Annotated in this window: 45 protein-coding genes and 1 pseudogene; 23 read left to right on the plus strand and 23 right to left on the minus strand. The window is 64.1% G+C overall.

Translation table 11 applies throughout. The features are described from left to right. Positions 1-387, plus strand: a 387-nt coding sequence (locus QMC81_06485) for a hypothetical protein (GenBank protein MDI6907115.1), incomplete at its 5' end; no start/stop codon positions are given. A 411-nt stretch (positions 388-798) separates the two neighbouring features. On the opposite strand, the gene QMC81_06490 is transcribed toward QMC81_06485, so the two are convergent. From QMC81_06490 to QMC81_06515, 6 genes and pseudogenes are all read right to left on the minus strand, one after another. Then, entirely contained in the window at positions 799-1,044 is a 246-nt protein-coding gene (locus QMC81_06490; protein ID MDI6907116.1) for a hypothetical protein, read from the minus strand. A 172-nt stretch (positions 1,045-1,216) separates the two neighbouring features. Beyond that, a pseudogene (locus QMC81_06495) lies at positions 1,217-2,014 on the minus strand (hypothetical protein). A gap of 135 nt (positions 2,015-2,149) precedes the next feature. Further along, positions 2,150-3,874, minus strand: coding sequence for a thiol reductant ABC exporter subunit CydC (cydC, locus tag QMC81_06500; GenBank protein ID MDI6907117.1), 1,725 nt, complete (start codon positions 3,872-3,874; stop codon positions 2,150-2,152). Beyond that, positions 3,871-5,601, minus strand: a complete 1,731-nt coding sequence (cydD, locus tag QMC81_06505) for a thiol reductant ABC exporter subunit CydD (GenBank protein ID MDI6907118.1) — start codon at positions 5,599-5,601, stop codon at positions 3,871-3,873. Before cydD ends, cydC begins: the two co-directional genes overlap by 4 nt. A 43-nt stretch (positions 5,602-5,644) precedes the next feature. Next, on the minus strand, positions 5,645-6,649 hold the full coding sequence (gene cydB, locus QMC81_06510; GenBank protein MDI6907119.1) for a cytochrome d ubiquinol oxidase subunit II: 1,005 nt from the start codon (positions 6,647-6,649) through the stop codon (positions 5,645-5,647). Beyond that, complete coding sequence (locus QMC81_06515; protein ID MDI6907120.1) at positions 6,640-8,025, minus strand: cytochrome ubiquinol oxidase subunit I; 1,386 nt, start codon at positions 8,023-8,025, stop codon at positions 6,640-6,642. Before QMC81_06515 ends, cydB begins: the two co-directional genes overlap by 10 nt. Before the next feature lie 241 nt (positions 8,026-8,266). On the opposite strand from QMC81_06515, the gene QMC81_06520 reads away from it, so the two are divergent. Next, a complete protein-coding gene (locus QMC81_06520; protein MDI6907121.1) occupies positions 8,267-8,764 on the plus strand; it encodes an Rrf2 family transcriptional regulator in 498 nt (165 codons plus the stop codon). On the opposite strand, the gene trpA is transcribed toward QMC81_06520, so the two are convergent. Genes trpA through trpE form a run of 7 tightly spaced genes read right to left on the minus strand, consistent with a single transcriptional unit; the run spans position 8,730 to position 15,221 of the window. Further along, positions 8,730-9,530: a tryptophan synthase subunit alpha gene (trpA, locus tag QMC81_06525; GenBank protein ID MDI6907122.1), complete on the minus strand. Its 801-nt coding sequence runs from the start codon at positions 9,528-9,530 to the stop codon at positions 8,730-8,732. The two genes, QMC81_06520 and trpA, sit on opposite strands and share 35 nt — an antisense overlap. Positions 9,531-9,566: 36 nt before the next feature. Beyond that, entirely contained in the window at positions 9,567-10,763 is a 1,197-nt protein-coding gene (trpB, locus tag QMC81_06530; GenBank protein MDI6907123.1) for a tryptophan synthase subunit beta, read from the minus strand. Beyond that, positions 10,764-11,375 (minus strand): phosphoribosylanthranilate isomerase, encoded by a 612-nt coding sequence (locus QMC81_06535; protein MDI6907124.1) that lies wholly within the window; start codon positions 11,373-11,375, stop codon positions 10,764-10,766. Positions 11,376-11,378: 3 nt separating this feature from the next. After that, positions 11,379-12,155 (minus strand): indole-3-glycerol phosphate synthase TrpC, encoded by a 777-nt coding sequence (gene trpC, locus QMC81_06540; protein MDI6907125.1) that lies wholly within the window; start codon positions 12,153-12,155, stop codon positions 11,379-11,381. Continuing rightward, positions 12,130-13,170, minus strand: coding sequence for an anthranilate phosphoribosyltransferase (gene trpD / locus QMC81_06545; GenBank protein ID MDI6907126.1), 1,041 nt, complete (start codon positions 13,168-13,170; stop codon positions 12,130-12,132). The genes trpC and trpD overlap by 26 nt, the downstream gene beginning before the upstream one ends. Next, positions 13,133-13,750, minus strand: coding sequence for an aminodeoxychorismate/anthranilate synthase component II (locus QMC81_06550; GenBank protein ID MDI6907127.1), 618 nt, complete (start codon positions 13,748-13,750; stop codon positions 13,133-13,135). Before QMC81_06550 ends, trpD begins: the two co-directional genes overlap by 38 nt. 13 nt (positions 13,751-13,763) lie before the next feature. Further along, a complete protein-coding gene (gene trpE, locus QMC81_06555; protein MDI6907128.1) occupies positions 13,764-15,221 on the minus strand; it encodes an anthranilate synthase component I in 1,458 nt (485 codons plus the stop codon). A gap of 392 nt (positions 15,222-15,613) precedes the next feature. Between trpE and QMC81_06560 the strand changes: the two genes are divergently transcribed. From QMC81_06560 to QMC81_06570, 3 genes are all read left to right on the plus strand, one after another. Beyond that, the gene (locus tag QMC81_06560) at positions 15,614-16,102 is read left to right on the plus strand and encodes a hypothetical protein (protein MDI6907129.1); all 489 of its coding nucleotides are present in this window, start codon (positions 15,614-15,616) and stop codon (positions 16,100-16,102) included. Positions 16,103-16,343: 241 nt separating this feature from the next. Continuing rightward, positions 16,344-17,216 carry a hypothetical protein gene (locus tag QMC81_06565; GenBank protein MDI6907130.1) on the plus strand — a complete coding sequence of 291 codons (873 nt, stop codon included), beginning with the start codon at positions 16,344-16,346 and terminating at the stop codon, positions 17,214-17,216. A gap of 39 nt (positions 17,217-17,255) precedes the next feature. Beyond that, positions 17,256-17,507 carry a hypothetical protein gene (locus tag QMC81_06570; protein ID MDI6907131.1) on the plus strand — a complete coding sequence of 84 codons (252 nt, stop codon included), beginning with the start codon at positions 17,256-17,258 and terminating at the stop codon, positions 17,505-17,507. A gap of 265 nt (positions 17,508-17,772) precedes the next feature. Here QMC81_06570 and QMC81_06575 read toward each other — a convergent pair whose 3' ends face one another. Next, a complete protein-coding gene (locus tag QMC81_06575; GenBank protein MDI6907132.1) occupies positions 17,773-17,931 on the minus strand; it encodes a hypothetical protein in 159 nt (52 codons plus the stop codon). A gap of 156 nt (positions 17,932-18,087) precedes the next feature. Between QMC81_06575 and amrA the strand changes: the two genes are divergently transcribed. From amrA to QMC81_06645, 14 genes are all read left to right on the plus strand, one after another. Continuing rightward, positions 18,088-19,491 carry an AmmeMemoRadiSam system protein A gene (gene amrA / locus QMC81_06580; protein MDI6907133.1) on the plus strand — a complete coding sequence of 468 codons (1,404 nt, stop codon included), beginning with the start codon at positions 18,088-18,090 and terminating at the stop codon, positions 19,489-19,491. Positions 19,492-19,502: 11 nt separating this feature from the next. Then, entirely contained in the window at positions 19,503-20,522 is a 1,020-nt protein-coding gene (gene amrS / locus QMC81_06585) for an AmmeMemoRadiSam system radical SAM enzyme (GenBank protein MDI6907134.1), read from the plus strand. Positions 20,523-20,596: 74 nt separating this feature from the next. Then, positions 20,597-21,637, plus strand: coding sequence for an N-acetyl-gamma-glutamyl-phosphate reductase (gene argC / locus QMC81_06590; GenBank protein MDI6907135.1), 1,041 nt, complete (start codon positions 20,597-20,599; stop codon positions 21,635-21,637). 141 nt (positions 21,638-21,778) lie between these two features. Continuing rightward, positions 21,779-22,987, plus strand: coding sequence for a bifunctional glutamate N-acetyltransferase/amino-acid acetyltransferase ArgJ (gene argJ, locus QMC81_06595; GenBank protein ID MDI6907136.1), 1,209 nt, complete (start codon positions 21,779-21,781; stop codon positions 22,985-22,987). A 74-nt stretch (positions 22,988-23,061) separates the two neighbouring features. Next, positions 23,062-23,964 (plus strand): acetylglutamate kinase, encoded by a 903-nt coding sequence (gene argB / locus QMC81_06600; GenBank protein MDI6907137.1) that lies wholly within the window; start codon positions 23,062-23,064, stop codon positions 23,962-23,964. 4 nt (positions 23,965-23,968) lie between these two features. Then, positions 23,969-25,180, plus strand: a complete 1,212-nt coding sequence (locus tag QMC81_06605) for an acetylornithine transaminase (GenBank protein MDI6907138.1) — start codon at positions 23,969-23,971, stop codon at positions 25,178-25,180. Further along, complete coding sequence (gene argF / locus QMC81_06610; protein MDI6907139.1) at positions 25,177-26,109, plus strand: ornithine carbamoyltransferase; 933 nt, start codon at positions 25,177-25,179, stop codon at positions 26,107-26,109. Before QMC81_06605 ends, argF begins: the two co-directional genes overlap by 4 nt. Positions 26,110-26,194: 85 nt before the next feature. Next, a complete protein-coding gene (locus QMC81_06615) occupies positions 26,195-27,415 on the plus strand; it encodes an argininosuccinate synthase (GenBank protein ID MDI6907140.1) in 1,221 nt (406 codons plus the stop codon). A gap of 1 nt (position 27,416) precedes the next feature. Further along, positions 27,417-28,802: an argininosuccinate lyase gene (gene argH / locus QMC81_06620; protein MDI6907141.1), complete on the plus strand. Its 1,386-nt coding sequence runs from the start codon at positions 27,417-27,419 to the stop codon at positions 28,800-28,802. A 197-nt stretch (positions 28,803-28,999) separates the two neighbouring features. Then, the gene (locus QMC81_06625; GenBank protein ID MDI6907142.1) at positions 29,000-30,748 is read left to right on the plus strand and encodes an aldehyde ferredoxin oxidoreductase C-terminal domain-containing protein; all 1,749 of its coding nucleotides are present in this window, start codon (positions 29,000-29,002) and stop codon (positions 30,746-30,748) included. Between the two features lie 43 nt (positions 30,749-30,791). Then, a complete protein-coding gene (locus QMC81_06630) occupies positions 30,792-31,031 on the plus strand; it encodes a MoaD/ThiS family protein (protein MDI6907143.1) in 240 nt (79 codons plus the stop codon). Beyond that, positions 31,028-31,777: a HesA/MoeB/ThiF family protein gene (locus QMC81_06635; GenBank protein ID MDI6907144.1), complete on the plus strand. Its 750-nt coding sequence runs from the start codon at positions 31,028-31,030 to the stop codon at positions 31,775-31,777. Before QMC81_06630 ends, QMC81_06635 begins: the two co-directional genes overlap by 4 nt. A 216-nt stretch (positions 31,778-31,993) precedes the next feature. Continuing rightward, positions 31,994-32,272 carry a hypothetical protein gene (locus QMC81_06640; GenBank protein ID MDI6907145.1) on the plus strand — a complete coding sequence of 93 codons (279 nt, stop codon included), beginning with the start codon at positions 31,994-31,996 and terminating at the stop codon, positions 32,270-32,272. Next, positions 32,272-33,144, plus strand: a complete 873-nt coding sequence (locus QMC81_06645) for a GGDEF domain-containing protein (GenBank protein ID MDI6907146.1) — start codon at positions 32,272-32,274, stop codon at positions 33,142-33,144. Before QMC81_06640 ends, QMC81_06645 begins: the two co-directional genes overlap by 1 nt. Positions 33,145-33,185: 41 nt before the next feature. Here the strand turns inward: QMC81_06645 and QMC81_06650 are convergent, their stop codons facing one another. From QMC81_06650 to QMC81_06670, 5 genes are all read right to left on the minus strand, one after another. Next, a complete protein-coding gene (locus QMC81_06650) occupies positions 33,186-33,542 on the minus strand; it encodes a hypothetical protein (GenBank protein ID MDI6907147.1) in 357 nt (118 codons plus the stop codon). 108 nt (positions 33,543-33,650) lie between these two features. Then, positions 33,651-34,994 (minus strand): FAD-dependent oxidoreductase, encoded by a 1,344-nt coding sequence (locus QMC81_06655; GenBank protein ID MDI6907148.1) that lies wholly within the window; start codon positions 34,992-34,994, stop codon positions 33,651-33,653. Positions 34,995-35,185: 191 nt separating this feature from the next. Beyond that, positions 35,186-35,413 carry a hypothetical protein gene (locus tag QMC81_06660; protein ID MDI6907149.1) on the minus strand — a complete coding sequence of 76 codons (228 nt, stop codon included), beginning with the start codon at positions 35,411-35,413 and terminating at the stop codon, positions 35,186-35,188. A gap of 90 nt (positions 35,414-35,503) precedes the next feature. Further along, positions 35,504-35,821: an AzlD domain-containing protein gene (locus QMC81_06665; protein ID MDI6907150.1), complete on the minus strand. Its 318-nt coding sequence runs from the start codon at positions 35,819-35,821 to the stop codon at positions 35,504-35,506. After that, on the minus strand, positions 35,803-36,531 hold the full coding sequence (locus tag QMC81_06670) for an AzlC family ABC transporter permease (protein ID MDI6907151.1): 729 nt from the start codon (positions 36,529-36,531) through the stop codon (positions 35,803-35,805). The genes QMC81_06665 and QMC81_06670 overlap by 19 nt, the downstream gene beginning before the upstream one ends. Positions 36,532-36,739: 208 nt before the next feature. Here QMC81_06670 and QMC81_06675 point away from each other — a divergent pair, with 208 nt between their 5' ends. After that, complete coding sequence (locus QMC81_06675; protein ID MDI6907152.1) at positions 36,740-38,236, plus strand: sigma 54-interacting transcriptional regulator; 1,497 nt, start codon at positions 36,740-36,742, stop codon at positions 38,234-38,236. On the opposite strand, the gene QMC81_06680 is transcribed toward QMC81_06675, so the two are convergent. The 4 genes from QMC81_06680 to QMC81_06695 all read right to left on the minus strand — a co-directional run bounded on the left by QMC81_06680 (position 38,190) and on the right by QMC81_06695 (position 41,708). Next, complete coding sequence (locus tag QMC81_06680; GenBank protein ID MDI6907153.1) at positions 38,190-38,534, minus strand: hypothetical protein; 345 nt, start codon at positions 38,532-38,534, stop codon at positions 38,190-38,192. The genes QMC81_06675 and QMC81_06680 overlap by 47 nt on opposite strands. Positions 38,535-38,653: 119 nt before the next feature. Next, complete coding sequence (locus QMC81_06685) at positions 38,654-39,499, minus strand: amidohydrolase family protein (protein ID MDI6907154.1); 846 nt, start codon at positions 39,497-39,499, stop codon at positions 38,654-38,656. 46 nt (positions 39,500-39,545) lie between these two features. Continuing rightward, on the minus strand, positions 39,546-40,838 hold the full coding sequence (locus QMC81_06690; protein ID MDI6907155.1) for an MFS transporter: 1,293 nt from the start codon (positions 40,836-40,838) through the stop codon (positions 39,546-39,548). A 33-nt stretch (positions 40,839-40,871) separates the two neighbouring features. Next, the gene (locus QMC81_06695) at positions 40,872-41,708 is read right to left on the minus strand and encodes an amidohydrolase family protein (protein ID MDI6907156.1); all 837 of its coding nucleotides are present in this window, start codon (positions 41,706-41,708) and stop codon (positions 40,872-40,874) included. Between the two features lie 947 nt (positions 41,709-42,655). Here QMC81_06695 and ilvE point away from each other — a divergent pair. From ilvE to QMC81_06710, 3 genes are all read left to right on the plus strand, one after another. Continuing rightward, positions 42,656-43,540 carry a branched-chain-amino-acid transaminase gene (gene ilvE / locus QMC81_06700; GenBank protein MDI6907157.1) on the plus strand — a complete coding sequence of 295 codons (885 nt, stop codon included), beginning with the start codon at positions 42,656-42,658 and terminating at the stop codon, positions 43,538-43,540. 40 nt (positions 43,541-43,580) lie between these two features. Next, positions 43,581-45,245, plus strand: a complete 1,665-nt coding sequence (gene ilvD / locus QMC81_06705; GenBank protein ID MDI6907158.1) for a dihydroxy-acid dehydratase — start codon at positions 43,581-43,583, stop codon at positions 45,243-45,245. Positions 45,246-45,297: 52 nt separating this feature from the next. Beyond that, positions 45,298-45,599: thiamine pyrophosphate-binding protein (locus QMC81_06710; protein MDI6907159.1), on the plus strand; the 302-nt coding region annotated here is incomplete at its 3' end.

Consider the following 45,599-nt stretch of genomic DNA (forward strand, 5'->3'; position numbering starts at 1 on the left):
TTATGGGTCGCTGCTGCTTATGTCTGGCCGGTGGTTGTTCCAATGTCTTGGCCTTCTCGTGAAGTGAACCTGCTCATTGAAGTTGCTCTGATCATTGGAATGTACGTTATGCTAGCTGTGCTCGTACTTAGGTCAAGTCGTAAGATCCTTGTCTATTTTCTAGGTCTGGTGATGAATGGGTTGCTGTGTTTTGCAGCGTTTTTGGCATTCGCCATCACCGACACAGGGGGGGCCTGTATAAACCCCATGGTGCTCTTGTGGATACTTAGCACACTGCTTTCCTCGATAGTGTACACCATAATTGTCTGTGCCTTTCTGGCTGTGGCGAACTACATGAATAAGAGGAAACTCGCGAGAGAGCTTACATCCGAAGACAAACGTGACTGAGCAATCAAAGATTGACCACCAGATCCAGATGGCTGAAGAGGAGATGCTTAAAGCAAGAACAATGAGGTGGACCCCATTGTCAAGACACATTTTTGACGAAGTTTAAGGTGGGTTTCCTCCTTCCCTAGTGGTTAATCATGGTAGTTATCCTGATTTGAGATGCTTCGTCAACTCCCATTGATGGGGATGCCTGGAAGACTTGGCTTGATCCCTTTGGCTGTCTCAAAGTACACTTCGGCCGGAGTCTGGTAGTCCAGCGCCTGATGTACGCGTCGGTGATTGTAGAAGTCCAAGTAGTTGCTAATGCCCAGGCGCGCCTCTTGCGGCCCAGTATCCACCACCTGGACTCTCTCCACGTAGGAAACCATCGTTGCACGTAAGTAACCTCCCAAAAAGGAACAGCCTAAGATGCTACCTCCGCAGAGTGATCCGGACCAGCAGCCTTAAAGCGTAACCAAGGACTCCACCAAGTAGTGCTGGAAAGAGGAATACGAATACCAATTCCTCTACTACAGGATCGATGTCCAGCCTCTCCTGGAAGTTATCAAATATATAGCTCTCCCAATAAAACGGGGCGATCAAGTAGATTTTTTCCCACCAAGGGATGTAAACAAAGGGCGAAATCAGAGCGACGATGGTGGAAACAAAGCTGTACAAAACTCCTCCTAGTATCCACCACCTGGACTCTCTCCATGTAGGAAACCATCGACTCACGTGACAAGACCTCCGAATCCACGAGTATTACTGCTTATACATTATAGTGAGCAGTATATTCCGAAAACGTCAATAGTGTAGGGGGTGGCCAGCGCGGCCACCCCCTTTAGAATTATCAATGAGTAGAATCGTACAGTTGTCCGTCGTCAACACAAACAGTGTTCTCTCCCTGGTCGTGTGGAACATACACAAGTACTGACCCGAAAGACTCGCCGCCTTTCCCGTCGGTCGCAACGAACGTGATCTTGTACACTCGTCCGTTGCCGTCTCCTGAACGCTCCGCTCGGACTGAAGCCTTGTCCGTTCCTACCCCAGCCCCATCCGGCCTGGTGTTTCCCGAACCTTTGTCATCCACCGGCTCATCCTGAGTAATGCCGGTTATGGTTACTGTTACCGGATCACCGTCAGGGTCGACAACATTAAGGATGTTGATGTCCACCATCTTGTGATTGGCGGGCCAAAGCCTGGAGATGCTGGGTGTGGCTCCGGTGCAGTCGGGCGGTCTGTTATCCGTGGGCGGATTTGTTATTGCCCCAATGGCATCCTGAATCGCTTGCACCACTTCACTGGCGGTAGCGGCTGAAAAAACGTGACCCTCCGTTCGCTGGGCCAAGCGAGAGAAGGACTCGTAAGTTTCAGAGTCATTGCCGATGACAATACTATAGATGATTGCCGGGTCAACAGATTCGGCCGTTGCTACCACTGAGTCCTCGGTATAGCCGGTAAACGGCTCGGGAGCGTGAGGCGGCGCGTCACCCATTAGGATGACTATCTTTTCGACCCCATCTCTCCAGGACCCGAGGTTCTCAGTAAGGATTGCTCTTGTGAGTGCTGAATAAACCGATTCTTTCCAGTCCGCCCCACCGGATGCCGACAAACTGTTCAATGCGGAAATAATGGTGGTCTTGTTCGTTGAGAAGGGAAGAACGGCGCGATACGTATAGTCAGACGATCAGGTTCCTGAGGGCGCACAGGAAGTCCTCCGAAGCCCAGCCGGGGCGGGGTAAACCCGCGCCGGCACGGCTGCGCCCATACGCGCGTCGGGCGGTTAAAACCGGGTCTGCAGCTCCCACATTTGCCGGTAGAGGCCGCCTTGGCGGAGGAGTTCCTCGTGCCGTCCCCGCTCGACGACCCGGCCCCTGTCGAGCACCAGGATCTCGTCCGCCAGGTTCAGGCCCGCCAGCCGGTGGGTGATCAGGAGCGTGGTCCGCCCGGCCGTCAGGCGGCGGACGGTCTCCATCACCTCCCGCTCGGTCACCGCGTCCAGGGAGGCGGTGGGCTCGTCGAGCAGGAGAACGGGCGCGTCCTTCAGTATGGCCCGCGCGATCGCCAGGCGCTGGCGCTGGCCCCCCGAAAGCTTCAGGCCCCTGTCGCCCACACAGGTGTCGTAGCCCAGCGGAAGGCCTTCAATGAAGTCGTGGATCCGGGCGGCCCGGGTCGCCGCGACGATCTCCTCTTCACCGGCCCCCGGCCGGGCGATCAGGAGGTTTTCCCGGATGGTGGCGTTAAAGAGGTAGGTCTGTTGGGTGACCACGCTGATCAGGCTCCGCAGGTCCTCCGGGTCGTAAGCCTTCAGTTCATGTCCACCGAGCCGGACCGATCCCTCTTCATAATCCCAAAAACGCAGCAGGATCCTGACCAGGGTGCTCTTGCCGGCCCCGCTGGGGCCGACAATGGCCAGCGCGCGCCCCTGCGGTAGAGCGAAACAGAGCCCGTCAATGATCCACGGTTCGTCCCCGCCGTAACGGAAGCGAAGGTTGTCGACGCGGATGTCGAACCTTAAGGGCCCGGGCGCGGGGGAGGGGGGAGCCGCGACCGCGGGGACGGCGTCGGTTACGGCGAACAGTCTTTTGGCCGCCGCCAGGCTTGACTCCAGGTGATGGAAGACCAGCGGCAGGGACTGGACGGCCTCAAAGCTGCTTGCGGCCGCAAGGGCAAGCATGGCCAGGTGGACGCCCTCGATCCGGCCGTCTGCCACCAGAGGGATCGCCAGTACCAGGACGGTCCACATCGCCAGGTGCGTCAGCAGGCCGACCAGGGCACCGGAAAGACTTCCCAAAGCGGCCGCCCGCCCCTGAAGCGCCACCAGGCTCCCGCTCAGCCGGTCAACCTGCTCCTGTTGCCGCCCGGCCTGGTTGAAGGCAATGATCTCGGGCATACCCTGGACGGTGTCCACCAGGCGGGCGATCAGCGCCGCCCGGGTTTCCACCGCCCGCCGGCCCAGCCCCCGGCCCAGGGCCGTAATGCCCAGGGGCGCCGCCACCCCCGCGGCCACAAAGAAGCCCAGCAGGGCCACGGCCAGGCGCAGGTCAAACCAGGCCAGGAAAAGGAAGGTCCCCAGCAGAACCATCAGGGCCACCAGGGGAGGCGCCAGGACCCGCAGGTAGAACTGCTCCAGCGTTTCCACGTCCGCCACGATGCGGCCGGCCAGGTCACCGCTCCGCAGATCGACCAGCCGGGCCGGCGCCAGGGGTTCCAGCGCCCGGTAAAACCGGACGCGCAGCCGGCTGAGCACCCGGAAGGTGGCGTCGTGGGAGACGTAGCGTTCCAGGTAACGAAACACGGCCCGGGAAATGCCGAAAAAGCGTACCCCGACGATGGCCTGCATCAGGTCCAGCACGGGGGGATGCAGCGCCGCGCCGGCGATGAGGAAGGCGGAGGTGGCCATCAGCCCGATGCCGCTGCCCACGGTCAGAAAGCCCAGCAAGGTCGCCAGGAGCATAGCCTTCCAGTGGGGGGCGATCAAGCCGAGCAGGCGAAGGAAGACTTTCATGCCGGACCTCCGTATGCCGCGACCAGGCGGCGGTAAACCCCGTGCTGTTCCATAAGTTCCGCGTGCCGCCCCGCCTCCGCCACCCGGCCCCGGTCGAGGACGAGAATGCGGTCGGCGCGGCGAACGGTGTTCAGCCGGTGGGCGATGACCAGCACCGTACGGCCTTGTGCCAGCCGTTCCAGCGCTTCGAGGACGCCGCTCTCGGTGGCCGGGTCCAGGCCGGCCGTCCCCTCGTCCAGGATCAACACGGGGGCGTCTCTCAGGAAAGCCCGGGCGACGGCCAGGCGCTGGGCCTGCCCGCCGCTCAGGCGCAGCCCCCCTTCGCCGACGGGAGTGTCGTACCCCCGGGGAAGCTCGGCGATGAACCGGTGGGCGCCTGCCTCTTCGGCCGCCTTCCTGACTTCCTCCGCGGAGGCGCCGGGACGGCCGAGGCGGATATTGTCCGACACCGTGCCGTAGAAGATGTAGGGGTCCTGGGGGACCAGGGCGACGCGGGCGCGCCACTCTTCCGCGGGGATCTCCGAGAGGGGGAGGCCGTTGACGGTGATGCGGCCGCGGTCGGGCTCGAGAAAGCGCAGCAGCAGGTGCGCCACGGTGCTCTTGCCGGCCCCGCTGGGGCCGACCAGGGCCACCCGTTCCCCCGGCGAAACGCCAAAGGAAACGCCCTGCAGCGCCGGTCTTGCCCCGCCTTCATAGGCGTAATGCACATCCTGGAAACGGATCTCGATACCGCCCTTGGGTACGGGGGCCCCGTTTCCTGCCGCCGCCGTCGGAGGCGCCGGGGTCTCCAGGATGGCGAAGATGCGCCCGGCGGCGCTCACCCCCGCCATGCCGGCGTGGAACCCGCCGCCGAGGAGCCGCAGGGGCAGGTAGAACTCAGGGGCCAGGAGCAGGATGAAGAAGGCCTCCTCGAAGGGCATCCGGGCGTACACCAGCCTGATGCCCACCGTGACCGCCACCAGCGCGGTGCTGATGGTAGCCACGAACTCCAGCACCAGGGCCGAGAGGAAGGCCACCCGCAGGATCCCCAGGGTGGCCCCCCGGAAGTCGTCGCTCACCCGCCCGATGATCTCCGCCTGGGCTTTGCTCCGGCCGAATACCTTGAGGGTGGTGAGGCCCTGGATGACGTCCAGGAAGTGCGCGCTCATCCGGCTCAGGGTTTCCCACTGGCGCCGGCTGAGGGCCTCGGCCCACTTGCCGATAAGGACCATAAAGAGCGGAATCAGGGGCGCGGTAAGAAGCATAATCAGCCCGGAAACAGGGTCTAGGGGGAAGACGAAACCCAGGACGGCGAGCGGGGAGAGGGCGGCCAGGGCGAGCTGGGGCAGGTAGCGGGAAAAGAAGGCGTCCACGGCCTCGACGCCCTCGCCCAGGACGTTTACCAGTTCGCCGGCCCGCTCCTCCCTGGCGTAGGCAGGCCCGAGGGCCAGGAGGTGGGCCAAAAGCCGCCGTCGCAGGGAGTGCTTGATCCGGGCCGCGCAGCCGTGGGCCGCGGTTTCGCCCGCCCAGGCCAGCACGGCCCGGAGGACGATCACCCCGAGCAGGACCGACAGCAGGGGCCGGACGGCCGCCGGGCCCTCTCCCCCGAGGAAAACGCGGTCCACGATGCGCGCCAGGCACCCCGCCTGCAGGACGGCCAGCAGGCCGTACGCCGTCCCCAGACCGACGGCCAGGGCCAGAAGAAACCGGACCTGCCGCGCCTCCCTCACCAGACGCCTGTCAATCATCCAATCACCGCCGCGTTTCCGTCCCGGCCCCCGCCGGCTCCGCTCAGTACTCCAGGTCCCTTACCGTCACCCGCCGGCGGAAGACCCAGTAGGTCCATGCCTGGTAGGCGAGCACGACGGGAACGAGGGTCAGGGCGACGATGGTCATGACCTTCAGGGTGTAAGGGCTGGACGAGGCGTTGTAGACCGTGAGGCTCCATTCCGGGTTGAGGCTCGATACCATCACCCGCGGGAAGAGCCCGGCAAACAGGGCCGCGGTGGCCAGGACGATGGCCAGGCCGTTGGCGGCGAAGGCCTGCGCGTACCTGCGGCCGCGGACAAACCAGGCCGCCAGGAGCAACGCCGCGGCGGCCGCCCAGAAGACGAACGCGGGGCCCGGCTTGGCCGGGAGGTCGGTCTGGCCGTAGCTGAGCACGACCAGGAGGAGCAGGCTCGGGACGGCCGCGGCCGCGGCCAGCGAGGCCGCCCGGCGGGCGCGCTCCAGCACGTGGCCCTCGGTCTTGAGGCTGAGGAACAGGGCTCCGTGGAGCGTGAAGAGCGACAGCGTCGTCAGCCCGCCGACCAGGGTGTAGGGGGACAGGAGGTCCCAGAAGCCGCCCACGTACTGCATGGCGGCGTTGACCGGCACTCCCCGGACAAGGTTGGTCAGGGCCACACCCCAGAGCAGGGCGGGCAGCGCGCTTCCCAGGAAGATCATCCAATCCCAGAACCGGCGCCACCCGGGCTGGTCCGTCTTGCTGCGGAACTCGAAGGCGACTCCGCGCATGATCAGGGCGACGAGAATCAGAAACAGCGCCAGGTAAAATCCGCTGAAGAGGGTGGCGTACCAGTGGGGAAAGGCGGCGAAGATCGCCCCGCCGGCCGTCAGCAGCCAGACCTCGTTCCCGTCCCAGAACGGGCCGATCGTGTTGACGGCGACACGCCGTTCAACATCGTTCTTCCCGACGAAGGGCAGCAGGGTACCGACGCCGTAGTCAAAGCCCTCCAGGAAGAAGAAACCGGCGAACAGGACGGTGATGAGCAGGAACCAGAGAACATTTAGGTCCATAACGACACCTCCCTCGGGGCGCCCGGCGGTACGGGCGTCGTCTCAGCCTCGGGACCCTGCTTGACGAACCTGGCGAGGAGGTACACGTCCACCACCGCCAGGACCCCGTAGATCAAAGTGAAGGAGAGCAGGGTGGCGAGAACGGCGCCGGCGGAAACCGACGGGGAAACGGCCTCCTGCACCCGCTGCAGCCCGTAGACGATCCAGGGCTGGCGGCCGACCTCGGCCATGAACCAGCCGGCGGTGTTGGCGATATAGGGAACGGGGATGCTCCACAGCAGAGCCTTCAGCACCCAGGTCCTGGCCTCCAGCCGGCCCTTGCGCCACAGGTACAGGCTGTACAGGGTGATGAAGGCCATCCACAGCCCGCAGAGGACCATCAGGCGGAAACTCCAGTAGACGGAGGTCACCGGCGGGATGTAGTTGCCGGGCCCGTAACGCGACTCGAACCCGGCCTGCAGTTCTTTGATGCCTTTGACCTCGCCGCTGAGGGAGTTGTGGGCGAGAAGACTCCCGAAGGCCGGGATCTGGATCTCAAAGGGGTTGGCTTGCTGTTTTTCGTCAATCAGCGCCACCGGGCTGAAGGGCGCCGGATCCGCGCTCTCCCAGAGCGCCTCCGCCGCAGCCATCTTCATCGGCTGGGAGTGGACAAGGTGCTGCCCCTGGAAGTGCCCGATAACGCCGACCAGGAGGACGGCGGCCACGCCCACCGTCAGGCCGAGCCGGAAAGAGCGGCGGAAAACGTCGGGGTGGCTCTTCCGCAACAGGTGGTAAGCGCTGATGCCCATCATGAAGAAGGCGGCGGTGATGAAACCGGCCAGGACGGTGTGCGGGAACTGGTACCACACGTGGGGATTCCCCAGCAGGGCGAAGAAGTCGGTCATTTCCGCCCGGCCGTTACGGATGGCGTAACCCACGGGTTCCTGCATAAAGGAATTGGCCACCAGGATCCAGAAGGCCGAAAGGTTGGAAGCGAAAGCCACGAGCCAGATCGTCGCGGCGTGCAAAGCTTTGGGCAGTTTATCCCATCCGAAGATCCATATGCCCAGAAAAGTGGATTCAAGGAAAAAAGCGGCCAGGGCCTCGATCGCCAGTGGGGCTCCGAAGACGTCACCGACGAAGCGTGAGTATTCGGACCAGTTCATGCCGAAGTGGAACTCCTGTACGATTCCGGTGACGACGCCCATGGCGAAGTTGATCAGAAAGAGCTTCCCCCAGAAGCGGGCCATCTTCTTATAGACTTCGTCCCCGGTCCGCACGTAGATGGTCTCCATAACGGCGACCAGGACCGAGAGCCCCAGGGTCAGCGGAACGAACAGAAAGTGGTAGCTCGAGGTTACCGCGAACTGCAACCGCGCCAGCAGGAGCGCTTCCACAGTCTCTCCCCTCCCTTAACCTTTTTCGTCGTGTTTGTGTCGCTTTCTCCCCGGCCTGTAGAAGAACTATCCCTCCTTCCACGCGGTGATGGCGTTGCTGCAGAAATAGCAGTATCTTTAGAGAGAAAAGACGTTTATAATGTATACTATCAGAGTATACTTTTGTTGTGTTTTAATATATTCCAAGCGGCTCTCAATGTCAATAGTGCAGGGGAGTTTTCCCAGAGGGGTGGAGGAAGGAATGATACTGAACCGGGCCACCGACTACGCCTTCCGGGCGGTCCTGTACCTGTCGCTGTTACCTGCGGGGCAGGTGGTGGAGGGCAAAACAATCAGTGAAGACGAACGTATACCGATGCGTTTTGTGCTTAAAATCCTGCGCACCCTTAGTCAGGCCGGCATTGTGCGGTCCCACCGGGGAGTGAAGGGCGGTTACTCCCTGGCGCGGCCGCCGGCCGAGATAACCATGCTGGATGTCATCGAAGCGATGGAGGGCCCGGTAAGGCTTAACCGTTGCCTGATATCCCCCGAGGAGTGCAACAAGAGGTTTACCTCCAAATGCCCCGTTCACCGGGCCCTTTACGCCGCGCAGCAGGCCTTGAGGGATCAGTTCCGGCGCTACAACTTTGAGATGCTGGCCGCGCCGCTGCGGCAACCCGGCGCCCCCGCCGCGCCGCCGTCCGGTTCCCCGCCGGACAAGCTGCCTACCGGATCCGGTCCCTCGGCAGGGCGGCCTTGAGTTCCCGCGTTAGACCGGCCACGCGGGCTGTCATGTCCGGCCCGCCCCCGGCCACCTCCCGGACGATGGCCGTGCCCACCACGATCCCGTCGGCCAGGGTCCCGACCTCCGCGGCCTGGGCCGGCGTGGCGACCCCGAAGCCGACCACGACAGGCACGGAACAGGCCTGCCTCGCCCTGGCGGCGAGTCCGCGGACCTCTTCAGGCCGCTGCCGCGCCCCGGTAACCCCTGTCACCGCGACACAATACAGGAAACCGCGCGCCGATGCGGCTATGCGCCGCAGACGGGCTGGTGTCGAGGTGGGAGCGGCCAGGGGAATGAGGGCCAGTCCTTCCCGGTCGGCCGCGGCCAGGAGCGGGCCGGCTTCCTCGACGGGCAGGTCCGGGACGATCAGCCCGTCGGCGCCGGCGGCGGCCGCCTCCCGGGCGAAACGGTCAAGGCCGGACTGGTAGATGGGGTTGTAGTAGCTCATCAGGACCAGCGGCAGCTCGACATCCTCCCGCAGAGCGCGTACCGTTTCCAGAATGCCGCGCAGGGTCACGCCCCCGTCCAGGGCCCGCTGGGAAGCCTGCTGGATCACGGGACCGTCGGCGACCGGCTCGGAGAACGGGACCCCGAGTTCAATGATGTCCGCTCCCGCCCCGGCCATGGCCCGCACCAGGGCGGCGGTGGTTTCCAGGTCGGGGTCCCCGGCGGTGATGAACGTGATCAGCGCCTTCTCGCCCCGTTCCCGAAGCCCGTTGAATGTTGCTTCAATACGGCGCATCCTAAACCCTCCGTATCAGGTCATGTGCTCTGTGCCTTACGGTTTACTTCCCGCGTCCGTTGAGATCACCCGACGGACGGTCTCAACGTCTTTGTCGCCCCGGCCGGAGAGGTTGACCAGGATCACCTTGTCCGGGTCGAGTTCGGCGGCCAGACGGACGGCCTCCGCCAGGGCGTGGGCGCTCTCCAGGGCGGGGATGATCCCTTCGGTGCGGCTCAAGAGACTGAAGGCTTTGAGGGCCTCGGCGTCGGTCGCCGAGGTGTAGGTCACGCGGCCCGTGTCCTTCAGGTAGCTGTGCTCCGGCCCCACGCCGGGGTAGTCCAGGCCGGCCGAGATGGAGTGGGCGATGAGGATTTGCCCGTCCCCGTCCTGAAGTGCGTAGCTCAGGGAGCCGTGGAGCACCCCCGGCCGGCCGGCGGCGAGGGTCGCCGCGTGCGCCCCCGTGTCCAGCCCGTGCCCGGCGGCCTCGACGCCCACCAGCCGCACGTCGTCGTCCAGGAAGGCGGAGAAGACGCCCATGGCGTTGCTCCCGCCCCCGACGCAGGCCATGACGTAATCCGGCAGGCGCCCGAGGGCGGCGAGGGACTGCTCCCGCGCTTCCCGCCCGATGACGGCCTGGAAGTCGCGGACGATCATCGGGTAAGGGTGTGGGCCGGCGACCGAGCCGATCAGGTAGTGGGTGTCCCGGACGGTGGCCACCCAGTCGCGCAGGGCCTCGTTCATGGCGTCCTTCAGGGTGCGGCTGCCGGTGGTCACCGGGATGACGCGGGCGCCGAGGAGTTCCATGCGGAAGACGTTGAGGGCCTGCCGGCGCATGTCCTCCTCGCCCATGAAAATGTCGCAGGCCATGTCGAAGAGGGCCGCCGTGGTGGCCGTGGCCACCCCGTGCTGACCGGCGCCGGTCTCGGCGATCAGGCGGCGCTTGCCCATGCGCCGGGCGAGCAGGGCCTGCCCGATGGTGTTGTTGATCTTGTGCGCCCCGGTGTGGTTCAGGTCCTCCCGTTTGAGGTAGATCCGGGCGCCGCCGACGTGCCCGGTCAGGTGGCGGGCGTAATAGAACGGGCTCGGGCGCCCTATGTACTCTCTCCCGTAGTGTTCGATCTCGGCCGCAAAGGCCGGGTCGTTGCGGGCTTCCTTGTAGGCCGCCTCCAGCTCTTCCAGGGCGGGCATCAGGGTCTCGGGGACGAACCGGCCCCCGTAAGGGCCGTAGTAGCCGCGCTCATTAGGGAGCATTTAACACGTCCCTCCTTTAGCGTTGCGGATAAAGGCCCGGATTTGGTCGTGATCTTTGGCGCCGCCGGTTTCCACCCCCGAGGATACGTCCACGGCCCAGGGGCGGACGGCGGCGATGGCCGCGGCGACGTTCTGCGGCGTCAGGCCCCCGGCCAGAATCAAAGGGCGGCGCCAGTGCAGATCCCGGAGCTTCTCCCAGTCCAGGGCGTGTCCCGTGCCCCCCGCCCGGCCGGGGACGAAGGCGTCCACCAGGACGGCCTGAACATTGTAGCGTTGAATGCCGGCCAGGTCCTCCGGGCCGCGGAAACGCAGAGCTTTAATAACCGGGCGGTCGAACGAGGCGCAGTAGTCCGGGGGCTCGTCGCCGTGGAACTGGAGCGCCTGCAGGCGGCAGCGGGCGGCGACGGCCCGCACCGTTTCCGCGGGGGCGTTGACGAAGACGCCGACCGTGCAGACGAAGGGGGGCAACCCGGCGATAATCGCCCGGGCCGCCTCCGGCTCGATATAGCGAGGGCTGGGGGCAAAGACGAACCCCAGCGCGTCGGCGCCGGCTTCCACGGCGGCCCGCGCCGAGGCCTCGTCCCGCAGGCCGCAGATCTTCACCCGGACCATCCTTTATGCCTCCATCCCGCTAAGCTTGCGAACAGCGGCCGCGATGTCCGGGGAGGCCATCAGGGCCTGCCCGACCAGGACGGCGTCCGCGCCTGCGCGGGCGGCCGCCAGTGCCTGCTCCCGCGTGGCGATCCCGCTGGCGGCGACCAGGGTGATGTCCCGGGGAACCAGGGGGGCGAGGCGGGGGAAGGTTCCGGGGTCGCACCGCATTGTCTTCAGGTTGCGGTTGTTGACGGCCAGCAGTGTCGCCCCTACGTCCAAGGCCTGCGACAGTTCCCGCTCATCGTGGACCTCGACCAGGGCCTCTATTTCCAGGGAGCGCGCCACTTCCAGCAGTTCGCGCAGGCCGCCGGCGTCCAGGGCGGCGACGATGAGCAGGACCGCGTCCGCTCCCAGAGCCCGGGACTCGTAGACCTGGTAGGGACTGATGATGAAATCCTTCCGCAGGACGGGCAGGCCGGCGGCTTCACTGACGGCAGGCAGGTGGCTCGGGTGCCCCCGGAAAAAGGGCGTGTCGGTCAGCACCGATACAGCCGCCGCACCGTTTTCCTCGTAGATGCGCGCCACGGCCGCGGGGTCGCCCACGGGGCGGATCGACCCCGCGGAAGGGGATGCCCATTTGATCTCGGCGATCAGCGCCGGAGCGGGTCTTTGCCGCAAGGCGGCGGCAAAGGGCCGGGGCGGGCGCGGGCGCTTTTGCTGCAACAGATTCTCCAGGGGATGACTGATTTCCCTTTCGGCGACCTCGAGCCGCTTATGCGCCAGGATTTCCGCAAGCACCTTGAAGCCCTCCCGTGAAAGCGATAAACTCCTCCATCTTGGCCATCGCGGCTCCGCTGTCAATGGCCCCGGCGGCCAGGCCGACGGCGTGCGCCAGGTCCTCCGCGGCGCCGGCCGCCAGCAGGGCCAGGGCGGCGTTAAAGACCACGGTGTCGCGCCGCGGTCCGGTTTCTCCGGCCAGGACGCGGCGCGTGATCGCGGCGTTGGCGGCCGGGTCCCCGCCCACGAGCGCTTCCAGCGGAGCCGGGGCGAAGCCCAGTTCGGCCGGGTCAATGACGCGGTACGCCACTTCGTCCCCTACGACCTCCCAGACCTGGGCCGGGCCCACGGAGGAGACTTCGTCAAGCCCCCCGGCCCCATGTACCACAAAGGCGTGATCGGTGCCGAGGCGGGCCAGGACCTGGGCGACCAGGGCCGCCGCTTCAGGGCTGTAAACGCCGAGGACCTGCGCCTGGGGGCAGGCGGGGTTGGTCAACGGGCCCAAAATGTTGAAAACGGTGCGGATACCGATTTCCCGCCGGGGCCCGGCGGCATGGCGCATGGCATGGTGCAGGCGGGGGGCGAACAAAAACGCCAGCCCGACCTCGTCGAGACAACGTCCCAGTTCCCGGGCGTCCAGCTCCAGGTCGGCGCCCAGGGCGCGCAGGAGGTCGGCGCTCCCGCAGCGGCTGGAGACCGAGACGTTGCCGTGCTTCGCCACGGGAACCCCCGCCGCCGCCACGACAAAGGCGGCTGTGGTGGAAATGTTGAAGGTGTGCCGGCCGTCGCCCCCGGTGCCGCAGGTGTCGACGACGAAGGGACGGCCGGTGTGGACGGGGGTGGCGTGGCGGCGCATTGACCGGGCAAACCCGGCCACCTCGTCCGGGGTTTCCCCTTTTAAACGCAGGGCGGCGAGCAGGGCGCCCACCTGGGCCGCCGTGGCCTCCCCGGACATGATCTGGGTCATCACCTCCTCGGCCTCCTGCTGGCTGAGGTCCTCACCGGCGATAATCCTGGCTATGGCTTCCTTGATCATCTCGTCTCCTCCCATCTCCACTGTGCAAGAAGTTATTCAGAAGCTGTTTGCCGCCCTCGGTAAGAATGGACTCCGGGTGGAACTGGACCCCTTCAACGGCGAACTCCCGGTGTCTCAAGCCCATGATCAGCCCGTCGGGGGCGCGGGCGCTGACTTCCAGGCAGGCCGGCAGGGAAGACTCCTCCACGACGAGCGAATGGTAGCGGGTTGCCGTAAACGGGTTCGACAGGCCGTGAAACACGGTGCGGCCGTCGTGCGAAATCAACGAGGTCTTGCCATGGGCCGGGGCCGGGGCGCGCACGACCCGTCCCCCGAAGGCCTGCCCGATCGCCTGGTGGCCGAGGCACACGCCCAGGATCGGAACCCGCCCGGCCATCTTGCGGATCAAGTCGAGGCAGATGCCCGCCGTCGACGGAGAGCCCGGGCCCGGGGAGAGGACGATGCGGGACGGCGCCAGCTTCCTGACCTCGGCGAGGTCGAGGCTGTCGTTGCGCCGGACGACGACCTCCGCCCCCAGGCCGCGGATGTAGTCGACCAGGTTGTAGGTAAAAGAATCGTAGTTGTCGATCATCAGCAGCACGGGGTTCATCAACTCACTTTCCGATGGCCTGGACCAGGGCGGCGGCCTTGTGAGAGACCTCCTGGAATTCCCTGTCCGGGTCGGAGTCGGCGACAATGCCGGCCCCGGCCTGGACGTAGGCCGTCCCGTCCTTGATCACCAGCGTGCGGATGGCGATGCAGGTGTCGAGGTCGCCGGAGAGGCTCAAGTAGCCCACCGCTCCGGCATAGATACCCCGCCTTTCCGGTTCCAGTTCTTCAATGATCTCCATGGCCCTGATCTTCGGCGCCCCGCTGACCGTGCCGGCCGGGAAGGCCGCCGCCAGGGCATCGAGGGCGTCGAAACCGGGCGCCAGTTGCCCCTCCACCTCGGAGGTGATGTGCATGACGTGGGAGTAGTACTCCACTTCCATTAACTGATTGACGCGCACCGAACCCGGAAGGCAAACGCGGGCCAGGTCGTTGCGGCCCAGGTCGACCAGCATCACGTGCTCCGCGCGTTCCTTGGGATCGGCCAGGAGTTCGGCGGCGAGGGCCGCGTCCTCGGCGGCGTCCCGCCCGCGCGGCCGCGTGCCGGCGATGGGCCTGGTGAAGACACGGTCGTTTTCCACCCGGATGAGCATTTCGGGGGAGGCGCCGAGGATGACGTGGTTCCCCGCGTCCAGGTAGAACATGTACGGCGAGGGGTTGAGGCTGCGCAGATGCCGGTACACCGTCAGCGGGGCCTCCCTCAAGGGTGCGGAGACGCGGCGGGAGAGCACGGCCTGCAGGATGTCCCCGGCCAGGATGTACTCCTTCGCCCGGCGGACCATCGACGCAAACCGGACGTGGTCTTCTCCGGGTCGCAGGGCGGCCGGAGGCCGTTCCCACGTCTCGGGCGGTGAAACGCCCACCGGCCGGGCCAGCAGTTCCCGGACGGCGGCAATGTCCCGGCACCCCGCGTCAAATGTTTCCGCCGGATCTCCCTCGACGGGGGCGTTGTGGACGACCGTCAGGGTATGGCGGAGATGGTCGAAGACCAGGACGGTCCTGGGGAACAGGAAGAAACCGTCTGGCAGGCCGAGGTCGTCGGGGTTGGCGGCCGGGAGCCGCTCCAGGTAACGCACAAAGTCGTAGGCCAGATAGCCCACGGCGCCGCCGTGAAAGCGCAGCGGCCGGGGGAAGGGGGCGGAGCGATAACGGGCCATCAACCCGCGCAGGACGTCAAGCGGGTGCCCGTCGAGAGCGGCTGCCTGCCCGTCCTTCCCGCTGAGGACTGACTGTCCGTCCTTGATGCGCAACTCCCAGGCGGGATCAAGGCCGATGAAGGAGTAGCGGCCCATCCTTTCGCCGCCCTCGACGCTTTCAAGAAGGAAGGCCACTTTGCGCGTAGCGGAAAGCTTCTGAAACACCGAGATCGGCGTCTCGGTGTCCACCAGCCATTCCTCTGCCAGGGGAATGATGTTATATGTCCGGGCGAATTCCCGGAACTCTTCGTACCGGGGATAAATCAAGGCCTTTACCCCTCCCGCAAAAACAAAAAGCCGATACTCAGCATGGCGAGCATCGGCCCAGGTGACAGCCTTACTCCGCTCCGCTAAGCTCAATCCTCGTTCCCCCTGGGGGAACCCCTCATCTCGTCTGGCTAAACCTATTTAGTTGCCAGAAACAGTAACATGCCGGACAAGGGGTTGTCAACCCCATCAGTACTGTAAATATGCAGGCTGATTTGTCCGTTAACGGGCCGCGGCGGGATTAATTCTATAAGAATGCGGCAATCCGAACGCCGCCCAACGGCGTCTATATAAAACCCACCTTAAACTCGATCAAAAATGTGTCCTGACAATGGGGTCCATCTCAGTTTTGTTTACTCTAAAAAGGTGGTAACCCAGAAAGGATGACTTGCATGAAAAGAGTTATTGCCGGAGTAGCCCTGGTTTGTATCGTCTTTGCCGGAGGTTACTGGACGGGTAGAGCTGTGGTTCCGCCAAAAGAGAGAATCGTGGTGGAAATACCCCAGAAAGAACCAGAGAACTTACAATCATTGTTGTCTGAGACGCTTCCAGAAATTGATCGCCGCATTACCGAGAACTATGGTCAGGATGTAGGTGATTTCTGTGCCTGGGCCGAAGCAATGCATCAGGAGTTTGTCAATTACCACCAGGTTTTCCGCAAGATGTTTCCCCAGGACGTAATTGAGACTGATCCTCTTCTTAGAGAAATCGATGAGGCTTACATGAAATTAATTGATGTTACTAGGCTTACCTATCTTGGCAATGGCCGCTACGGGACAAACAAAGAGTTGAAACCTCAGTGCACTGTAATTAGAAACACCCTGAATGACGCGTTAAACAAGCTGGCCAACCCGGACCTTGCAGCGAAATATGATCGTTAGAAGGAGTTGCCGGCTAAGTACCAGCGAGGTATGCTGGCTGCCGTGACCAGAGTGGAGGGGTTATACAACTAAGCTTCTCCCTTGACTGCCGGATGCGATTGGGCTGCATCCGTGCCAGATACGGGTAATGGTTTCGATGGGGCGCCGGCTCCCAAAACCTGCACTTTTGGCCACTATCCGAACGCCGCCCAACGGCGTCTACATATTAGAATTTGAGGGAGAGTGAGAGGGGGAAGGTGAGATGTTCTCCCGGCTTGGACGTCAATTAAAATGGGCGGCGCTGCTTGCGGCCCTGATCCTGGCGCTTGCCGGACCGGGGAGCGGCATGGCCAGTTATATAGCCTTGACCGACGAGCAGGCTTTTCACTCGGCCGATATCGTGGCCAGGGGAATGTTTGTGGAAAGATCCGCACCCAAGTCAATCGCTTTTATGGTCGACGGAAAGCGCAAGGAGGCCGTGGTCCGGGACTACACTTTCAGAGCGTCGGAAGTCTACAAGGGTAAAATCGCCCTCACGGGAGATACGGTAACAGTACGCTGCCTGGATCCCACAAGCCCGTTACAGGTGGCGGCCGAACAGTTCCACCCCGAATTGAACCGGGAAATGGTCGTGCTTCTTTGCCCGTCGATGTTCACGGAACGGGGTGAACGGGGCGTTTATATGTTTCTGGGAGGTCCCGCGGGCGTTTACGGGATCAACGAAAGCCTGGTCGAGAATGTCCGGTGGAGCGAACCAAAACCGGCGGGAGACTTTATCAGTCAACTGACCGCCTGGTCCAACCGGGTCCCGGCGCACCCGCGTACGTCCTCGGGGGACAATGCCTTACTAACCCTGTTGTTTTGGCCGGCGATCACTCTCTCATTAATCCTGGCCGGAGCCGGCATCGTTTGGCGGCGGCCGGTCCTGCTCATCACCGGAGCGGTATTGTCCCTGCCCTTCTCGTATTACCTGTTCATGACCCCGCGTTTCCACCTCATTGGCCCTCTCCTGCCCCTCTGCCTGTTGGGCGGAGCCCTGGCGGTCCACCGGCGGAGACCCTGGCCGGCCTGGCTGTTATTGGCGGCGGTGGCGGGCTTCTTCGGATGGCTGGGAGCGCTCGTATTGGGGCAGTGAATCAGCTCTGTCGGGAATGGCGCGAGAGGATGTTTTCGAATGGATGTGCCGGAAGAACTCTGTCCCTACTGCGGGGGCCCGGTGACCGAAAACGGCATCTGCAGGGAGTGCGGGAGCCGCGGCAACCCTAACGCGCAGATTTACGACCCGATCGAGGGTGCCTGGCAGCAGGGCCGCGCTCTGCGCCGGCTTGGGCGGTTCGGCAAGGTTGTAGCCGCCGTCTTTCTGCTCGAGATCCTATATCTGATCATCACTTCGTTAGTAGAGGTGATACAAGCCGTTCGGGCATAGGTCACAGGCAGGATCGAGAGGCGTTCGTACCGTCCGGGAGAGAGTTGTTTTTAAGGTCCTCGGTTATTCCACGCCGCTACTGCACTTCACGGCTATGCTGTTTGTGTACCGGGGGCGGAAACGGTTGGGGGTATTGGCGCTGTTACCTTATCTGGCGGTAGTACTATACTTCGGGGCGGCGGTGATTGCGGAATCGCTCGGGTACTACCCAGGCAGGTAGAAGCTCAAAGCATTAGGCATTAAAGAAGGGTCAGCCCTTGGGGGGCTAACCCTTGAACTCGACGTTGGTACCGGCGCGCTCGGCGATCTCGTCCGGGTTCTGCCCGGTGGTGATCTCCTCGCCGCCCCGGGCCGGCGTTCCGATCACGCTTTCAAAGGCCGTGGTCCGCGGCCTTTCTGCTTTCTTGTCATTCTTCTTAGGCATTCGCCCACCTCCTTTCGGCTTTAGCTTGCCTGGAACAGTCTGCCCTATGAGTGGCAATGCCTGGGCGGGACTGGTAAATTTCAGGGCGCGGGGATAGAATACTGTTATGGAAACTGTAATTAAGGTGTCCGAATTCGTCGGAAGGAGGCGGGGGCCATGGGTATTGTTTTCTGTGGCGTGGTGCCGCACCCCCCGATTATGGTCCCGGAGGTCGGCAGGGGCGAAGCCGGGAAGGTCCGGGCCACCCAGGACGCCCTGCGGGAATTAGGGCGCCGGATCAAGGAGAGCGGTGCCGAAACCCTGGTGATCATCAGCCCCCACGGGCCGGTCTTCAGCGACGCCGTGGGGCTCATCATTACTCCGCGGTCCGGTGGTGACCTGGGCCGCTTCGGGGCACCCGAAGCGGCGGTGGACCGGACGACCGACCTAGAGCTGGCCGAGGCTATCGGGCGGGAGGCCCGTGCCCTCGACCTGCATATCGTGGCCATCGACGAGGGCCTGGCCCGGCGTTACCGCGACCTTTCCACGGAGCTTGACCACGGGTTCGTGGCGCCTCTTTACTGGCTGGAGCGGGGCGGGGCGGATCTCCCCCTCCTGGCGGTCGGGATGTCGCTCATGCCGCGGGACCGGCTGTACGCCTTCGGCGTCGCCGTGCGGCGGGCGGCGGAGAGGCTGGGCCGGAAGGCGGCCCTGGTGGCCAGCGGGGACCTGTCCCACCGCCTGACGCCCGATGCCCCGGCCGGGTTCCACGAGCGGGGCAAGGAGTTCGACGCCACGGTGGTCGAGATCTTCCGGACGGGGGAGATTGAGCGCTTGCTGGCCCTCGACGAGGTGTTGGCCGAATGCGCCGGGGAGTGCGGCCTGCGCTCGATGATTATGATGCTCGGCGCCCTGGACGGCCACCGCTTTGCCAGCGAGGTGCTCTCCTACGAGGGACCGTTCGGCGTAGGCTATATGGTGGCCGCGCTCCAACCCGGGGAGCCGGACGAGGAGCGGCGGTTGCTGGACCGCCTGATCACCCAACGGAGGAAGGCGGTGGAGGCGCGGCGGGAAGGGGAGAGCTACATTGTCCGCCTGGCGCGCCGGAGCCTGGAGAACTACCTGCGCGGAGAGGCGCCGCCCGACCCGGGGGAGATCCCGCCCGAATTCCGCCGTCCGGCCGGGGCTTTCGTTTCGCTGAAGAAGGACGGGCAGTTGCGCGGCTGCATCGGGACCATCGCCCCGACGCGCCCCACGGCGGCCGAGGAGGTCATGGAGAACGCCGTCTCGGCCGGGACGCGCGACCCGCGCTTCTTCCCGGTGGAGATCGATGAGCTGGACGAGATCGTTTATTCCGTCGACATTCTGGGCGAACCGGAGCCGGTGGACAGCCTGGACCAGCTTGACCCCAAGCGCTACGGCGTCATCGTCCGCGCGCGGGGCCGCTCGGGGCTCCTGCTCCCGGACCTGGAGGGCATCGACACGGCTGAGCAACAGGTAGCCATCGCCCGGCAAAAGGCCGGCCTTTCACCGGACGAACCGGTGAAGCTGGAACGTTTTGAGGTCAAGCGCTACCGGTAGGGGGTATCGCAGTGGTCCGTGAAGCAGCTTATTACGAGGTCCGCGAGAAAGGTAAAGTCGCCTGCCTGCTCTGCCCGAACCGCTGCGTCATCGCCCCGGGGAAGGCCGGCATCTGCCGCGTGCGGTTTAACCGGGACGGACGGTTGGAGGCAAGGAACTACGGGGAGGTCACCTCCCTGGCGATGGACCCGATTGAGAAGAAGCCCCTCTATCAGTTCTACCCGGGGCACTGGATCCTCTCCCTCGGCACCTGGGGGTGCAACCTGCACTGCCGCTTCTGCCAGAACTGGGAGATCGCGCACGGCGAGCCGGAGTCCGTCGCCGTGGCGCCGGAGCGGGTGGTGGACATGGCCCTGGCCGAGCGGGACAGGCACTGCATCGGCCTGGCCTTCACTTACTCGGAGCCCTCGGTGTGGTACGAGTTCGTGCGGGACACGGCCGTGCTGGCCCGCGAGAAGGGCCTGGTGAACGTCCTGGTGACCAACGGCTTTCTCGAGGAGGAGCCGCTCAAAGAACTCCTGCCCTACGTCGATGCCATGAACATCGACGTTAAGGCCTTCACCGACGAATACTACCGCCGGACCTGCCGGGGCTTCCTGAAGCCGGTCCTGCGGACCGTGGAACTGGCCGCCCCGCGCTGCCACGTGGAACTGACCACCCTCCTGGTGACCGGCCTGAACGACAGCCCCGAGGAGATCACCCGCCTCGTCGACTGGGTGGCGGGCGTCGACCGGAACATCCCGCTGCACTTTTCACGGTACTTCCCAAACTATCGCTTAAACCTCCCCGCGACGCCGCCGGAGACCATGCGCCGCGCCTGGACGATCGCCCGCGAGAGGCTGTCCTACGTCTATCTGGGCAACATGCGGGACGGGGAGGCGGAAAGCACTTACTGCCCACAATGCGGGAAGGCTGTCATCGAGCGGGACGGCTACCTGGTGCACGCCGTCCACCTGACGGAGGATAACCGGTGCGCTTTCTGCGGCTTCGCCGTGCACGTCACGGGAAAAGCACGGGTAAAGACACTCTAAAAGGGTATTGCATTATTATACATACATTCGTATAATTATAAACAGTTTTTCCGTGGGGGCGATGCCGGATGTCCATTATCAAGGCCGGGGTCATCGGGGCCACGGGCTACGCCGGGGCCGAACTGGTACGGCTGTTGGCGCGCCATCCCGCCGTCCGCCTGGCCGCCCTGACCTCGCGCAGCTACGCCGAACGGCCTTTATCCGCCGTCTACCCGCACCTGTACGGCCACGTGGACGAGGTTTTGCGGGAGTTCGACCCGGACGAACTAGTCAGCGAGTGCGACGTCGTCTTCACCGCCCTGCCGCACGGGCATGCGATGGAAGTGGGCCGCAAGGTGCTCGACCGGGGCAAGAAACTGGTCGACATCGGGGCCGATTTCCGCCTGGCCGACGTGGCGGTCTACGAAGAATGGTACCGGGTGACCCATACCGCGCCCGAGATCTTGCCGCGGGTTGTTTACGGCCTGCCCGAACTCAACCGCGAACATATCGCCGGCGCCCCGGTGGTGGCCAACCCGGGCTGCTACCCGACGGCCTCCATCCTGGCTCTGGCCCCGGCCCTGAAGGCCGGGCTGGCCGACCCGGCGAGCATCATCATCGACGCCAAGTCCGGGGTCTCCGGGGCCGGCCGCGGCCTTTCGCTGCGCACCCACTTCGCCGAGTGCAACGAGAACTTCCAGGCCTACGGCGTCCCCGGACACCGGCATACGCCGGAGATCGAGCAGGAACTGTCGCGCCTGGCGGGGCGGCCGGTGCGGGTCTCGTTCACCCCCCACCTGGCGCCCATGAACCGGGGCATCCTGGCCACCGTGTACTTCAGCCTTTCCCGCCCGGTGACCGCCGACGAGTTGCACGCCGTTTACCGGGAGTTTTACTCCGAAGAGCCTTTCGTCCGCGTCCTGCCGCCGGGCACGCTGCCGCAGACCAAGGCCGTCGCGGGCTCGAACCACTGCGACCTGAACGTCGTCGCCGATGCCCGCACCGGGCGGGCGGTGGTGCTGTCGGCCATCGACAACCTGGTCAAGGGGGCGGCGGGGCAGGCGGTGCAGAATATGAATATTATGTTCGGCCGGCCGGAGGGCGAGGGGCTGGCGGGCCCGGGGCTGTATCCGTAGGAAGCGCGGCCAACGGGTTGAAGATGCCGGAATCGGGACCGGGGGCGGGGGACTTCAGCCTGAGCGGCTTGCGGAACGTAAGGGGGAGCCCTGTGCTCCCGGGAGTAAGGTGTAGGCTATTTCATCTGGGAGGCTTTTGACTTGACCGCATTAACCTTCAAAGAAGAAGGGGTTACCGCGCCGCGGGGGTTCCTGGCCTGCGGCCTGCACGTCGGCTTAAAGAAACATAAGAAGGACCTGGCCCTCATCTACTCCGAGGCCCCCTGCAGCGTGGCCGGTGTCTTCACCACCAACCGCGTCAAGGCCGCCCCCCTGAAGGTGACCATGCCCCGCGTCGCCGCGGGGCGCGCACAGGCCGTGATCGTCAACAGCGGCAACGCCAACGCCTGCAACGGTCCCGCCGGCGAGGACGACGCCCGCCGGATGGGGCGGCTGGCGGCCGAAGCCCTGGGTATCCCGGAGGAGATGGTCCTGGTCAGCTCGACCGGGGTCATCGGCCAGCGGCTGCCGGTGGAGAAGATCGCGGCCGGCTTGCCGGATGCCAAGCGGCTTCTCGGGCCGGACGAGGGCGCCGCCGCCGCCGAGGCCATTATGACCACCGACCTTGTGCCCAAGAAGGCCTCCGTAACGATTAACGTCGGGGGACGGCCGGTAACCGTCGGGGGCATGGCCAAGGGCTCGGGGATGATCCACCCCAACATGGCTACCATGCTGGCCTTCATCACCACCGACGCCGCCATCGGCCCGGCGGCGTTGCAGGCCGCCCTGAAGACGGCCGTCGACTGTTCCTTCCATATGATAAGCGTCGACGGCGACACGAGTACCAATGATATGGCCGTGGTTATGGCCAACGGCCTGGCCGGAAATACCGCGCTCGAACCGGGGCAGCCGGAGTTCGCCCTGTTCTGCGAGGCGCTGACCGGGGTTTGCGTGCGCCTGGCGAAGATGATCGCGCGCGACGGGGAGGGGGCGACGACTCTCATCGAGGTGCGCGTCCGCGGCGCCCGGACCGAGGCCGACGCCCGGCTGGCGGCGCGGGCCATTGCCGCCTCCAGCCTGGTCAAGGCCGCCGTCTTCGGGCGGGACGCGAACTGGGGACGTATCATTTGCGCCGCCGGTTACTCCGGGGCCGCCTTCGACCCCGAGCGCTTCGCCGTCTGGCTCGGCGACCTGCAGGTTGCGGCCGGCGGCCGGGGACTGGACTTCGATGAGGCCCGCGCCACGGCGATCCTGTCCGGTGACCCGGTGGTGATCACCGTGGACCTGGGACAGGGCGGCGGAGAGGCCACCGCCTGGGGCTGTGACCTTTCCTACGATTATGTTAAGATAAATGCGGCGTACAGGACATAAGATTTGGAACTGGAACTTAGAAACTATCAATTTCTAATTTCCAGTTAACTGATACTAGCAAGGAGAGGTACCGATTGGTTATCACCGCTATTGAGAAAGCAGGTATTCTTGTCGAGGCCCTGCCATACATTAAGCACTTCCACGGCCGGATCGTGGTCATCAAGTACGGCGGTCATGCCATGCTGAACGGCGCCCTGAAGGAGGCCGTGATGACCGACGTCGTGCTGATGAAGTACGTCGGGATGCACCCGGTGATCGTCCATGGCGGCGGGCCCGAGATCACGGCCGTGCTGCGGAGAATGGGGAAGGAGTCGACCTTCGTCAACGGCCTGCGCGTGACCGACCGCGAGACCATGGAGATCGTGGAGATGGTCCTGGTCGGCAAGATCAACAAGGAGATCGTGGCCATGGTGAACCGCTTCGGCGGGCGGGCCATCGGCCTGTGCGGCAAGGACGCCAACCTGATCGAGGCCGCGAAGAAGCGGGTCCAGGTTGAGCGGGACGGCGTGACCGAGGACGTCGACATCGGCTTCGTCGGCGAAGTCGCGCGCGTCAACGCCGACCTTGTGGCCTCGGTCCTGCGGGAGGGGTACATCCCGGTGGTCGCCCCGACCGCCGTCGGTCCCGACGGGGCCAGCTACAACATCAACGCCGACAGCGTTGCCGGGGAACTGGCCGTCGCCCTGGGGGCCGAGAAGCTGGTCATCCTGACCGACGTCGAGGGGATCATGGCCGACCGCGACGACCCGGGCACCCTGATCTCGACCGTCAAGGTGGCGGAGGTGCCCGATCTCATCGCCCGCGGCGTTATCTCGGGCGGCATGGTGCCGAAGGTGGAGTGCTGCGTGAGCGCCCTGCGCGGCGGCGTCAGGCGCACGCACATTCTCGACGGCCGCGTGCCGCACTCGATCCTGCTGGAGATTTTCACCGACCAGGGCATCGGGACGATGGTAGTGATGCCCGAAAGGGAGAAGTAAACCGATGCGTCAAAACGAAATCATCGCCTTTGCGGACCGCTATTTAATGCGCACCTACGGGCGGCTGCCCATCGTCGTGGTGCGTGGCGACGGGGTCTGGGTCTGGGACGCCGAGGGGAAGAAGTACCTCGATTTCGTGGCCGGGATCGCCGTGAACGCCGTCGGCCATTGCAACCCGCGCGTTGTCGAGGCCGTGATCGACCAGGCGCGGCGGCTGATGCATTGCAGCAACCTGTACTACATCGAGCCCCAGATGCGCCTGGCGCGCATGCTCGTCGACAACTCGGCCTTCGACCGGGCCTTTTTCTGCAACAGCGGGGCCGAGGCCGTCGAGGGGGCCATCAAGCTGGCCCGCAAGTACGCCCGCTCGCAGGGCGGGGAGGACCGCTACGAGATCATCGCCGCCCATAACTCCTTCCACGGACGCACCCTCGGTGCCCTGACGGCGACCGGGCAGGTGAAGTACCACAAGGGATTCGAGCCCCTGGCGGCGGGCTTCAAACACGTCCCCTTCAACGACCTGGAGGCCATGGACGCGGCGATCAATGAACGCACCTGCGCCGTTCTCCTGGAGCCCATCCAGGGCGAGGGCGGCATCAACGTCCCGAGCAAGGACTACCTCCAGGGCGTTCGCCGCCTCTGCGACGCGCGGGGCGCCCTGCTCATCCTGGACGAGGTTCAGACCGGCATGGGCCGCACCGGGCGCCTGTTCGCCCACGAACACTACGGGGTCGTGCCTGATATCATAGCCCTGGCCAAGGCCCTCGGGGGAGGCTTCCCGATCGGGGCCATCCTCGCCCGGGAGCCGGTGGCGTCAGCCTTCACCCCCGGCGACCACGCCTCGACTTTCGGCGGCAACCCCCTGGCCTGCGCGGCCGGTATCGCCACGTTGAAGCTCCTCCTTGGAGAGGACTACATCGGCCACGCCGCCCGCGTGGGCCAGTACTTCAAGGCGCGGCTGGCCGACCTGATGGGACGCTACCCCTTCATCCACGACGTGCGCGGCCGCGGCCTGATGCTCGGGATGGAACTGACCGTCCCCGGCGGCGACATCGTCACCCGCTGCCGGGACGAGGGCCTGCTGATCAACTGTATCGGCCAGAAAGTGTTGCGCTTCGTGCCGCCGCTCATCGTCACCCTGGAGGACATCGACGGGGCCCTGATCATCCTGACGCGGGTCCTGGACGAGGTGAAAAAGGAGGCGGAGAAGGCGTGAGCAGCCTGAAAGGGCGGGATCTCCTTTCCCTAAGGGACCTGACGGCGGCCGAGCTGACTGCGGTCCTGGATCTGGCGGCCGACCTCAAGGCCCGCCAGCGGGTGGGGCAGCCGCACCAACTTTGCGCCGGGAAGACCCTCGGCATGATCTTCCAGAAGTCGTCCACCCGCACCAGGGTTTCCTTTGAGGTAGGAATGTACCAGCTCGGCGGGCACGCTTTGTACCTGAACGCCCAGGACATGCAACTGGGCCGGGGGGAGACGGTGGCCGACACGGCGCGTGTCCTCTCCCGCTTCGTGGACGCGATCATGATCCGCACCTTCGCCCAGGCCGAGGTCGAGGAGCTGGCGCGTTACGCCGACGTCCCGGTGATCAACGGCCTGACCGATTGGGAGCACCCTTGCCAGATCCTGGCCGACCTGCTCACCATCCGCGAACATAAGGGGGCCCTTGAAGGCCTCAAGCTGGCCTGGGTGGGTGACGGGAACAACGTCTGCCACAGCCTGCTCCTGGGCGGGGCGATGACGGGGATGCGGGTCGCCGTGGCCACGCCCCCGGGCTACGCCCCGGCGGGGGCGGTCGTGACCACCGCGCGGGAACTGGCCGCCGCCCACGGGGGCGCCGTCGAGCTTACCGCGGATCCCGCGGAGGCCGTGCGGGAGGCCGACGTCCTCGTCACCGACACCTGGGCCTCCATGGGCCGGGAGGCCGAGCACGACGCTCGGGCGCGGGTCTTCGCCCCCTATCAGGTGAACGAGTTCCTGGTCTCCCTGGCCCGGCCGGACTTCATCTTCTTGCACTGCCTGCCCGCCCACCGGGGCGAGGAGGTCACCGATGCCGTCATCGACGGCCCGCACAGCGTCGTCTGGGACGAGGCCGAGAACCGCCTCCACGCCCAGAAGGCCCTGCTGGCCTCAGTTTTAAGTTAGGGGTCAGGCCCCTAACTTAAAAAGCAGGGTGTTTTAAGTAAAGTGCCTGACCCCTAACTAAAATTGGGAGGAAGGGAGAGAGCACGTGACCGCGTCCTTACCTAAAGTCGTCCTGGCCTATTCCGGCGGCCTGGACACATCGATCATCATCCCCTGGCTGAAGGAGAACTACGGCTACGAGGTCATCGCCGTGACGGCCGACCTGGGTCAGGGCGAGGAGGTCGCCCCCGTCCGGGAGAAGGCCCTGGCCAGCGGGGCGAGCAAGGTCTATATCGAGGACGTGCGGCGGGAGTTCATCGAGGATTACCTCTGGCCGCTGCTGCGCTCCGGCGCCGTCTACGAGGGCAAGTACCTGCTGGGGACCTCGGTCGCCCGGCCGCTGATCGCCCGGAAACTGGTCGAGGTCGCCGGGGCCGAGGGGGCCGTCGCCGTCGCCCATGGGGCGACCGGCAAGGGCAACGACCAGGTCCGCTTTGAACTAACCGTCAAGGCCCTGAACCCCGACCTGAAGATCATCGCCCCCTGGCGGGAGTGGGACATCCGTTCCCGCGAGGACGCCATGGCTTACGCCGCCGCCCGCGGCATCCCCGTCCCGGTGACCAGGGAGCGGCCCTACAGCATGGACCGCAACATCTGGCACCTCTCGCACGAGGGCGGCGCACTGGAGGATCCGGGCCACGAGCCGCCGGACGACGTCTACGTCCTGTGCGTGCCGCCCGAGAAGGCGCCCGATGTGCCGGCCTACGTCGAGCTGGAGTTTGAGCGGGGCGTGCCCGTAAAGCTTGACGGGCAGGAGCTGGACCCGGTGGCGCTGCTGGAGCGCCTGAATGAGTTGGGCGGGGCCAACGGCATCGGCATCGTGGACATGGTCGAGAACCGCCTGGTGGGGATGAAGTCCCGCGGCGTCTACGAGACCCCGGGCGGGACGATACTCGTGGCCGCGCACCGCGAGTTGGAACTGCTGACCCTGGACCGGGCGACTTTGCACTTCAAGGACTCCGTTGCCGTCCGGTACGCCGAGCTGGTCTACGACGGCCTGTGGTTCACGCCCCTGCGCGAGGCCCTGCAGGCCTTCGTGGACAAGACCCAGGAGACCGTCACCGGCCGGGTGCGGATGAAGCTTTACAAGGGCAACTGCGTGCCGGCGGGCGCCTGGTCGCCCTACTCCCTGTACCGCCAGGACTTTGCTACCTTTGAGGAGGACGAGGTCTACAACCAGAAGGACGCCGAGGGGTTCATCAACCTCTTCGGCCTGCCGCTCAAAGTACGGGCCCTGATGCTCCGGGAAAGCAAGGTGGGTAAGTAGAATGGCCGACCTGTGGGGCGGGCGTTTCCAGAAGGGCAGCGACCCGCTGATGGAGGAGTTCCACTCCTCCCTTGCGTTTGACCGCCGCCTGTACCGCCAGGACATCCGGGGGAGCATGGCCCACGCCCGGATGCTGGGCCGGGTGGGGGTGCTCACCCCGGACGAGGTCGAGGCCATCGTCCGCGGCCTGGCCGCCGTGCAGGACGACATCGAGGCCGGGCGGGTGGCCTTCACCAGCGAGACCGAGGACATCCACAGCCTGGTGGAGCGGGAACTGATCGCCCGCATCGGCGAGGCGGGCAAAAAGCTGCACACCGGCCGCAGCCGCAACGACCAGGTGGCCCTGGACGTGCGGATGTACCTGAAGGACGAGATCCGGGAGATCCTGCGGCTGGTCCGCGGGCTGCAGGCGGTCCTGCTGGACCTGGCCGAGGAGCATGTCGAGACGGTCATGCCCGGCTACACGCACCTGCAGCGTGCCCAGCCGGTGACCTTCGCCCACCACCTGCTGGCCTACTTCGAGATGTTCGACCGCGACGCCGGGCGGCTGGCCGACTGCTGCCGCCGCACCGACGTCATGCCCCTCGGGGCGGGGGCGCTGGCCGGCACGGTCTTCCCCCTGGACCGGGAGTGGGTCGCCGCGGAGCTGGGCTTCGCCGCCGTCGCCGAGAACAGCATGGACGCCGTCGCCGACCGGGACTTCGCCGTGGAGTTCTGCGCCGCGGCGTCCCTGGTGATGGTGCACCTCAGCCGCTTCGCCGAAGAGATCGTCCTCTGGTCGAGCCAGGAGTTCTCTTTCGCCGAGCCCGACGACGCCTTCGCCACCGGCTCCAGCATCATGCCGCAGAAGAAGAACCCCGACGCGGCCGAGTTGGTGCGCGGCAAGGCCGGGCGCGTCTTCGGGCACCTGACCTCCCTGCTGACCTTGATGAAGGGCCTGCCCCTGGCCTACAACAAGGACATGCAGGAGGACAAGGAGGCCCTCTTCGACGCCGTGGACACGGTGAAGAAGTGCCTGGCCGTCTTCGGCCCCATGGTCCGCACCCTGCGCATCGACCGTGAACGCATGGCCGCCGCCGCCCGGGGCGGTTTCACCAACGCCACCGACCTGGCGGACTACCTGGTGAAAAAGGGCGTGCCCTTCCGCGAGGCGCACGCCGTGGTAGGGCGGGCCGTCGTCTACTGCCTTGAGAAGGGAAAGGACCTTGAAACCCTGACCCTGGACGAGTACCGCGCCTTCTCCCCGGCGGTCAACGAGGACGTCTACGCGGCCGTCAGCCTGGAGACCGCCCTGCGCCAGCGCAGCCTCCGCGGCGGCCCGGCGCCGGAAACCGTTCGGCGGGCAATCGCCCGAGCGCGGGAGCGCCTGGCCGCCTCACAGGGATAGTTTGATAGTACAAAGTTTAGGGTCATAAATCAAAGGAACTATTTGAATAGTATAGCAACCACGCGCCTATACCGTCAGAGAGGCCCAGAAACGGTTGGGGACAGGCTCTGACGGCTGGTCTGGATTAAGAAAACCCTTCATACTTCGATATAGAAGGGTTTTCCTGCTTTTAGGAGCAAGAAAGGAGGCGGTCACAGGTGTCCAGACTGTTGCGGGTAAACATGGGGGACCTCAGTGTACGATGGGAGGATAAGCCTGCCGACTATGCCCTGCTGGGCGGGCGGGCGCTGACCTCGCGTCTGGTGTACGACGAGGTGCCGTCCACGGCCCAAGCGCTGGGACCGAACAACAAGCTGGTGTTCGCCCCGGGCTTACTGACCGGCACGCACGCCCCATCTTCCGGGCGGCTCTCGGTGGGGGCCAAGTCCCCCCTTACCGGGGGCATCAAGGAGTCCAACGCCGGCGGCATCACGGCGCAGAAACTGGCCAGCCTCGGAGTGGCCGCCATCATCGTTGAGGGACGGCCCGCTCCCGGTACCTGGCGCGTGCTGGTCGTGGATGCGAAAGGCGCGCGGTTGGAGCCGGCCGACGGGCTTAACGGGCTCGGCTGCTACGAGCTGAACGAACGGCTGTGGGCGAAGTACGGAGACGGCTGTGGGATCATCTGCATCGGCCCGGCCGGCGAACAACTGATGGCGCTGGCCGGTGTTTCGACCAACGACAGCGAGAATCACCCCGGGCGTTACGCGGGCCGCGGCGGACTGGGCGCCGTGATGGGCTCCAAGGGCCTGAAGGCGATTGTCATCCGTTCCGCCGAGACCTTCGGCGTCAAAGTGGCCGACGCGGAGAAGTTCAAGGACGCCCAGCACCGCCTGGCCAAGGCCCTCACCACCCACCCGGTGTCGGCCCAGACCCTGCCCACCTACGGGACGGCCGCCCTGATTAACGTGCTGAACGAAGCCGGCGGCCTGCCGACCCGCAACTTCAGCTCCGGACGCTTCGAGGGCGCGGCCGGGATCAGCGGCGAGACCATGGCGGATACCATCAAGGCCCGCGGCGGGAAGGGCAAGACGGGCCACGCGTGCCACCCGGGCTGTGTTATCCGCTGCTCCAACATCTACCCGGACGAGAAGGGCGAGGTGCTTTGCGCCCCGATTGAGTACGAGAGCGACTGGGCGCTGGGGGCGAACATGGGCATCGACAACCTGGACTACGTCGCCATGCTCAACCGCCTTTGCAACGACGTCGGCCTGGATACCATTGAGACCGGCGTCACCTTCGGCGTGCTGATGGAGGCCGGGGTGCTGCCTTTCGGCGACGGGCCGGGAGCCATCGCCATGCTTGATAAGGATGTCCGCCGCGCCACCCCGCTGGGGCGGATCATCGGCGCCGGGTCGGCCGTGGCCGGCCGGGTTTTCGGCGTCACCCGCGTCCCGACGGTCAAGGGCCAGGGGATGCCGGCCTACGACCCGCGGGCCGTCAAGGGCATGGGCGTCACCTACGCCACCACCCCGATGGGCGCGGATCACACCGCGGGCTACGCCACGGCGGCCAATATCCTCAAGGTCGGCGGGTACGTCGACCCGTTGAAGCCCGAGGGCCAGGTGCCACTCTCCCGCGACCTGCAGGTGGCGACGGCCTTCGTGGACGGCACCGGCCTGTGCCTCTTCACGGCCTTCGCCCTCTTGGATATGCCGGACGCCCTGGCGGCGGTCTGCGACCTGGTGGCCGCGAAGGAAGGGGTCGCTTTCAGCGCCGTGGACGCCGTGGCTTACGGGCAGAAGGTCCTCGCCTGGGAGCGGGCCTTCAACCGTGCGGCGGGCTTCGCCCAGGCGGATGACCGCCTGCCGGAGTTCATGTCCAGCGAACCGCTGCCGCCGCACAATACCGTCTTCGACGTGCCGGAGGCCGAACTGGACGAAACCTTCAAGCCCTTCGAGGGGTAGGATAAGAAGGGACCCTTAGTAATCGCGGAAAGGAGGCCGGCCCGTGAGGATCGAGCTTCGTGTCTTTGCCACCCTCACCAAGTACCGCCCGGACCTGGCCGGAGGCGAGCCCCTGAAAATTGAGGTGCCCGACGGGAGCACCGTGGAGGATGTCCTGGCGGGCATCGGCGTGCCCACGCGGGAGGTCAAGGTGGTCATGGTCAATGGGCAGCAGGCCGACCTGCGCTGGCCCCTGCGCGACGGCGACAGGGTCGGCGCCTTCCCGCCGGTGGCCGGGGGATGAACGCCGTGCCCCCGCGGGAACGCTACGCGCGACAGTTGATCCTCCCGGGCTGGGGCGACGAGGCCCAGGAACGCCTCGCCCGGGGACGGGTGCTCGTGGTCGGGGCCGGGGGGCTGGGCTCCCCGGCCCTGACCTACCTGGCCGCGGCCGGGGTCGGAACGCTGGGCATCGTCGATCCCGACCGCGTTGAGATCTCCAACCTCCAGCGCCAGGTGATCTATGCCAGCGCCGACCTCGGGCTCTTGAAGTGCCGGGCGGCGGCGCGGCGCATCAAGGCGCTCAACCCGGGGATTGCGGTGGGCGAGCACCCGCTGGCCTTGACGGCGGAAAACGCCGATGAGTTGATCAGCGGGTATGACGTCGTGGTCGATTGCACCGACAGCCTGTCCGTAAGGTTCGTCATTAATGATGCCTGTCTGCGCCTTAACCGCCCGTGGGTGCACGGGGCGATCTCGGAGTTCTACGGGCAGGCGACGACCTTCATCCCGGGACGGGGGCCCTGCCTGCGTTGCCTGTACCCCGAGGGCGACACCCCGGCCGCTCTCCCGCGCGGCGTAATGGGGCCGGTGGTCGGCCTGATCGGTACCATGCAAGCGGGAGAGGTGATGAAGCTCCTGACCGGCCTCGGGCGGCCGCTGGCGGGCCGGATGCTCGTCTGGGAAGCCCTGCCGGCGCGGTTCACGGAGTTCACGTTGCGCCGCGACCCTTCCTGCCCCGCGTGCGGTCTTATTTCATCCATGACTTGACGATAAAGGAAATGTCCGATATTGTCGTAACAGCAGAAATATGCTTACGGCATAAACGGCTCTTAAGTTCGGCGGTTTGTCTGGCAACCGTATCTTAACCTTGTGGAGGTCAAGAGAACAGACATGACTCCCGATTCGTCACCATCCTTACAGTTTCCGGAACCCGTGCGTCAGGCTGATCTCACCATCCGCCTCTCGGAGTTCGAAATCCCTCCTATGCAAGATGTTCTGCTGGTGGGGAGAAGGGCGATCATCGGGCCGGAAGCCATAAGGAGGATGGTGGATGCTCTGTCGCCGGAACAGTATGAAGTCATTCGCACGGACCATCGCTTGTTCGAGGCCGTTGTATTGAAGAAGTCCCTTACCAAGCTTATGCCGAAAGACAAACTGTTGGCCATTGTTTTGGAGGAGGGTGAACGCGTGGCCATGGAGGATACAGTTGTCAAGGCACAAGTGAATATTATCATTAAGGTAAACCGGGCGGTCGATTTGTGATGTCCAACATCAGTGAAATCATGACCAGAGAATTGGTGACCGTTACACCGAACGACTGTGTCGGCCGCGTAGTCTCCTTGATGGAACAGTTCAAGATAGGCGGGATGCCGGTTCTGGCGGAAGGACGTGTTGTCGGTATCGTCACCTCGCGCGACGTCAGGCGTTCGCATCCTAACCGACTGGTGGCCGATGCCATGAACTCGCCGGTGGTGACCGTATTGCCCACCTGTTCCCTCTGGGAAGCTGATAGAGTCTTGCGACGGTACGGGATTGAACGCCTGGTGGTGGTCGAGAAAGGTTCACTGGTGGGTTTGGTGACAAAGTCCCGGCTTTCCGCTGAACTGGGCAAACACTTAGACAGCCTGACGGGTTTAAGCCGGGCGGAGTTCATAAAGCGGAAGGCACAGGAACTGGTGGGGGAGGGGAAGGATGTCACGGTCCTCTTCCTGGACCTTGACGATTTTGGAGCAATTGACAAAGAACTGGGTCACGTACAGGGCGACGAGATTTTGCGCCGGGTGGCGGATATACTTAAGAGGATGGTAAGACCGGGTGCGGATTATTTAGGCCGGTATGCCGGGGACGAATTTGCGGTCGTTACCACAAGATCCCTGGATGATGCCGTAAGCCTGGCCGGGCGGATGGTCAGTGCAATAGGGGAAGAACAATGGCCTCAAGGGGCAAAAGTAACCGGCTCGGCCGGCGTAGCCGGGTGGAAACGAATCAGCCGGCACAATGGCGGGCGTACGGTGGAGGACCTCATAAACCTGGCCAGCCTTGCCTGTACCAAGGCAAAGAGATGCGGGGAGCCGGTTGTCGTTGCCGGCGATGGCCCGGGCTTTCAACCGCAGCCGGGTCTTGTGCCAGGCTGACAGCTCCCCACATGCAGCCCCTGCGGAAGGCGTGTGTAAACCTAGGGCTTTTGCGGGCTTGCGCGCAGTTGGGCCGTCGCCAGCCGGCGCGGGCCGGCGTAAAGAGCGAAGGTGTAGATGCCGGGGCGTGGGAAGGTAAAGGATGGGCAGGAGACGATCAGCACCCGCTCCGGGGGGTGCGGGGGGCGGCAGATGAAGTGCGGGCTTTCCCCGAGTTCGCCTCCCGGCGGGCGGAAGAAGTAAAAGAGGTTGTAGGCCCTGTCGGCCGCAAAGCCTCGTACCCGGGCCACGATTTCAAAGTCAACAGGCCCGGCCGGAAAGTCCGGGAACAACAGTTGATCGAACGGAACACCCCTGGCGGTCCGGAAAAGGATGCCGGCTGTTTCAAGGGTCACCACCCAGGATCAAACCCTTCTGGTACTTATTACCAGAAGGGTTTCTACATACCGGCCTGGTTTCCTGGAAACAATATCCACCTATTACCGACAGCGTTCGCCGCCGGCCGGCTAAAGCTGTTGCGTGGCTGCATTTTCCGCTGCCACCACCAGCGGGTACGCGGCGGGGGCGGGGGTGAGCAGGGGATGGGTCCCCATCTGGAAGGACGCAATCTGCGTGACTGTCATCCGGTGCAACAGGCAGGCGCTGAGTAGGTTCACCAGCTCGCCGGCGCTCTCGTCCCCCACGACCTGCCCGCCCAGCAGGGTCCCGGTGTAACGGTCAAACACCAGCTTGACTCTCATCTCCTGTGTCCCCGGCAGGGCGCTGGGGTGGTGACCGGGGGCCGAGGCCTCCCCGATCAACAGTTCGTAACCTTTTTCCTGGGCCATCCGTTCGGTCAGGCCGGCGCAGCCGAAGGCCTTGGTCCCGATCCTGGTGGAGAAAACGCCGACGGTGCCGGGGTTTGTCCGGCGCCGGGCGAAGAGGTTGGCCCCGGCCACCCGGGCCTCCATTCCGGCCACCGAAGCCAGGCGGATGCGCACGGGGTTCCCGGCGAAGAAGGAGAACTTCTCGGTGCAGTCGCCGCAGGCGAAAACGTCGGGATCCGAAGTCGCCATGGTCCGGTCGACCAGGATGCCCCCCATCGGCCCGAGCGCCAGGCCGGCCTCCTGCGCCAACGACACTACCGGCCGCACCCCGGTGGTGACCAGCACCACGTCGGCCGGCAGCCCGGTACCGTCATTCAGCCATGCGCCCCGCACCCAGTCGTCGCCGACAAACTCCGTTACCTTCCTGTCCGTCAGGATGGTTACCCCGAGAGCGGCGAGTTCCTGCTCCGCTTCGATGCAGATCTCCTCGTCAAAGGAAGTGAAAAGGCAGCAGGGAAGGATCTCCACCACGGTTACCTCCAGGTCCCGGTGCTTTCGAATTTCCTCGGCCAGCTCGACCCCGACGAAGCCGCCGCCCACGATAACCACCCGCCTGGCTATGTCCAGCGCGGCGAGGACCTCCTGGAGGTACGGAAGATCCTTCTTAATCCAGAACACATTTCGCTTATCCATTCCGGGAATGGACGGCAGGACGGGGTCCGAGCCCGTCGCGAGTACCAGGCGGCCGTAACCGACGCTTTCCCCCGAGGCCATGTGGACCTCCCGGGCGGCGCGGTCGATGCGGGTCACCTGCCCGATATGCAGGGCAATACCCCGTTTTTCGAGAACGTAGTCGGGGTTCACGTTCTTCAGGGGATCCTTGAGACCCCCGAACATGTAAGGGATGCCGCACGGGATCAGAGTTCTTTCCTCCTGCCTGATGAGCAGCACTTTCTTTTCCGGGTAGTGCCGGCGGGCGGTCGTGGCCGCGGTTACCCCCGCCGTGCCCCCGCCGACGACGATGACGTCAAAGAAACCGTCCATCGAGCAGACTCCCCCCTTCAACTGCATGTGCTTTTATTCACAATGTTTGGCGTATTGTACCACAGAATCGCAATAGGTTCTACAGATCGAAATGCTTTTGTACCAACCGGGCGAACATCTTCAAGTCTCGGGTCTTGTTCTTTAGGACGCCGAACACGATGTTGGGGTCGATGAAAGACCTGTCGACCATGCTAGAGCCTCCTTAAGGCGGCTTCGGTGAGGAACCTCTCCATCGGGAGAAAGTCCAGGTAAAGGGTGAGCGCCTCGGTCTCGCGCTCAATGCGCCGCCGCGGGTCGTTTTCCACCACCAGTCGGCCGGTCCTTAAGATCTGGTGCCGCATTGCGGGGGATGCGCCGTCGAAATCCAGTACCTGAACCGGCCTGCGGACGAGATTACCCAGGGCTATCTCCAACTCCAACCCCCGCTCGAAACGCGCCTAGACGTCCCCTGCGCCGGCGGCGTAGATGATGGCCACGTCTGGGATTGCGCGACAGGGAGCGCGCCGGGCTTATGGCAAGGTTTCCAGGAGAATCGCCGCCGCCAGGCCGACGGCCACCGTCAGCAGCATGTTGCGGCTGAGGACCGCCGCCGCGAAGCAGGGGACGGCCGCCAGCAGGTTGGTGTTGGCGGCGTTGAGGGCCACCTGCCCGTCCCGGAGCAGAAGCTCGGGCGCCAGCAGCGCCGACAGGACGGCCACGGGGACGAAGCGCAGCCAGCGGATGAAGCCCTCCGGGAGGCCGACCCGGGCCAGGAGGGCCAGGGGGAGCATGCGCGGGATGTAGGTCACGGCGGCCATGCCGAGGATCACTAAGAGTTTCGTTTCCACTTTTCCCACCCCGAGGCGAGCGTGGCCACGAGCAGGGTGGCCACGATGATGTTCCAGTTGCCCGGCAGGAGCAGGGCGCAGGCGACGGAGAAGGCCGCGGCCAGCAGGGCCGCCGCCGCCAGCAGCCTGTCCCGGACCTGCAGGACGAGCAGCGAAATGAACATCGCCGGGAGGGCGAAGTCCAGGGGCAGGCGGTCCAAGCCCGGGACCAGGGAACCCCCGGCCGCCCCGATGAAGGAGCCGCTGACCCAGCCTGAGTACGAAGTCAGGTGAGCGCCGTACATGAAGAAATGGTGGTGCCGCCGGCGGGCATACTCCGTACTGTTCAGGGCGAAGGTCTCGTCCGTGACGCCGGTCGCCAGGAGCGCCAGGCTGGGGAAACCGAGGCCGCGCAGGAAGGGGGCCAGGGAGGCGCCCATCAGGACGTGGCGCAGGTTGACGAGGAAGGTCGTGAAGATGACCGTCAAGGGGTCCATCCCTACGGCGAACATTCCCACGGCGATGAACTGTGCCGCCCCGGCGTAGACGAAGAGCGACATGGCCATCGTGTCCAACAGGCTTAAGCCCGCGTCCCGGGCCAGCACCCCGTAGGCCACCGAGAGGGTCAGGTAGCCGAGGAAGATCGGGACGGCCTGCCGCGCGCCGGCGGAGAATTCGCTCCAGGGACGGGCTGGAGATGCGCCCGACTCGTATACGGTTACCGAAGACAAGGTTAAGGCTCCTTAAATGCTTAAATGCATCGAATGAAACATATTTTATCATGGCTCCCGGCTGTTGTGGGTAGGACATTCGTCTTGGACACCAGCGCAATCCCTCAGCTTATATCGACGTAATTTGACAAAATCCGCAATAATGATACCATTTTAACTAGGGATTAGGTTAAGGATTAAGTTGATGGACTGAGGGGGGCTTGGTTCGGTGGATTTGGCAAAATTCATGGCGAATATCTTTAAGGCGGAAGATATTGCCACACTGTCCGAACTGGGCCGTCTAGTGGACGACGACTCCGGCCGGCACTGGGACGGCCTTCAAAACGCACTTGATCTTTCGGATCGCAAAATGGACGAAGCCGTACGCTCCCAACTGGTTGCGTCGATTCTCGGAGCCCTGGAGCTTTCTTACGACGGAATCTGGATCACGGACCGGCATGGCCGCACAATCTATGCCAACCAAGCCAGCCGCCAGTTCTACGACGCTGCTCCCGAGGAAATTATCGGGCGTAATGTAGATGATCTTATCGCAAAGGGCTATTTCGACGTTTGCGCCTCCCGCGACGCGGCCAACAAGCGGGCGGTTGTTTCACGCGTCATCCGTAGCAGAACGGGCAGGGAACTGCTGGTTACGGCGAAGCCCGTCCTTAGCGGGACAGGGGATGTGGCTTACGTCATCTCCAACGTACGGGATATTACACGATGGCAGACCCGGGAGGAGGATGGCGCGGGCGGTGAAGGCTACCCTAACTTTATGAGGCGCTACGGCATCGTCTTCACCGAGGACAGCCCGCTGGTCGATGTGGCGAAAGCGGCCTCACGCGTCGCCAAGACCGACTGCACCGTTCTCCTTGAAGGTGAATCCGGGGTGGGTAAAGAGGTTTTTGCCAGGTTTATCCATCAATGTTCCGCCCGCTGCGACGGGCCTTTTGAAGCGGTAAACTGCGGGGCCATTCCCGAAACCCTGTTCGAGTCCGAGATGTTCGGCCATCAGAAGGGTGCCTTCACCGGGGCGCTCGTGGCGCGAGCCGGAGCGTTTGAAAGGGCGCAGGGCGGCACACTGTTTCTGGATGAAGTGTCTGAGATTCCCCTCACCCAGCAGGTTAAACTTCTTAGGGCCATCCAGGAAGGGGAAGTCAGGCGGCTGGGAAGCAAAGCGCCTGTCAAGTTAAACGTAAGGATTATTGCCGCCACCAACAGGAACCTCGCGGCTTATGTAAAGGACGGCCGGTTCAGGGATGACCTGTATTACCGTTTGAACGTCGTTCCCTTGTATATTCCTCCTGTCAGAGAGCGGAAAGGCGATATTGCCCTGCTATTGGAAACCATTCTGTCGCAATTCAACCATAAGTACGGATGCAATAAACTCCTTTCCCCGGATGCTATACAAGCTCTCCTTGCCTATGCATGGCCGGGTAACGTGCGAGAGATGATTAACCTCATCGAAAGACTGGTGATAATAAGCCCGGGGAACGTGATCAGGCTTGTGGATCTGCCCGAGCATATTAGCCGGCAACCCGGCGGGGTTTCCCGCGAGGGCGGTATTGAATCGCTAAAGGACGCGATGGAAAATGTGGAAAAGAAAATGCTCCTTTTAGCGCTAAAGCGTTACGGCAGTTCAAGAAAAGCCGCCAAAGCGCTGAAGGTCACCCATTCCACTATTTGCCGCAAGGCGAAAAAGTACGGTCTGCCGCTCGACCAATAGATCCCTTTACCGGCGATACCTTGTAAACCCCGGTTTTCTTTCGGCAGTGCTGGCAGATGTACTCCTTTACCTGGCGTTCGACCTCGTTTGTCGAGTGGCAGTGGACACATCGCGCCTGGCACCGGGGCATGCAAAGAGACAGGCCGAAAGCAGCCAACCCCACGTAGATGAAGTACCACCAGTTCATCAACAACCCCATCAGGACGCCGAAAATCAGGAAGCGCGTGCCCGCCCACCGCAAGAGATGCGTCCTGGGCTGCCGGGTTTTCATTTCGTAGTAGCACGTTAGATCCTGCATACTATACCTCCTCGCACAGTAAGGATACGGAAAAGGGGGAGAGAAGCCGGCCGCATTGTTGCCGGCTTCTCTCTTTGGGAGTTCCCAGAGGAGAGAGTCACTGGGATCTCGCTGGCTGGCTACTCAAGTTTAAACAGGCGGGCTGCGTTATCCCACAGCACCTTCCGCAGGACGTCGTCCCTGAACGGCAGCTTGGTGAACTTCTCGACCGTCGGTTTTAACTGCGCGAAGGGGTGCGCGGAGGCGAACAGGACCTTGTCGCCCAGAATGCTGTTGGCGGCCTCCACAATGAGCTTGGCCCCGGGGAGGAAGTGGTATACCGAGGTCTCGAAGTACACGTTGTCGTGCCTGAAGGCGATGGCGATCATTTCGTAGGTGAAGGGCCAGCCCCCGTGGGAGCATACGATCTTCAACGTGGGGAAGTCCGTCGCCACTTCGTCCACCGGCATCGGGGAACCGTAGCTGAGATAGGTTCCGCCGACCGGCAAGGGGCCGATGGTAATGAACACCGGCACGTCCAGTTCGGCGCACTTCTGGTAGATCGGGTACATCCGGCGGTCATTGGCGTACATGTTGGCCCCGAACGGGTCCATCGAAACGCCTTTGAGTTTCAGTTCGTTAATGGCCCGCTCCACTTCGGTGACCGCCGCCGGTCCCTTGTTGGGGTCGATACCGGCCAGGCCGATGATGCGGTCGGGATACCGGTTCATTATCCGGGCGACGTAGTCGTTGGTGACCTTCCAGGCCGAGGTGGACTCAATGTCCCGCCCGGTGCAGACCACCTTCGAGATGCCGGCTTCGTCCAGGTCGGCGATGAACTCCTCCAGCGTCCCCACGGGCGGCAGCGGGTTCCCCGACTTCTCGAACACCTTCTTAATCGCGGCGCCGTCCAGCAGGGAGTGGTACTCGGGCGTGTTGGGCCTCGCCCGGCAGTCCAGGATCTTGTAGTTGCCATTGTTGGACATCGTTTTTTACCCTCCTTAGAAAAGTTGTTCCGTGAATTACCAAGCGCTACTGAACGATCTCCTCCAGCACTTTGCCCTTGGTCTCAGGCGCAAAGGCCAGACCTATTAACGCCCACAGCCAGGTCAGGCAGGCCAGGGCGATGGCCATTCCATAGCCGACCTGTACGGCAAGCGCGCCGATGGCCCACGGCCCGCCCACGGAGATGATGCGGCCGATCTGGGGAGCCAGGGTTGTTCCGGTACCGCGCAGCCTGGTGGGGAAGAGCTCGGGATAGTACACCGTGAACCCGGAATAGATCCCGAGGGTTCCGAACCCGGCGAGGATGCCGCACAGGTACAGCCAGAAGGGGCTCGGGGCCCACAGCATGTACAGGGGGGTGAATATGGCGCTTAGCAGGATGTACAGCAGGAAGGTCGGCTTCCGGCCGATGCGGTCCGCGATCGGCCCCCAAACCAGGTAACCGATGCCGGCCCCGATGTTGAAGACCACAAACCAGGTACTGCTCTTAACGATGTCAAATCCTCTCTCCTGAACGAGGAACGCGGCGGCGAAGGTCAGGATAGCCCAGCAGACGATCAGTTCGGCCGAGGTCATCGCCGCACCGATGGCGACGTGCTTGACGAGCTTGGGCTCCTTGAAGAGCTGGCTGACGGTGTTGGGCACCGCTTCGCCTTGGGCCTTTAGCTCTTCGCGGCGCTGCTTCTCCCGGGTGAAGCGCGCGGTCTCCTTCACCGTGCGCCGGATGTAGAGCACCAGCAGGGCCGGAACCAGACCCGCCAGGAAAACGGCACGCCACCCCCAGAGAGGTTCGACGACCATCACTACCAGAGAACCCAGGATGCTGCCCCAGGCCCAGCAGCTCTGCATAACGCTGCCGCACTTGGAGCGGTGTTTCGCGGGCCACGTTTCGGCGATAAGCGTCGCCGCCACGGCCCACTCGCCGACACACCCGAAACCGGTGAAGAAACGGAAGACCGCGAGTGACTGCCAGCTCCAGGCCACGGCGCATAAGCCCGTTGACACGGCGTAGATGCTAATGGTCAGCATCAGGGCGTTCCTCCGGCCGATGTAATCGGCCAGGATGCCACACAGAATCCCGCCGAACACCTGGCCTAAAAGGAAGATGGTGACCATCAACCCGCCGGTTACGGCGCTGATCCCGAACTCCGCCATGATCTTTGGCAGGACCAAGACGAAGAGGATGGAATCCATGCCGTCAAAGACGTAACCGGCAACCGCGGTGTACATTATTTTCCACTGGTAGGGCGTAATCTTTTCGGTTTCGCCCTCCAGTTCCGTTATGACCGGTGCAGCTACTTGTCCCGTAGTATCAGGCATAACCCTTGATCACCTCCACTGCCGGATAGCTTATTAGGTAGCCAGGTCGAGTCCAAGCAGTTGGGCGGCGTTCTCGTACATCACCCTCCGCCGCACCTCATCCTTGAAGGGCAGATTGTCCCAGGTACGCAGGCACTTTCTGAAGTTGACAAACGGGTGTGCGCTGGCATACAGAAGTTTCTTGTCAATCAGGCCGTCGTTCGCGGCTTTGACATAGAGATCCGAGCCGGGCATGGTTTCGTAGGCCGAGATCTCGAAGTACACGTTACGGTTTCTTAAGGCGACCGTAATCATCTCGGCGACCCAGGGATAGCCGCCGTGGCTCACGATGATCTTCAGTTCGGGGAAGTCGCGGGCCACAAAGTCGACGTAGCGCGGCGCGACATGGTCGATGACCGCGCCGGGCACAAACGCGCCGGGGCCGGCCGTGATTTCCACCGGTACACCCAGTTCCGTGCATTTCGCATAAATTGGGTAGTACCTTGCGTCGTTGCAGTACATCTGATGCATGTAGGGGTCAACCGACACGCCGGCCAGGCCCAGTTCGGTAACGGCACGCTGTATTTCACGAACGGCGGCCATCCCTTTCCACGGGTCTGCTCCCGCGAATCCAATGAACATATCGGGGTGCTTGTTGACGATCTCCGCGATGTGGTCGTTAGTGACCTTCCAGCCGTAGGTGGTTTCCAGGTCGCGTCCCTGGACGACCGCCTTGGTGATCCCTTCTTCGCGGAGCGCGACAGCCAGTGTGTCCAGGTCCTCTGTTTCGGTCCTGAAATCCAGCCACTGCATCATTCCCTTGAAAACCCGGTTCTCCGCCACCGACACCAGTTCCGGAGTCGATGGACGAACTCGAAAGTCGATAATCAACTGTTAAGACCTCTTTTCTATCAAGGATTTGTGAACAGGGGAACGATGACATCCACAAAAATGAGGCTGGCCGCATCACCTCCGTCCTGCATATTGCCTCTTGCGCGTCACCTGCATGACAATGCAAGAAATGTGCCAGGACGGCGGGTGTCGCCAAAGCCTACTCAAAACTGGTGATGTGCGGGTTCCCTACAAAGCCGGGTGGTGCATTATTGTTACATTAGAAACCGGTCGGGCCAGTATTTGCGGGGCTTTGTGCTTTCTGTAACAAGTTAGAGCCGTGGTGCGTTAACGCACCACGGCTCTAACAGGCTGACTTGCTCCCGGTCAATTGTGGTAAAAACGCTACAGGCCGGAAAAACCGGCCTGTACGGGTATTGGTGAACGCTGCACGGTCAAGTGTTACGGATAAGTAGTATGACAATCGGCAGTTCCCCAGCAGTCCTTCAATGGTTACTCTTGTCGTTATCATATGGGTTTCGCCGTATGTGGTCAACTAACTTCGGATAAGGGCTGGCCTAAATTCGGGGCCGCATTGTACGGGCTCTGGTGCAAAAACTGTCCTTGACACTGCACGGGGATCTTTGTATACTTGAAAATAACTTTTTTAGGGCAAAGGCCAGGAAAGGGACCGAGGATCCCGACCGCCGACCGTCGACAGAGAGCCGGGGGGGCTGAAAACCGGTGCGGGGCGCGGGGTCCGTGATCGCCCTGGAGCCGCCGGCCGAAAGGGTAACCTAGTAGGCTGGGCCGGGTTGGTGACCCGTTATCTAAACCACGCGCTCTCTTTAACTAAGACGGCGCGAAAGGGGCCGCGAAGGCGGCAAGCAGGGTGGTACCGCGGGCGGTATGCTGACCTCTCGTCCCTGGCAGATTGTTCAGGCTGCCAGGCGAGGGGTTTTGTTTATCTAGGAAATCTATTTTATTTCAGAAGGGGAGTTGGGCAAATGGGGCTCATCATCTACCTGAACGGGGAATACGTCCCGAAGGAGCGCGCGGTCGTCTCGGTTTTCGACCACGGGTACCTGTACGGTGACGGCGTCTTTGAAGGTATCCGGGCCTACCATAACCGGGTCTTCAAGTTGCCCGAGCACCTGGTCCGCCTGTATGAGTCCGCGCGGTCGATCTTGCTGGAGATCCCGATGAGCATCGACGAGATGCAGGAAGTGGTCCTGGAGACCCTGCGCCGCAACAACCTGCGCGACGCCTACATCCGCCTGGTGGTCTCCCGCGGGAAGGGCGACCTGGGCCTCGACCCGAAGAAATGCCCCCGCCCGACGGTGGTCTGCATCGCCGCGTCGATCCAGCTCTATCCCGAGGAACTTTACACGCAGGGCCTGGAGGTCGTCACCGCGGCCACGCGGCGCAACCTGACCGAGGCCCTGAACCCCCGCGTGAAGTCCCTCAACTATCTGAACAACATCCTGGCCAAGATCGAGGGCGCGATGGCCGGCTGCGCCGAGGCGCTTATGCTCAACGCCGAAGGCTACGTCTGCGAGGCCACGGGGGATAACATCTTCATTGTCAGGAACGGCGTGTTGATTACTCCCCCGTCCTTTGTCGGGGTGTTGGAGGGCGTGACGCGGAACACGGTCATGGACCTGGCCCGTGAGCGGGGCATCCCGGTGGTGGAGCAGGTCTTCGGCCGCCACGACGTCTATACCGCCGACGAGTGCTTCCTCACCGGCACCGCGGCCGAGCTTATCCCGGTCGTCAAGGTCGACGGGCGGCCGATCGGCTCCGGCAGGCCGGGCGAAATGACCTGGCAACTGATCCGCGCCTTCCGCGAGTTGACAAAACACGACGGGCCGGTTATCTTCCCTGAGGGGTAAGATATCCCGGACCCGACTTCATGCGAGGGGAAGGATATCCATGCGTAGCCATGCTGTAAAGAAGGGGCTGGAGAAGGCCCCGCACCGTTCGCTTTTCAAGGCCCTGGGCTTCACCGAGGCCGAGATGGACTGCCCCATGATCGGGGTGGTCAACGCCGAAAACGAGATCGTCCCCGGACATATGCACCTGGGCCGGCTGGCCGACGCCGTCAAGGCCGGCGTGCGCATGGCCGGGGGCACGCCGGTCTCCTTCGGCAGCATCGCCGTCTGCGACGGCATCGCCATGAACCACGAGGGGATGAAATACTCCCTGGCCAGCCGCGAGCTAATCGCCGACAGCGTGGAGGTCATGGCCCGCGCCCACGCCTTCGACGGCCTGGTCTTCGTCACGGCCTGCGACAAGATCGTCCCCGGCATGCTTATGGCCGCCGCCCGCCTTGATATCCCCTGCATTTTCGTCAGCGGCGGGCCGATGCTCGCCGGCCGCTTCCGCGGGGAGCGGGTCTCGCTCACCAACGTCTTCGAGGCCGTCGGCGCGGTACGCGCCGGGCGGATGACCGAGGAGGACCTGGCCGAACTGGAGGAGACGGCCTGCCCTGGCTGCGGCTCCTGCGCCGGGATGTTCACCGCCAACTCCATGAACTGCCTGACCGAGGCCCTGGGGATGGCCCTACCGGGCAACGGCACCATCCCGGCCGTCAGCGCCGCCCGCCTGCGCCTGGCCAAGCTGGCGGGGATGCAGGCCGTGCGGCTGGTCGAGGACGATGTCCGGCCCTCGTCCATCCTCACCCCCGCCGCGTTTGCCAACGCGCTGACGGTCGATATGGCCCTCGGCTGTTCCACCAACACCGTCCTGCACCTGATGGCCGTCGCCCACGAAGCGCGCATGCCCATTGACCTCGACCTGGTGAACGAGGTCAGCGCGCGGACGCCGAACCTGTGCCGCCTGGCCCCGGCGGGCCCCTTCTTCGTCGAGGATCTTGATGAGGCCGGAGGCATCCCGGCGGTGATGGCGGAACTCTCCCGGCGGGGACTGATTGACCTCGAGGCGCGCACCGTGAGCGGAAAGACGGTGGGCGAAAACATCGCCGGCCGGCCGGTCCGCCGGACGGACGTCATCCGCACCGTGGAAGATCCCTTTACGCCCACGGGCGGACTGGCCGTCCTGCGGGGCAACCTGGCCCCGGACGGCGCGGTGGTCAAGGCCTCGGCCGTGGCGCCCGAGATGCTGGTCCACCGCGGGCCGGCGCGGGTCTTCGATTCCGAGGACGAGGCCGTGGCCGCGATCCTCGGCGGGAAGATCAGAAAGGGCGACGTGGTCGTCATCCGCTACGAGGGCCCGAGGGGCGGGCCGGGGATGCGCGAGATGCTGACCCCGACCTCGGCCATTGCCGGGATGGGCCTGGACCGTGACGTGGCGCTGCTCACGGATGGGCGTTTTTCCGGGGCGACCCGGGGCGCGTCCATCGGCCATATCTCGCCGGAGGCCGCCGGGGGAGGCCCCCTGGCCGCCGTGCGGGACGGGGATATGATCAGCATTGACATCCCGGCGAAGAAGCTGGAAGTTGAGATAGACGCCGGTGAAATGGAACGGCGCCTGGCCGCCTGGTCGCCGCCCCCGCCGCAGGTCACCCGCGGCTACCTCGCGCGGTATGCGCGGCAGGTTGGTTCGGCGGCTACGGGCGCGGTGATAGAGGAAGCATGAAGGATCATGCGATTCGTATTAAGTTATACCCTGTGGAGAGGAGATACCCACCGTGCTGCTCACAGGAGGACAGATTCTCATCGAGTGCCTTAAAGCCCAGGGAGTCGACACCATCTTCGGCTACCCCGGCGGCGCCGTGCTGCCCATCTACGACGCCCTCTACGACGCCGACATCCGCCACATCCTGGTCCGCCACGAGCAGGCGGCGGCCCACGCCGCCGACGGCTACGCGCGGGCCAGCGGCCGGCCCGGGGTCTGCCTGGCGACCTCCGGGCCCGGCGCGACGAACATGGTCTCCGTCATCGCCAACGCGATGATGGACTCGGTGCCCCTGGTGGCCTTCACCGGGCAGGT

The organism is Thermoanaerobacterales bacterium (assembly GCA_030019475.1).
GTDB lineage: Bacteria > Bacillota > Desulfotomaculia > Desulfotomaculales > JASEER01 > JASEER01.

Excerpts from the sequence above, each read along its gene's own strand:
- QMC81_06560 (MDI6907129.1), top strand. The coding sequence starts at position 15,614 with ATGAAAAGAGTTATTGCCGGAGTAGCCCTGGTTTGTATCGTCTTTGCC.
- QMC81_06570 (MDI6907131.1), top strand. The coding sequence starts at position 17,256 with ATGGATGTGCCGGAAGAACTCTGTCCCTACTGCGGGGGCCCGGTGACC.
- QMC81_06690 (MDI6907155.1), bottom strand. The coding sequence starts at position 40,838 with ATGCCTGATACTACGGGACAAGTAGCTGCACCGGTCATAACGGAACTG.
- QMC81_06575 (MDI6907132.1), bottom strand. The coding sequence starts at position 17,931 with ATGCCTAAGAAGAATGACAAGAAAGCAGAAAGGCCGCGGACCACGGCC.
- QMC81_06565 (MDI6907130.1), top strand. The coding sequence starts at position 16,344 with ATGTTCTCCCGGCTTGGACGTCAATTAAAATGGGCGGCGCTGCTTGCG.
- trpA (MDI6907122.1), bottom strand. The coding sequence starts at position 9,530 with ATGCGCCGTATTGAAGCAACATTCAACGGGCTTCGGGAACGGGGCGAG.
- QMC81_06645 (MDI6907146.1), top strand. The coding sequence starts at position 32,272 with ATGTCCAACATCAGTGAAATCATGACCAGAGAATTGGTGACCGTTACA.
- QMC81_06655 (MDI6907148.1), bottom strand. The coding sequence starts at position 34,994 with ATGGACGGTTTCTTTGACGTCATCGTCGTCGGCGGGGGCACGGCGGGG.
- QMC81_06605 (MDI6907138.1), top strand. The coding sequence starts at position 23,969 with ATGCGTCAAAACGAAATCATCGCCTTTGCGGACCGCTATTTAATGCGC.
- QMC81_06685 (MDI6907154.1), bottom strand. The coding sequence starts at position 39,499 with ATGTCCAACAATGGCAACTACAAGATCCTGGACTGCCGGGCGAGGCCC.
- amrA (MDI6907133.1), top strand. The coding sequence starts at position 18,088 with ATGGGTATTGTTTTCTGTGGCGTGGTGCCGCACCCCCCGATTATGGTC.
- ilvE (MDI6907157.1), top strand. The coding sequence starts at position 42,656 with ATGGGGCTCATCATCTACCTGAACGGGGAATACGTCCCGAAGGAGCGC.
- QMC81_06640 (MDI6907145.1), top strand. The coding sequence starts at position 31,994 with ATGCAAGATGTTCTGCTGGTGGGGAGAAGGGCGATCATCGGGCCGGAA.
- trpD (MDI6907126.1), bottom strand. The coding sequence starts at position 13,170 with ATGATCAAGGAAGCCATAGCCAGGATTATCGCCGGTGAGGACCTCAGC.
- cydC (MDI6907117.1), bottom strand. The coding sequence starts at position 3,874 with ATGAAAGTCTTCCTTCGCCTGCTCGGCTTGATCGCCCCCCACTGGAAG.
- QMC81_06520 (MDI6907121.1), top strand. The coding sequence starts at position 8,267 with ATGATACTGAACCGGGCCACCGACTACGCCTTCCGGGCGGTCCTGTAC.
- ilvD (MDI6907158.1), top strand. The coding sequence starts at position 43,581 with ATGCGTAGCCATGCTGTAAAGAAGGGGCTGGAGAAGGCCCCGCACCGT.
- cydB (MDI6907119.1), bottom strand. The coding sequence starts at position 6,649 with ATGGACCTAAATGTTCTCTGGTTCCTGCTCATCACCGTCCTGTTCGCC.
- QMC81_06635 (MDI6907144.1), top strand. The coding sequence starts at position 31,028 with ATGAACGCCGTGCCCCCGCGGGAACGCTACGCGCGACAGTTGATCCTC.
- argH (MDI6907141.1), top strand. The coding sequence starts at position 27,417 with ATGGCCGACCTGTGGGGCGGGCGTTTCCAGAAGGGCAGCGACCCGCTG.
- trpB (MDI6907123.1), bottom strand. The coding sequence starts at position 10,763 with ATGCTCCCTAATGAGCGCGGCTACTACGGCCCTTACGGGGGCCGGTTC.
- QMC81_06680 (MDI6907153.1), bottom strand. The coding sequence starts at position 38,534 with ATGCAGGATCTAACGTGCTACTACGAAATGAAAACCCGGCAGCCCAGG.
- cydD (MDI6907118.1), bottom strand. The coding sequence starts at position 5,601 with ATGATTGACAGGCGTCTGGTGAGGGAGGCGCGGCAGGTCCGGTTTCTT.
- QMC81_06535 (MDI6907124.1), bottom strand. The coding sequence starts at position 11,375 with ATGGTCCGGGTGAAGATCTGCGGCCTGCGGGACGAGGCCTCGGCGCGG.